Origin of the sequence: Mesorhizobium ciceri biovar biserrulae, assembly GCF_001618845.1 — a bacterium.
GTDB lineage: Bacteria > Pseudomonadota > Alphaproteobacteria > Rhizobiales > Rhizobiaceae > Mesorhizobium > Mesorhizobium ciceri.
Genome location: NZ_CP015064.1, coordinates 5,039,237 through 5,096,907 on the forward strand (window position 1 = coordinate 5,039,237; position 57,671 = coordinate 5,096,907).

A 57,671-nucleotide genomic window follows, 5' to 3' on the forward strand; every position below is an offset into this window, starting at 1 on the left:
CCTTCACCCAGAGCCTGATGGACTCCATCGACCGCGGCGTCGGCCAGCTCGTCGACGCCGACATGAACAAGGAATCGACCCGCCTCCAGGCCCTGCAGGTGCAGCAGCAGCTCGGCATCCAGGCACTGTCGATCGCCAACAGCTCCTCGCAGTCGATCCTGTCGCTGTTCAAGAACTAATCGCGGGCGCCACCGGCGCCCTCCTTTTCGCACTCCGATTGACGGGCCGCGCCGCAAGCGCGGCCCGATTTCATTTTCGCACAAGCTTCGAAGACTAGAGTTCCGGCGGACAATCATGCTGGGAGTCGTCGAACCGTGCCGGAACAGATCCAGAGCATCATCTCGAATCTCCGCGGGTTTGGCGTGAAGCGCCTCGCCATGCTGGCGGGCATCGCCGTTCTGGTGATGGGCGTCATCGGCATCGCCTCGGTCTATCTCAACCGCCCCGCCTACGACACGCTCTATGTCGGGCTCGACCGCGCCGACGTGAACCAGATCGGCCTGGTGCTCGGCGAAGCCGGTATCGGCTTCGATGTCGGCGCCGACGGAACCTCGGTTCTGGTGCCGGCCGGCACCACCGCCCAGGCGCGCATGCTGCTCGCCGAAAAGGGCCTGCCGACCAGCGCCAATGCCGGCTACGAACTGTTCGACAATGTCGGCTCGCTCGGCCTCACCTCGTTCATGCAGCAGATCACCCGCGTGCGCGCGCTTGAAGGTGAGATCGCCCGCACCATCCAGTCGATATCGGGCATCAAGGCGGCGCGGGTCCACATCGTCATGTCCGAACGCGCCAATTTCCGCCGTGACGAGCAGCAGCCTTCCGCCTCCGTGGTCATCCGCTACGCCGGCATCGACGCCGAAAAGAGCGCCATGTCGATCCGCCATCTCGTCGCCGCCGCCGTCCCCGGCCTGTCGGCCGACAAGGTGACGGTGCTCGATTCCAGCGGCAATCTGCTGGCTGCGGGCGACGACCCTTCCAACACCAGCGCCGCCCGCACGCTCGGCGTCGAGCAGACCGTCGAGGCGCAGATCGGAGACAACATCCGCCGTGCGCTGACGGCCTATCTCGGCCCCGACAATTTCCGCGCCAGCGTCAAGGCCGAGGTCAACACCGACACCCGCCAGACGGAAGAGACCATCTTCGATCCGAATTCCCGCGTCGAGCGCTCGGTGCAGTCGGTGCGCGCCAACGAGAACAACAACCAGAAGCAGGCTTCCACTCCGGCCAGCGTCGAGCAGAACCTGCCTGAGACCCAGGCAACCGCCACCGATGGCCCGCAATCCTCCTCGCAGAACGACCGCAGGGAAGAGATCACCAACTACGAGATCAATTCCAAGAAGATCGCCACCGTCTCCAACGGCTACACCGTCACCAAGATGTCGATTGCCGTGGTCGTCAACCAGCAGCGGCTGACGACCATCCTCGGCAAGGACGCCACACCGGAGCAGATCGCCAAGCGCGTCGCCGAGATCCAGAAGATGGTCACATCCGCCACCGGCCTGGATGAAAAGCGCGGCGACATCATCGACGTCTCGGCGGTCGAGTTCATCGATGGCCTGGATGGCGAGGCGATCCCGCAGGCGGGAATGCTCGATTCGATCGGCCAGCATGCCGGCACGATGATCAATGCAGGTGCCTTCATCGTCGTGGTGTTCCTGGTGGCCTTCTTCGGCCTGAGGCCGATGGCCGCGGCGCTGACGGCAAAGGCTGCTCCAGCCCTGGCAGGTCCCAGCTTCGACGACGTCCAGCGCTCGCTGCCGACGCCGGAGGCAATGGCGGCCACCGACAATGCCGCGGTTGGCGCCTTGCCAGGCACACGCCCAGGCCCCACTCCGCTCGACGATCTTCGCCAGAAGATCCGGCCGGCGCCGCAGGACCGGCTTGCCAGGATGGTCGACCTCAACGAGGAGCGCACCGCGCAGATCCTGCGCAAATGGGCTTCCCAGGAAGTGGCGGTGTAAACCATGCCTTCCGTAGCCCTCTTCGACCTTCTGCCTGATTTCGGCACGCGCGCGCAGCGTGCCGGCCAGCCCCGGGCAGCAGTCGATCCCGAACACAAGCCCGAGACGCCGGCGCCGCAAGCCGATATCGGCACGCTGATCGCCGAGGCGGTTGCCCAGGCGGAGGTAGCGCTTGAGGGCCGCCTGGCGGCTGCGCATGACGTCGCGCTCGAAGCCGAACGCCAGGCCAGTGCTGAGGAAGCAAGGATATTTCTCGAAAGCCTTGGCGACGATGTCGGCAAGGCGGTCTCGTTGCACATTGATGCGATGGAGGCGCGCGTGACCGGACTTGTCGCCGGCACGGTCGCCCGCATCATCGGCGGCATCGTCAGCGACGATCTGCAGAAACGTTCGATCGATGCGTTGGCAGACGCCGTCCGCGAAGCGGTTGGCGACGCCGAGGCTGTGCGCATCGTCGTGCGCGGCCCGCTCTCGATGTTCGAAACACTGAAGGCATCGCTCGGACCCCGCGCCGCCAATCTCGATTTTGTCGAGGCCCCAGGCTTCGACCTGACCGTGGCTATCGACGAGGCGGTGTTCGAAACGCGCATGGCCGAATGGTCGACGACCCTCTCGGAGGTCCTGGCATGAGCGTCGCCAACGCCGATCAGGGCCGCCACGAGATCATCATCGTGCGGCGCAGTCATGACGATCATGACGAGGCCCACCATGGCGGCGTCTGGAAGATCGCCTTCGCCGACTTCATGACGGCCATGATGTGCTTCTTCCTGGTCATGTGGCTGATCAACGCCGCCAACGAGCAGACCAAGGCAGCCGTGGCCAGCTACTTCAACCCGGTCAAGCTGGTCGACCGCAATTCGAGCCGCAAGGGCCTGGAGGATCTCGGCGACGGCCCGCGCGCCATGGGACTGACGGCCGACGATCCGCAAGAGGCGACCAGCAAAGCCGGACAGAACGGCAATGCCGGCGCGGGCGCGTCGGAGCGCAAGCAGGACAAGCAGGAGCCACAGCAGGCGGAACACTCCGACGACCATCTCTTCGCCGACCCCTACGCGGTGCTTTCGGAAATCGCCACAGATACCGGCGTCATGCAGAATGTCAGCCAGAAAGGCGATGGCGGCGTGCAGGCTGCCGGCCCGGCTACCGGCGCCTCCGGTGGCGCCTCCTACCGCGATCCTTTCGAGCCGGATTTCTGGTCGCAGCAGGTCGCGGCGCCCGGCGCCGAGGCCAGCGCCCAGCGCACCAAGATCGAGGGCGATCCGGCCAAGCCCGGCGACAAGACCGCCGAAACGCAGGTGCTCAAAGTCAAAGCCGTGCCGCCTGTCGCGGCACCGCTCGAGCCACTGGCAAAGGACGCGACCAGTAAACAGGCCGCGAACCCTGCCACGGCATTGGCCGGCGAGACCAAACCGGACGGCACCAAGGCCGCGGTAGCGAAGGCTAAGCCTGAGGCGCAAAAGGCCGTCCAGCCCGACATCGGGGAGAAGGCGCCAACCGCTGCTGCCGTGAAGGCAGCGGCCGACGTCAAGCGGCAGTTGGCCGATGCTTTCAAGCCTGGCGACAAGCTGCACGACGGCGTCTCGGTCGAAGCCACCGACAAGGGCGTCGTCATCTCGATCACCGATCAGCTCGACTTCGGCATGTTCGAGGTCGGCTCGGCGTTGCCGAGACGCGAACTGGTGCTGGCAATGGAGAAGATCGGCCGCATCGTCAACAGCCAGAAGGGCACCATCAGCATCAACGGCCACACCGATGCCCGGCCGTTCCGCAGCGACAGCTACGACAATTGGCGGCTGTCGACGGCGCGCGCGCATTCCGCGTACTACATGCTCGTGCGCGGCGGCGTCGACGAACGCCGCATCACCGAGGTCGCCGGTTTCGCGGACCGCCAGCCGAAGGTAGCAGCCGATCCATTGGCGGCCGCGAACCGCCGCATCGAGATCCTGATGGCGACCGGCGGATGAAGCGAGCGGCCGTCACCCGCCGGTTGATTGGCCTGTTGCTGCTGGCCGGCGGACACCCGTCCACTGGTTTCGCCCAGGAGGCCCTGCAGCCGTATCAGCTGGTGCGCTCGCTGCAGCTCATCCAGGACCGCATAGCCGCCGGCGATCATGCCGCCCTGCCGATGCAGGCCAAGCTGCTCGAGATGACGGATGCGCGCCTGCGCGCGGCGAATGCCGAGGACTACAAGGATCCCAAGAATTTTCGGGCCCTGCTTGTCTACGGCATGAGCGGCGGCAACCCGGTGACCGTCGAAGCGGCCACGTCGCGCGCTACGGCGGACCCGCAAAGCCTTGCCATCGCCAAAGGCGTGATTGAGTACCTCAACGGCCGGCCCGGCAAGGCTATCGAAGCCTTGAGGCCGATCGATCCCATGGCGCTGCCTCCGGATCTCGGCGCCTTCCTCGCTTTGGTCAAAGGCTCGCTGCTTGCCGGCGATCAACCGGCGACCGCACTCGGTCTGCTCGACGAGGCAAGATTGCTCAGCCCCGGCACGCTGGTCGAGGAGGCGGCACTTCGCCGTTCGGTCGGCCTTGCAGTCGCGCAAGGCGACGCGGCACGTTTCGCCCTTGCTTCCACCCAGTATGTCGAGCGCTACCTCTATTCGCCCTATGCCAGCCAGTTCGCGGACTCCTTTGTCTCCGGCGTCATCGCGCTGCACATGTCGATCAGCCAGGACAAGCTGGGCGACATTACCTCGATGATGGATCCCGAGCGCGAGAAGGTGATCTATCTGCGCATCGCCCGCCGTGCCGCGATAGACGGCCTGAACGACCTTTCGGCCTTCGCTTCGGCGCGGGCCGAGCAGGGCCGCGACGGCAACACCAATCAGGACGATCCACGCGCCCTGCTCTATGCCAGCCTTTCCACCGTCACCTCGGGCACAATCGAGGACATTCGTGCCAAGCTCGGCAAGATCGATCGCAGCCGGCTGTCGGAGGGCGACCGCGCCTTGCTCGACGCCGCTCAGGCCATTGCCGGCGAGGTCGTCGCGCCGCCCACCGCCCTTCCGGCGGAAAAGCCTGCCCCTGTCGCGGCCGAGCAACCTCCGGCTCCCGAGATCGCCACGCCGCAAAACGCCGATGACAGTGGCTTGCCACCGGTCGAAGGCGCCATCTCGGAGCAACCCGCCGCCACCGCGGCCTCAGGCGGATCGGCCGCCAATGCGCCGGACACGGCGGCAGTTGCAGCCACATCCGCCGAGCCTGCGACCGTCGTGCCGGCGTCGGCACCTTCGCCCGCCGCAGGTCCAGAGCCCGCCGATCCGACCGACGCCGCCATGACCAGAACACGTCGACAGCTCGACCTGATCGACCAGATGCTTGGAGCCGCCCCCAAATGACCACCAGCCTCGGCTCGGCCTTGCCAGGATTTGCCTCCACGCGCGCGACGTCGGAGCAGCCGGCCGCGAACGGCAGGAACGATGACGCCGGCTTCGGCAAAATGTTGCGCGACGACGCCCGCCCGGAACGGCAGGCGTCGACAGAGGCGGGATCGCGCGACCGGCGCTGGAGCAAGCTCGCTGCCGGCCTCGCCGGGCATGGCGCCAAGGCCGAACCGGCATCGGCCGAGCCCGGAAGGACCACCTCGGCCAAAGGCGCAAGCGTGAAAACCGGCAAGGACGAATTGGAAGCAAAGGCGCACAAGGCCGACGCCGAACAGACGGCGTCGGATACCGCGCCGCTTCAGGACGACCTGCCGCTGCTGATCGCGTTTCATGACCTGCGGCATTTCTCGACAGCGGCCAAGGCAGCGGGGGGCAATGCGGCCACCGGCGAGAATCCCTCGGACCCGATGCTCGGCGGACAGGCTGCACTGCCAAAGACTTACCGCTCAAAATCGTCGGGCGGACGCGAAGCACTCGAAACCATGTCGAAGCCGGAGCAGGCGTCGATCGTCGACGGACCTTTGACGGCGCTTGACGGTCAGTCGCCGAGCGCTGCCTCCAGCGCACCAAAACGCGACGTCACAGCGGCGGCCCAGAAGCTGTCGGACGCGCCGGCTGCCGATGTGCCCGGCGTGCCGTCGAAGCCCACCACGAATGCGATGAGGAGCATCGAGGATGTGCGGTCCTCGATGCGTCCCGAAGCCGGAAAACAGTCCCTGTCCGCCGCGCGCATCGACGTGGTGTCGGAACGGAGCTTCCCCGCGCCGCCGCAGGGTCCCATCAGCCAGGCGGCCCTCAATGTGATCAACGCCATAGCCGCCGACGCCGGGCCGCAAAAGGCGCTTTCAGCCTCACCCACGACCACCCATCTGGCCAGCTCTGTTGCCGTTCCGACACATGTGTTGAAGATCGAACTTCACCCTGCCGAACTCGGCATGGTGACGGCCAATCTTCGCCTCTCCGGGGAACAACTTTCGATTGAGCTGAAGCCTGAAACACACGATGCCTATCGTCGGCTGTCGGCCGACAGCGAGGCCATCGTCAAGTCGCTGCGAGGGCTCGGCTTCGAGGTTGACAAGGTCACGATAATGCAACCTTCGGTAGCAGTTCCCGCTACAACCCGGACGGATGCAACCGCTCCCTTGGCGGCCGCAACAGGCCGCGATCCAGCATCCTTTCAACCGGGGAATTCGGGCGGCGGCAATGGTGGAGCCGGCGGCCAGCAACCGGGTCAGCAATCCTCAGGGAACCGCAACGATGACGCGCAGGACTACGGCCGCGGCACTTCGCCTTCTCGCGAGCGCGCTGGCGGCGATATCTTTATCTAGCGCGGTAACAGCTGCCGCAGCCGCGACCAACCCTTGCGAGCCGGAAATCCTGCGCGCCGCCGACCGCTATGGCGTTCCCGCCGGCATCCTTTATGCCGTTGGCCTGACGGAGACCGGCAACAAGGGCAGCCTTCAACCCAACGCTTTGAATATAGAGGGAAAAGCAGTCTTTCCCAGAAGCCGGACCGAGGCCCTTGCCGCCTTCGCCAATGCCCGGCGCGAGGGCAAGACCCTGATCGATCTCGGCTGCATGCAGATCAACCACCACTACCACGCATCGCATTTTCGCAGCGTCGAGGACATGCTCGACCCACGTCAGAACGTCGACTATGCGGCGCGCTTCCTGGCCAGTCTTCATGCCCGTCACGAGACCTGGTCGATGGCCGTGGCCCGCTATCATGCCGGCCCCGACAATGACCCGGCGCAGAAGATCTATGTCTGCCGCGTCATTGCCAACATGGTCGCCACCGGCTTTGGAAAATGGACCGCGAACGCCCGCGGATTCTGCAACCCATAAGCGCATTTTCCATTACTAATAGACCTAACACACAACCCCGAATTGTTGTTCTGGCCTGGCCAAAACTTGGCGCCGAATGCGTATCTGGCTGCACGCTAATGCAACCGATACGATTCCAGACTCCCAAGAAACTAGCTACAAGAAATGACGGTTGTTCAGGATTCTCGCCAGCGGATAGGCCTCTCTTCACGGGGCAAATGATTTGATTCGGAAGGCGGGGCCGATGATTGTGATCGTTGACGAGCGCGAGCTCGTAACAGAGGGATACAATTCACTTTTCGATCGTGAGGGCATCGCCTGTGCAGGCTTTGCATCCGGCGAATTCGGTGAGTGGGTGAATTCGGCCGCCGACACCGATCTGCGCTCGGTCAGGGCCTTCCTCATCGGCGATTGCCGCGAAGGTTCCATCTCTCCGCGCCAGATCCGCGACCGCACCGGCGCCCCGGTGATTGCGCTGAGCGAACAGCATTCGCTGGAGAACACGCTGCGGTTGTTCGAGAGCGGCGTCGATGACGTCATTCGCAAGCCCGTCCATATCCGTGAGATCCTGGCCCGCATCACCGCGATCCGCCGCCGCGCCCAGGAAGACGTCGCCTACACCGAGATCGGCGCCATGCGCATCTTCATGGACGGCCGCGACCCCGAGATCGACGGTCAGCCCCTTCCCCTGCCGCGCCGCGAGCGCCGCATCCTCGAATATCTGGCGAGCAATCGCGGGCGCCGGGTCACCAAGACCCAGGTCTTCAACGCCATCTACGGCATCTTCGACGAAGAGGTCGAGGAGAACGTGGTGGAGAGCCACATCAGCAAACTGCGCAAGAAGCTGCGCGAGAAGCTGGGCACCGACCCGATCGATTCCAAGCGTTTCCTCGGCTACCGGCTCGTCTTCTGATGCAGCGCCGCGCCAGCCTCGCGCAAGAAAACATGCGTAGCCTCGCAGCCAGCAGCATGGACACAGCGGAGACGTTTCGATGAGCCTCTATGGAATGATGCGGACCGGCGTTTCCGGCATGAACGCGCAGGCAAATCGCCTGTCGACGGTCGCCGACAACATCGCCAATTCAGATACCACGGGTTACAAGCGGTCCTCCGCCGAATTTTCGACGCTGGTCATGCCGTCGACCGGCGGCGCCTACAATTCCGGCGGCGTCACCACGACGATCCGTCAGGCGGTCAGCGATCCGGGCGTGCTTCAGTACACGACCTCGGTTTCCGACCTTGCCGTCAGCGGCGATGGCTTCTTTGTCGTTCAGGATCCGAGCGGTACCCCCTATCTGACCCGAGCCGGCGCTTTCGTTCCCGACGGTCAGGGCAGGCTTGTCAACTCGGCCGGCTTCCAACTGATGGCCTACAGTTACGAGAACGGCGTACCGGCAGCGACGGTCAACGGCTTCGAGGGATTGGTCCCGGTTGTCATCTCCGACCAGGGCATGACCGCAACGCCGAGCACCGAGGGCAGCTTTGCCGGCAACCTGCCGGCGGGTGCGACCCCGGTCGCGACCGCCAATCTGCCCGCCGCCAACGCTGCGACCGCGCAATACACGTCGAAATCCTCCATGGTCGCCTACGACAATCTCGGCAACAAGAAGCTGCTCGACGTCTATTTCACCAACACCGGCGCCGGCACCTGGCAGGTGGCGGTCTTCGATCAGTCGAAGGCCACCGCTGGAACATCGTTCCCCTACACCGCCGGCGGCTTGCTGGGCTCGGCCAACCTGACCTTCGACACCACCACCGGCAAGCTCACCGGCACGCCCACCAACGTTTCATTTACTGTGCCGAACGGCGCCACCCTCAATCTCGATCTGTCGGCGCTGACCCAGCTTGGCACCGGCTTCACGGTTTCCGACGCCCAGGTCAACGGCAACGCACCGAGCACCATCGACAAGGTCCAGATCAGCAAGGACGGCACCATCTACGCCCAGTACAAGGACGGCTCGACCAAGCCGCTCTACAAGATCCCGCTGGCCGACGTACAGAGCCCGGACCAGCTCAAGGCGCTGCCTGGCAACGTCTATTCGCAGGGCACCGAGTCCGGCGCGGTTCGTGTCGGCTTTGCCAATGAAGGCAAGCTCGGCTCCATCATCTCCGGCGCGCTCGAGAATTCCAACGTCGATATCGCCGAAGAACTGACCAACATGATCGCGGCACAGCGCAGCTACACCGCCAATTCGAAAGTCTTCCAGACCGGTTCCGATCTGATGGACGTCCTTGTCAACCTGAAGAGATAAGACGGGCGTCGCCCGCGAAAGACCCGCATGTCACTGTCTACCGCATTGAGTATCGCCCAGTCGGCGCTTATGAACACCGCGCGACAGACCAGCGTTGTCTCGCGCAATGTCGCCGACGCCTCCAACCCGGACTATTCGCGGCGCCAGGCCGTCGTCACCAGCACGGCGCCGGGTGCGCGCTCGGTCGATATCCAGCGCGCAGCCAACGAGCTTCTGTTTCGCCAGAATCTCGCCGCGCTGTCGGCCTGGAGCGGCCAGAACGCTCTCTACAACGGCATGGATCAGTTGGGTGTTGCGGTCAATGGCGTCGACAATGCGTCCTCGCCCTCGACTGCGATCGCCAACCTGCAGCAGGCACTGCAGCTCTACGCCACCTCGCCGTCGAATCAGAACCTCGGCGCCTCCGTCATCGACGCCGCCAAACAGGTCGTGCGCTCGCTCAATGAGGGCTCCAAGGCAGTCCAGGATTTCCGCACCCAGACCGACGGTCAGATTGCCACCGCCGTCGACGACCTGAACTCGCTGCTCGGCCAATTCCAGGATGCCAACACGGCCGTCATGTCCGGAACCCGTTCCGGCACCGACGTTTCCGATGCGCTCGACCAGCGCGATGCGCTTTTGAAGAAGATTTCGAACTATGTCCCGGTGTCGACCTTCACGCGAGGCGACAATGACATGGTCATCACCACCGGCGACGGCACGACCTTGTTCGAGACGATACCGCGCACGGTCACCTTCGCGGCGTCGGCAGGCTATACCGCGGGTGCCGCCGGCAATGCCGTCTACATCGACAATGTGCCGATCTCGGCGGGAGCCGGTGGCAACACCAGCGCCAGCGGCACGCTTGCCGGCCTGCTGCAATTGCGCGACGGCGTCGCCTCGACCATGCAGAGCCAGCTCGACGAGACCGCGCGTGGCCTGATCACAGCCTTTGCCGAGACCGCACCCTCGATGGCCAACGCCGCCGGCCTGTTCACCTGGTCTGGTGCGCCGGCCGTGCCGGCCGCCGGCACGCTGGTCAACGGCCTTGCCGCGTCCATCAGCGTCAATGCAGCGATGGACCCGGGCACCGGCGGCAACCCGATGCTGCTGCGCGACGGCGGTGCCAACGGTGCGGCCTACGTCGCCAACACGGGCGGTGGCGCGTCCTATTCCACCCTTCTGGTTGCCTATGGCGACCGGCTCGACCAGCCGATGACTTTCGACCCCGCCGCCGGGGTTTCGGCAACGTCCAGCGTGTCCGACTACGCCGCCAGTTCGATCGGCTGGTTCGAGGGCGTGCGCCAGCAGGCTTCGACCGCCTCCGACGCCAAGGAAGCGCTGGCGTCGCGCAGCGCCGAGGCGCTGTCCAACGCGACCGGGGTCAATGTCGACCAGGAAATGTCGCTGCTGCTCGACCTCGAACACACCTACCAGGCGTCGGCCCGGATGATGAAAACCGTCGACGACATGATGACGGCCTTGCTCAACGCGGTGGGATAATTCCATGACTTCAGTCTCCTCGGCCGCAATCTCCAATGCCATGCGCTCCCAGCAGATGCGCATGCAGGCCGAACTCGTCAAAGCCACGAAAGAATCCTCGACGGGCAGGGTCGCCGACGTCGGCCTGGCTCTCGGCGGGCGCACCACCCAGGCCGTCACTTTCCAGCGCGATCTTGACCGGCTCAACGTCATCATCGATTCCAACGGCCTGGTCGGCGCCCGGCTCTCCTCGACGCAGACCTCGCTTGGTCAACTCTCGACCGCCGCTCAGACGTTCCTGTCCGCCCTGACCACCGCCTCCTCAAGTGACTCGTCCAACAGCCTCACCCAATCCTCCGGCAAGGCGACCATCCAGCAGCTGACCTCGATCCTCAACACCAGCGTCAATGGCGAATACCTGTTCGCCGGCACCAACACCGACGTCAAGCCAATCAACGACTTCACAGCTGCCGGCTCCCCCGCCAAGGCGGCATTCGACGCCGCTTTCGTCGCCAATTTCGGCTTCACCCAGGACGATCCGCTCGCGGCCGACATCACGGCTGCCCAGATGGACGATTTCATCACCAATGATGTCGCCCCGCAGTTCACGGGCGCTGGTTGGCAGGGCAACTGGTCGAACGCCACCGACCAGCAGATCGTCAGCCGCATCGCACTCAACGAAACCACACCGACGTCGACCAGCGCCAACAGCGCCGGCATCCAGAAGCTCGCAATGGCGGCAGCCATGGTCAGCAGCCTGATGTCCAGCAACATCAGCCAGGCGGCGAAGAATACGGTTGTCAGCCGCTCCACCACATTGGTTGGCGAAGCGCTGAGCGGCATTGGCCAGCTTCAATCCGAGACCGGCATCGTCCAGAAGCGGGTTTCCGATGCCAACGATCGGATGAAAACGCAGGTCGACCTTTTCGAACGGCACATTCTCGACCTGGAAGCCGTCGATCCGGCCGAAGCCGCGACACGGGTCGCGGATCTGACACAGCACATCGAAACGTCTTTCGCGTTGACCGCACGCCTGCAGCAGCTCAGCCTGTTGAATTACCTGACCTGACAACGCTTAACGGAACGGTAGAGCCCCAACGATGTACCAATTCTCTTACGCCGACATCCAGAGCAACTCCGTTGCCGACGCGAAGGACCGCGAGCGCGAGCTTCTGACCCGCTCGATCGACATGCTGGCGGCGGCAGCAGTGGCCGGCCACGGTTCGATGGAGGCGATAGAGGCGCTTCACTTCACCAACCGCGTCTGGACCGCCTTCGTCGAGGATCTTGGCTCCAGCGACAACGCCCTGCCAAAGGAACTGCGCGCCAACCTCATTTCCATCGGCCTGTGGCTGCTGCGCGAGGCGGAGGACATCCGTCAGGGCCGCACCAACAATTTCGAAGGGCTGATCGAGGTGTCCCAGATCATCAGGGACGGCATTCAATGACCAACACGCTGAAGATATCGCTGAAGCCGAACGAAAAGATCTACATCAATGGCGCCGTCATCCGGGTCGACCGCAAGGTCACCGTCGAATTGATGAACGACGTCCAGTTCCTGCTCGAAAACCACGTGATCCAGGCCGAAGATGCCTCGACACCGCTCAAGCAGCTTTATTTCATCCTGCAGGTCATGCTGATGAACCCGGCCGGCGCCGCCGCCGCACGCGAGATGTTCCGTCGTTCGCTGCCGCTGCTTCTGGCAAGCTTCGAGGACGGCCAGATCTGCAGCGCGCTGAAACAGATCGACCGCATGGTCGGCGAGGACCATATCTACGAAGCGCTGAAGGCGATCCGCGCACTTTATCCGCTCGAACGCCACGCGCTGGGTGGCAATGACGACGTTTCGGGTGCCGAGCGCCCGTTGGCTGTGGGAGCACGATACTGATGAACGTGGACATGACGACGACGATTCCGACCGGCGCCAATCAGGCCACCGCGTCCACCTCGAAGACAGCAGTCGACTACCAGTCCTTCCTGAAGCTTCTGATCGCCGAGATGAAGAACCAGGATCCGACCAAGCCGATGGATTCGACGCAGTATGTCGCCCAGCTCGCCACCTTCTCGCAGGTCGAGCAATCGGTGCAGACCAACACCAAGCTCAATCAGATCATGCAGTCCTCGGCGCTGTCGCAGGCCGACGCACTGATCGGGCGCTCGATAACCTCCGCCGACGGCCTGACGACGGGCACCGTGGCTTCGGTGCGCCTCGCCAGCAACGGTCTCATCGCCGTGCTGCAGAACGGCACCGAAGTCGCGGTCGGTCCGGGAGTTTCGGTCAAGGCGGCAAGCTGACGCTTTCGACAGAGAGCCAGTCCCATGAATGAGGCCGACGCTCTCGACATCGTCCAGTACGCGGTATGGACGGTGCTCGTCGCGTCCGCTCCGGTGGTGCTGGTCGCCATGGTGGTCGGCATCGGCATCGCCCTCATCCAGGCGCTGACCCAGGTGCAGGAAATCACCTTGACCTTCGTGCCGAAGATCGTCGCCATCATGCTGGTGGTGGCGCTGACCGGCCCCTTCATCGGCAGCCAGATATCGGCCTTCACCAACGTCATCTTCGAGCGCATCCAGAACGGGTTCTAACCTGTTTTGGGAAGGTGTGCCGCGGCATGCCGTTCGTGATTGTCCGAAGACAGACGCCGCCGATCCCCGCGGCGCCTCCGCACCCACGGCAGACAAGCCTGGACCGCCTCTATCCCATTGTTGGACCATGAGCTTTTTTGCCCTTTGCGGCGCCATGCCCTACTTTCGGCAAACGGTCTGCGCAAACGGATTGTCTGACGGGCAGGCACGACATGGCAGGAATCCCAAATGATTGACGAAAAGCCGGACAGCGAGAGCGTCTCGGCGCTGGCGCCCTTCCGGCACGGCATTTTCCGCGCCGTGTGGGGCGCAAGTCTCGTCTCGAATTTCGGTGGCCTGATCCAGGGTGTCGGCGCCGCCTGGATGATGACCACGATCGCCACCTCGCCCTATCAGGTGGCCCTTGTCCAGGCTTCGACCACCTTGCCGATCATGCTGTTTGCGTTGGTCGCCGGCGCCATCGCCGACAGTTTCGACCGGCGCAAGGTGATGCTGGTCGCCCAGACCTTCATGCTGGTGGTGTCGGTGCTTCTGACCCTGTTCACCTATTCGGGCCTGATCACGCCATGGACGCTGCTTGCCTTCACCTTCCTGATCGACAGCGGCACCGCGCTCAACAGCCCATCATGGCAAGCCTCCGTCGGCGATATCGTTCCCCGCAACAAGGTGCCGGCGGCCGTCGCCCTCAATTCGATGGGCTTTAACCTGACGCGCAGCGTCGGTCCGGCGATCGGCGGCATCATCGTCGCCGCCGCCGGTGCGGCAGCCGCCTTCGCGGCGAACGCGGTGAGCTATATCGGCCTGATCGTCGTGCTGGCGCGCTGGAAGCCGAACGTGCCGGTATCGACCTTGCCGCGCGAGTCGCTGGGGGCCGCCATGGGCGCCGGCCTGCGCTATGTCGCCATGTCGCCCAACATCGGCAAGGTGCTGGTCAGGGGTGCTGCGTTCGGCTTCAGTGCAGGCGCTGTGCTTGCGTTGCTGCCTCTGGTGGCGCGCGACGTCGTCAAGGGCGATGCGCTTACCTATGGCATCATGCTCGGCGCCTTCGGCATCGGCGCGGTCGGCGGCGCCTTGATCAGCGTCAGGCTGCGGCAGTTGCTCTCCAGCGAGACGATGGTGCGCTGTGCGTTCGCCGGCTTCGCCGTCTGCGCCTTCAATGCCGCCGTCAGCCAGCATGCCTGGCAGACGTCGCTCGGCCTGCTTGTCGGCGGTGCCTGCTGGGTGATCGCGCTTTCGCATTTCAACGTCACGGTGCAGATGGCGACGCCGCGCTGGGTGGTCGGCCGGGTGCTGTCGGTCTACCAGACCGCGACCTTCGGCGGCATCGCGCTCGGCAGCTGGATCTGGGGCGTCGTCGCCGACGCGCATGGCGCCGAAACCGCGCTGATCGCCGCCAGCATCGCCATGCTGGCCGGCGGCGCCATCGGTCTTTTGCTCCCGCTGCCGCAACAGCAGGTGCTCAACCTCGACCCGCTCAATCGCTTCAAGGAACCGCATTTGGCGCTTGACCTGAAGCCGCGCAGTGGTCCCATCGCCATCATGATCGAGTATGTGATCCGCCACGAGGACGAACCGGAGTTCCTCGCCATCATGGCCGAACGCGGCCGCATCCGCCGCCGTGACGGCGCCCGCAACTGGACGCTGGCGCGCGATCTCGAGAATCCCACCGTATGGATCGAGCATTATCACACGCCGACCTGGATCGAATATATCAGGCACAATGGACGCATCACCCATGCCGACGCCGTCATCGGCGAGCGCCTGCGGGCACTGCACAGCGGCAACGAGCCGCCCCGCGTGCGCCGCGTGATCGAGCGCCCGACGACCGCCGGCACGGCCCTCGTGATGGCCAAGGGACCTATTGAGCACTGACTCCGGGTTGTCCCTCTACCCCTCGCCCGACAGGTCCCGGCGCGCCTTGTCGAGTTCCTCGGCATAGCGCCGCATCAAATGGCCTTCGGTCAACAGGCCCAGCACGATATGGTCGGTGAAATCTTCGACCACGGCGAGTTCTTCCGCGCCCGCCCGCTGGAATGTTTCCGCGGCGGCCTGCACGTTCATGCTCGGCACCAGCACCGCGTCCTTGTATTTGGCGAGATCGCGCACCGGCACCTCGCCATCGGACGGATCGCTGTGCAGTTCGGCCACGATCAGCACGCCGACATAGTGGTCGCCCGCATCGACGGCGATGACGCGCTGGGCAGAGCCGAGCGGCACCTCCTTGCGGAAGGCTGCCAGCGTCGTCGAGGCATAGATGGTCTTGATGTCCTTGCGCATCATCGAGCCGACTGTGAGGCTGCGCATCCAGCCGACATCGTGGGCGCTGCGGATGGTCTCGCCGCGCAGATGGAAGCGCCATGTCGAGAAGGAGTAGCCGAAGGTTTCGCGCACCAGGATGGCCGACATGATCGAGGCGGCCAGCACGACGCCGGTCAGCGTCAGGTCGCGGGTCGATTCCAGCGCCAGGAAGGTCATCGTCAGCGGACCGCCGACGACGCCGACGGCGAGCGACGTCATGCCGACGACGGCGGCGACGGCAGGGTCGATGCCGGTTGCCGGAGAAATAACAAGCATCACATCCGCGAACGCCTTGCCGAGCAGCGCGCCGAGGAACAGCGAGGCAAAGAACAATCCGCCGCGAAAACCCGACCCCAGCGAGACCGCCGACGCCGCCAGCTTGAGCACGAAGACGCTGGCCACCACGGCCAGCCCGTAATTCATCGAGAATTCGCGATGCAGCGCGCCATGGCCGCTGGACAGCACCTGCGGCGTGATCAGCCCCAACAAGCCAACGATGACGCCGCCAATGACGGGGCGCAGCGACGCATCGATCGACAGCCTGGCGAAACCGCGCTCGATCAGCGTCACCAGATGCATGATGGCGATCGAGGCGGCACCGCCGAGCAGCCCGAGCAGCAGGAACGGCACATACTGGCTGGCGGTGAGCGCCGGCAGACCCGAAAGCTCGAGCGGGAAAGGCACCCCGCCGAACATTTCAGCGGTCAGCGAGGCTGAGATCGCGGCGGTCATGACAGGCGCGACATTGGCGACCGAGTAGATGCCGATGACCAATTCGAAGCCGTAGAAGGCGCCGGTCAGCGGTGCATCGAAGGCAGCGGCGATGGCGCCGGCCGCACCACAGCCGACCAGGATACGGACATCGTTGCGGCGCAGCCTGAAGATGCCCGCCAGCCGCGATGCCAGCCCGGAGCCAACCTGCGTGTAGCCGGCTTCCAGCCCGACCGAGGCGCCAAAACCGCTGGAGATCATCGTCTGGCCGGCGATGATGAAGGTGTCGGTCAGCGACATGCGCCCGCCATAGAGCGCATTGGCTTCGATCGGGTCGATCGGTGTGCGGAATTTCCGTATCCGGAGCCAGACCACCGTCAGCCCCAGCAGTATGCCGCCGATCGCCGGTATCAGCGCCTGCATCGGATTGGCGAGCGAGAACATGCCGGAAAGCCGGCCGCCAGGCTGAACGCCGAACAGCAGCCCGTGCAGGTCCTGCACGATCTGGCTCATCGCCGTGACCAATATGCCAGCCATTACGCCTACGACACCGGCGAGGATGACCACCACGATGCCGCGTGCCTCGAGCAGGGGCAACGACCTGATCAGCACCGCGCGCAGCCGGCGGGCATAGACTTCGCTGTGGTTTCTGGAAAGCACCGGGGCGGCTCGCCGATATCGAAAGGCAGTGGAAAGCCAGCCTGATACGCCCGGCGGCACGGCATGGCAACCACAATGCCGACAGACACCATGTTGGCGACAGCGCGATATCGATCGGCCGATGGACCGTTCAGGTCGACATGGGCTCGCCGGCTTCATAGAGCACGAGGTTGCGCTCGCCTATGCCAAGCGCCGGCCAGCTCGCACGCCAGTCCGCAATGTGCGGCGAGGCGAAGTGCGCGTCGAGCGCTGCCCTGTCGCTCCAGACTTCCGTGACCCGGATGAGCCCGGCATCGAAAACATCCTGCGCATAGGAATATTCGAGACAGCCGGGCTCGGCGCGGCTGCCGGAAACCATGCGCTCCATCGCGGGCTTGGCTTCCTCAAATTTGTCTGGCGGCAAGCGGATGGTACCGATGATCAGAAGCATGGGGTTTGCCTTCTTTACGAGGCCGGCCGACACGGCGACCTGCGCATGATCGTTGGAACTAGCCAGTCTCCCACCCTCGCGCAAGCTTGGCGGACTACCCTCACAGGGCTGTCGCGCGCTCGGCAGTCTATGGGGTTTGAGGACGATATGGCGATCAGCGAAAGCATTCAGCCCGGCGCGGCCGCCAAGAACGGCCGCGACGTCTTCTTCGCCATCGGCATCGTCATCATACTTGCCGTGCTGTTCCTGCCGATCCCGGCCTTTCTCATCGATGTCGGCCTCGCCTTTTCGATCGCGCTTTCGGTGCTGATCCTGATGGTGGCGCTGTGGATCCAGCGGCCGCTCGATTTTTCGTCTTTTCCAACCGTGCTGCTCATCGCGACCATGCTGCGGCTGTCGCTCAACATCGCCACCACGCGCATGATCCTGTCGCATGGCAATGAAGGGACGCATGCCGCCGGCTACGTCATCGCCGGCTTCTCCAAGTTGGTGATGGCCAGCGACTTCGTCATCGGCCTCATCGTCTTCATGATCCTGATCGTGGTGAACTTCATCGTCATCACCAAGGGCGCCACGCGTATCGCCGAAGTCGGCGCGCGCTTCACCCTCGATGCCATCCCCGGCAAGCAGATGTCGATCGACGCCGACCTCTCGGCCGGCATGATCGACGACAAGACCGCGCAGCTGCGCCGCCGTGAACTGGAAGAAGAATCTTCTTTCTTCGGCTCGATGGACGGCGCCTCGAAGTTCGTCCGTGGCGACGCCATCGCCGGCCTCATCATCACCGCCATCAACATCGTCGGCGGCATTGCCATCGGCTACATCAGGCACGGCATGGGCATGGGCGAAGCCGCCGACGTGTTCATCAAGCTGTCGGTCGGCGACGGCCTCGTCACCCAGATACCGGCGCTGATCGTGTCGCTCGCCGCCGGCCTGCTGGTCTCCAAGGGCGGCACCCGCGGCTCGACCAACCAGGCGGTGTTCGGCCAGCTCGGCGCCCACCCGCGCGCCCTCTATGTCGCGGCATCGCTGCTGGTGCTGCTCGGCTTGATGCCCGGCCTGCCGCTGTTCCCGTTCTTTGCGCTCGCAGCCGGCATGGCCGGTCTCGGCTACGTCATCCCGATGCGCGCCAACCGTGTCCTCGCCGAAGCCGAGGCGATCAAGGACCAGGAAAAGGCGACCAAGGTCGAGGAGGAGAAGAACTCGGTCAAGGCCTCGCTCGCCACCGCCGAGATCGAGCTTTTGATCGGCAAGCAGCTGTCGACAAGGCTGCTGACGTCGCATCAGGAACTGGTTTTCCGCATGGGCAAGATGCGCAAGAAATTCGCCACCCAGTACGGCTTCGTCGTGCCGGAAGTGCGTGTCGCCGACGATTTCGCCATCCCGCCGAAAAGCTACCAGATCAAGGTGCACGGCACCGTGGTGGCCGAATACCAGATGCGCGTCGGCGAGATCATGGTGCTGCTCGGCAATCGCGACGTACCCGAGATACCGGGCGAGGAAATCCGTGAGCCGGCCTTCGGCATGCGCGCCTATTCCGTCGTCGAAGCCTTCGCCGAGGATCTGAAGCGCGAGAACTACACCTTCGCCGACAACATGTCGGTGCTGCTCACCCATCTCTCCGAGGTTATCCGCAACAACCTGCCGCAGCTTCTGTCCTACAAGGACATGAAGGCGCTGCTCGAACGCCAGGACCAGGAATACCGCAAGCTCGCCGACGAGATCTGCACCACCCACATCTCCTATCCCGGCCTGCAGGCGGTGCTGAAGCTGCTGCTCGCCGAGCGCGTCTCGATCCGCAACCTGCACCTGATCATCGAGGCGATCGCCGAGATCGCGCCGCATGTGCGCCGCACCGAGCAGATCGTCGAACATGTCCGCATCCGCATGGCCCAGCAGATCTGCGGCGACCTGTCCGAGGGCGGCGTGCTGAAGGTGCTGCGCCTCGGCAACCGCTGGGACCTCGCCTTCCACCAGAGCCTCAAGCGCGACGCCAAGGGCGAGGTGCGCGAATTCGACATCGACCCGCGCCAGCTCGAGGAGTTCGGCCAGGACGCCACCAAGGCGATCAAGAAATATCTGGAAGCCGGCGAACGTTTCGTCCTCGTCACCGCGCCCGACGCCCGCCCCTATGTGCGCATGATCATCGAGCGGCTGTTCACCACGCTGCCGGTGCTCAGCCACGTCGAAATCGCCAAGGGCGTCGAGATCAGGGTGCTCGGAACCATATCGTGAGCGTGCTGTCGCAAGGCGTCGTCATCGCGGCGTTTCTCGCCTTCTGCCGCATCGGCGCCTGTTTCATGCTGATGCCGGGCCTGTCCAGCGTCCGCGTCCCGGTCCAGGTCAGGTTGTTCGTGGCGGTCGCCGCCACCGGCGGCCTGCTCGCCTTCCTGTGGGACAAGATCTTTCCTTTCGTCGACCCGCGCCCGCAGATCCTGGTGCCGATGATCATCTCGGAACTTCTGGTCGGCGGCCTGATCGGCGCCATGACCAGGCTCTACATGGAAGCCCTGCGCTTCATGGGTTCGGCCATCGCCATGCTGGTCGGTTATGGCGGCACCGGCGGACCGGCGATCGAGGAGCCCGAACCCCAGGCAGCCCTTGCCGCCATCATCTCGTTCTCGGCGCTGTTGATGCTGTTCGTGTTCGATTTCGACCACGAGATAATACGCGCGCTGGTTTCCTCCTACACGGTGGCGCCGGTCAACATCTTCTTCAACCCGCAGGCAGCCCTCGTCGATGTCACCGACACGGTGTCGGACACCTTCTTCCTGGTCATCCGCCTCGGCAGCCCGTTCGTCGCCTATGCCATTCTCGTCAATCTGACGATCGGCTTCGTCAACAAGCTGACCCCGCAGATCCCGATCTATTTCATCTCCCAGCCCTTCATCATCGCCGGCGGCATGATCATCTTCTATTTCGCCGTCGGCACCATGCTGTCGCTGTTCGTCGACGGCTTCGTCGACCTGACGCTGGCGAGATGACCATGAGCACGCGCAAGGACCGCCTCAAGAAACTGGTCAAGGTGCAGGAACAGCTGAAGGCGCTGCACGAAACCCGCCACGCCACCTTCCTTGCCGCGGCCAGTGCCGCCGAGGCTGAAGCCAGGGAACTGGTCGGCCATTTCGACCAGGCCGATTCGCTTTCCGCCCTGTTCCCCGATCTCTACCACCGCCGCATCGCCCAAGCGGTCGTGCGCCAGGAGGCGAACCTAGCAAGCGCGAAGCAAGAAGCCGGCCTCATCGCCGCCGCGACCGCCCGCACCAACATGGTTGAGCGTGCCTACAAGGACGTGCGCAACCGCGACGAGCGCGAACGCTCCGACCGCGAGCGGCTCGACATCATCGCGCAGAAGCAGGGCGAGGAATAAGCTGAGGGTGTTCTGCTATGGGGCCAACGGTGAGCGTCATTGACCAGGTTGCGAATGGCGGCAATCTCGGTCTTAGGGGCGGGCATGGTGGCTTCCTGAGAGCGGACATTGCAGGCTGCGCATCGAGGTCCTGCCGCGCCATGAACAGTCGATGCTTCGGTCTGGAAGCAGCCGTTGAGCAGACGTTCATTGCACGGCGGCGGCCGCGGTGAAGATGTAGCCAACGCCATAGACGACCTTGATCGGCGCGGGCAAGCTGATGTGCTCCTCCAGTTTGCGGCGTAGCCGGCTGACGACTGCGTCGAGATGCCTGTTGTCGAAGTTCGACCTGGGACGGGCGACAAGCTCCACCAGATCCTCGCGCTGGCAGATTTCGCCGCTACGGTTGCAGAGCACGTTCATGAAGGCGAACTCGGCCGCCGTCAGTTTAAGCGAACGGTGATTGGGCGCGATCAGCATCCAGTTCGTGCCGTCCAGCACCCACCGATCGCTGCTGCCGTTGGCAGAGTCGGGCGGGGCTCCCGTCCGTCGCAGCAGGCTGCGAATTGCGGCGTCGATCTCGCGCAGCGTGCTGTGCTTGACCAGGTAGATGTCGGCGCCGCTCTCAAAGCCACGGATACGGTCGTCGCTGTCACCGAGCGCCGTCAGCATGATGATGCCGCAGGCATGTGATTTGCGGATTTCGGTTGCCAGATCGAACCCGTTCCCATCGGGCAGCCCGACATCGAGGATGATGACAGCGGGCGAGCTGCCGTTGGCCAGCGTCTGGCGCAATTCCCCTGCCGTGGCGACGCCTTCGGCCGTGAAGCCCGTCAGTTCCAGGAAATCCGCCAGATCCTTGCGCAGCCGGGGCTCGTCCTCGACGATCAGAATATGCGTCATGCGGTCAGTTCCTCGGGCGAAAGTCGATCCGTTGCCTCGCCTGCCAGAGGCAGGCTGACGATGGACGTAATGCCCTGGTCGTCGTTGGCGAGCAACTGCAGCTTGCCGCCGTGATAGGCCAGCAATTTGCGCGAAGAATAGAGGCCGAGACCGGTTCCGGTTCCCGCCATCGTATTGGAGGCCCGGAAAAAGCGCCTGCCGATCTTGTGAAGCTCGGCCTGTGGAATGCCGATGCCACGGTCACGCACCCGAATGACCGCACTTCGACCTTCGCTGCGCACATCGATATCCACTGGCTGGTGCTCCGACGAATATTTGAGCGCATTGTCGATGAGGTTGATCAGGACGGTCGCCAGCATCTCGGGATCGGCGACAAGCGAAACGGCGTCGTCATCCGCCGTAAAGATCAGGCGCTCGCCGCGCCCGGTCATCCCGAAATGCAGCCGCACATCGGCAATAAGCAAACCGACGCGTATCATCTCCGGCTGAAACCCGCTGTCGCGATCATTGGCCATGAAGCGGTCGATCAGGGAAAACAGGCGATCGAGCGCCTCGCCAATGCCGGCAATCCGTTCTCGTGTCGCTTCGGGCGACTTGTGGCCGACAAGGCCGATCATGTCGGCCGCGTTGCGGATGATGGCGAGCGGGGTGCGAAACTCGTGGCTGACGACGCGCATGAAGTCCGCCTGCTCGTCGCGAAGCACACGTTCGGCCGCCAGGCTCGCGTTCAACCGGCTTTCCAGCCGTCGTCGTTCCCGTACCTCCCGCGACAAGGCGATATTTTTCTCCAGCAGCGCAGAGGACAGCCGCGAACTGACCATGAACAGCAGGCAGCCGAAAAAGGCGATCAGGAACAGCGCGCCCTGCAGCAGATACCAAGCGTTGCGGTCGGCCAGAACCGAGGCGCCTTGAAAATCGACCGGCAGCCGGTATTCGATGATGCTCTGGAGAACGCTAGCCGCGATATACTCGGCAAGCACACCGATCGTGATCCAGCGCAGGAGGGTTGGTTGCGTCCGGTCCCGCATCAGCCCAAGACACATCACCGACATCATCACGACCGTAAAGAAGGTCGATGCGTGAATGCGTATAGCAATGTCGCCCGGATCCATCGCGAGGGCGGCACTCCATGCGACAATTTGGAAAATCAGCAGTGAAATGCTGATCCAGGTATAGCGTGGCTGTCCCAGAAAGCGCGCCAGACCCTCGGCCAGCAACACCAGGCCTAGCTTGATGATCGTGTTGTGGAGCACGATGGCCCAGGCCGCCGGCTGCTCCCCACGCAGGAGAATCAGCAGCACCCCCGCCGCGATAGCGACGAAGCCGGCCGCAAGAAACTTCAACTCATAGAGGCGGCGCCACGCCAGCCACACAAACAACCAGGTGACGGCCTGCAGGCTTGCGGTTGCAAACGTAACAACCAGAACGGTCTTCAGATCAAGCATGGTCGAGTATTCGCACGGGGTTCCCCTGCCGCACCCCCCGATGCGCCAAATGTTGAATCTCGCAGGAGTTGTGCGGGGAGGCAAGCGCGATCCGCCCGTGCAAGAATTGGTCAGAATTCAATAGAATTGATCGGTGGAATTGTCGGGAGAGGACGTTTTATCATCGGCCGCGATCGTCTTGGTGGTTTCGCCGGGCGGATTGTGAGGAAGCAGTCGGGCGATGTGCGTGGCGGACGCACGCGACCCGACGCAGCGGCAAGCGATGATTTTTCGCGGGACGCTCGGCGATCGGGCCGGCCGCGGAATCGTTGCTTGCGGCACACGGGGGGAATTCCATGACAATTCGCGATCGTCGCTCGCTCATGCGCCCGCTTGTACTTTTGTGCTCCACGGCGCTCGCGGGGTCGTTGCTGCTGCCAGTCATCCTGACGGCGCCGGCGCATGCACAGGCTCTTTATGGTGCGACCGGAGGCAGGGGCGGTGATGGTGACGTAGACAGCAACGGTGGCGATGGTGGCGATGCAGGTGACGCCGGCGTCGCGGGCAACGGTCCGGATGCAGGGACCGGTGGGGCGGCCGGCACGCAGGCCATTCCAGACGGTGGAAATGGTGACAACGGCGGCTCCGGTGGCGGTGGTGGTGGCGGCGGCGGTGGTGGTTACAGCAATATCATTGCTGGCGATATTTCCGCGCCCCTCAATGGTGGCAATGGAGGCTATGGCGGCGGCTTTTTGGACGGAGGCTATGGCGGCGGCGGCGCTGGTGGCGATGGCGTGCGTAATGAAGAGGTGAACCCGGCAATTTCCGTGACGGCTGATGTTCATGGCGGCGATGGCGGCGATGGCAATGGCAATGGCCCGTTTGCCGGCGGCGGCGGCGGCGGCGGGGGCGGGGGCGCCGGCATGGTGCTTCTGAACAACGGCGCCATCACTGTTGAAAGCTCGGCCACCGTTGCTGGCGGAAACGGTGGCAATCCTGGCGCCAATTTCGGCGGTGGTGGTGGTGCGGGCATTGTTTTGAACGCCGGCGGCGACTTGACCAACCATGGCGATGTCCTCGGTGGCACGGGCGGGGCTTTAGCCACTGGCGGAACAGCCATTGTGATGGGAGATTCTGGCAGCATCGTCAACGACGGTCGCATTACCGGTGGCCGCGCCGGGGTTTCTGCATCCGCCGGTGCAGCGATCGACCTCAGAAATGGTGGGACGGTTTTTAACAGCGGAGTGATCATTGGCGGCGAGGGCAACGGTGGCCATGCCGGCGGCTCTAACGGCCCTGCTGGCGGAACCGGCAGTGGCGGCGCCCCCGGCTATATTCCCCTGACGCCCAGCAATGGAAACGGTGGTACCGGCATCGTTGGGGCCAATTTGGCGGTGCTTAACGTTGGGGAGATTACTGGGGGAGATTCTTTCTTTGGCCGGGCTAACGCCATCACCTTCACCGGCGGCGCCAACACGCTTTCCCTGCGAAACGGCTCGATTATCACCGGCAATGTCGTGGTGGAGAGTGGCGCGACCGGCTCATTGATGCTCGGGGACTATGACACGCTGCCTTCCACACCGGCCTTCGATGTCTCGAAGCTCGTGAATACGGCCACGGTAGGCGCGAGTGACGAGTTCGTCGGCTTCACGAGCTTTAACAAGGCCGGGACGAATACCGTGACCCTGACCGGCACGGGTGCGCAGGACTGGACCATCGATCAAGGCACCTTGGTCGGCGACACCAACAGCTTCGGCGGCAATCTCACCTTCTCAGGCGTGAACACCGGCGCCGTCGTCTTCGACCAGGCGAGCGACGGTACCTATGCCGGGACCATTACCGGCCCCGGCCATTTCGGCAAGGCCGGCGCCGGTACGCTGACGCTGTCGGGCGACGCTTCCGACCTCGCGGGCAACCTGGGCGTCATGGGGGGCACGCTCGACATCGACACACAGTTCACCTCTTTTACCGGGATCATTGCTACTGACGGAACTGATCCGGACGAGTGGGCAACCGCAAGAGTTTCAGGGTCGGCCACCTGGACTGCCGACGTCCTTAGGGTCGGGGATTCCAATGGGGATTCCAAAGGGAAAGGGAGCTTGATCGTCGAGAATGGCGGTCAGGTTTTCAACGATTCGGGAGTTGTGGCGTATGGCGCGGGCAGCACTGGCTCCGCGGTGATTTCCGGAAATGATTCGGGTTGGACACTCGTTGATGCCATCGCAGTTGGTCTCTTTGGCAATGGATCGCTCAGCATTGAAAATGGCGGGCAGGTTTCCAGCGGCAACAACGCCATTGTTGGTTGGGATGCTCAAGCCACCGGAATTGTGAATATTACGGGCCCCGGGTCGGTTTGGACAGGCGACTCCATCATTGCCGTTGGCGTCTTGGGCAAGGGCACGCTGACTCTGTCGGAGGGCGGGCAGGTTTCGCTTGCCGGGGGTCCTGCTATCGTTGGGTTGGCGGCCCAGCCAGGATCATTCGGAACGCTCAACATCGGTGCGGCAAGTGGGGAAGTGGCGAAGGCCGCCGGCACGGTTGATGCGGCATCGATAGCTTTTGGCGCTGGCACAGGCACGGTTGTGTTCAATCATCTGGGAAATCCCGATGGGTCCGATCTGATTTTCAGCCCTTCCCTGACCGGCTTGGGGACCATCCTCCATGAAAGCGGCACGACCGTTTTGGCCGCGGACAGTTCCAGCTTCACCGGTGCCACCACTGTTGCAGGCGGCACGCTTCTTGTCGGGAACCATGCCAGTGCCGGCTTCCTCGGTGGCACGATCAATGTCGAGGACGGCGCCACGCTCGGTGGCTCGGGCACGGTGGGCACGACGACGGTTGCCGATGGCGGGCATATCGCGCCAGGCAATTCGGTGGGTACGCTGACGGTTGCAGGAAATCTGGGCCTCTCTTCAGGGTCGATTCTCGATTACGAATTCGGCAATCCAGGCGGTTCAACCGGCTCTCCGGGGATAAGCGACCGCATCGGGGTGAGTGGCAATCTGACGCTCGACGGTACGCTCAATCTTGCGCAGAGCGGCGACGTGGCCGATGGCACGGCGGGCCTCGGCTATTACCGGCTGATGACCTATGGCGGCAGCCTCACCGACAACGGCCTGGAGATCGGCACGAAGCCGCCGCTTTCCGATCCGGCCGCCTATGAGATCCAGGCGGGCGGCGGCAATGTCGACCTCTTCATCGGAGCGGCCGGCGACGACACGCTGCAGCACTGGCAAGGCGGCGACGGGACCTGGAACACCACGAACGAAAAATGGCTGAACCAGGGCGGCGATACTCTCGTCTCCTGGGCAGGAAACCATGCGGTGTTCAAGAACGAACCGGGCGGCTTCGACGGCGGCACGATCGCCGTCGAAGGAGCGCAAAGCTTCAAGGGCCTGCAATTCGTCGACAGCGGCTACCGCCTGGAAGGTTCCGGCACGCTCGCGATAGATGGTTCCGACAGCGCCGATGGCAATGCCGAGATCCGCGTGCTGGCCGGCACGGCAGCCACCATCGCGACGACGATTACCGGCGCGGGCGGGGTCAGCAAGACGCAAGGCGGCACGCTCGTCCTGGAAGGCAGCAACAGCTATCAGGGCGGCACGCGGCTTCTGGGCGGGACTATTTCCGTTTCGTCCGATGCCAATCTCGGCGCCGCAAGCGGTGCCCTGACATTCAATGGCGGCACGCTGCGGAACACGGCGGCCTTCACGACCGCGCGCAATGTCGATCTCGGCGCGGGCGGCGGCACGTTCCGGACCGATGCCGACCTGACGGCGAACGGCGTCATCTCCGGGACCGGCGCGCTCACCAAGACCGGGGCCGGCGGGCTGGTGCTTTCGAGCGCCAACAGCTACGCCGGTGGGACGACGGTTTCGGCAGGATTCATCACCGCGGCGACGACAGGCGCGCTGGGCAGCGGACCGGTGAATGTCAAGGCCGGTGACCTCCGCTTCATCAATGATGCAAGCGCCGAGAGCCTCGACATCGTCATGGAAACAAACGCAACGATGCGCTTCGATGGCAGTGCGTCGGCGGGAACGGCGACGATCGTCACTACCCAAAGCCGCATCAACTTCAACGACGAAACATCGGCCGGTGCGGCTTCGATCACCGGCAATGGTAGCAGGACGTCCTTCAACGGCAATTCGAGCGCCGCCAATGCCACGATTGGCGTTACAATCCAAGGAACGCTCGACTTCTACGACACCGCGTCTGCCGGCAGCGCCGCCATCACTAACAAGGGCGGCTTCGTTGGCTTCCATGGCGCCAACACCGCGGATGGCGCCACGATCATCAACGATACCGGGGGAAAGGTCGACATCTCCGAAATGACGTCGGACGGTATCGCGATTGGCTCGCTTTCGGGCGATGGTCTCGTCTTTCTCGGCTCGAAGTCGCTGACGCTTGGCGGATTGGATAAGAACGACACCATCGGCGGCGTCATCCAGGATGGCAGCACTGGCATCGGAGGGAGCCTCGTCAAGACCGGCGCCGGCACGCTGACGCTGAACGGCGTCAGTACCTATACCGGTCTGACCACCATCGGCGGCGGCAAGCTCGTTGTCGGCGACGGCAGCCATTCCGGGGCAAGCATTGCTGGCGCCATTGCGGTTGCAGCCGGCGGCACGCTCGGCGGTTCGGGAACGGTGGGTACGACCACGATCGCTTCTGGCGGCACGATTACGCCGGGCAATTCGATCGGCACGCTGAATGTGTCAGGCGATTACACGCAGGAGATAGGCTCGACCTACGAAGTCGAGATCAATCCGGCCGGCAATTCCGACCTGATCGACGTGACGGGCAAAGCCACCATCCAGGGTGGCACCGTCTTCGCGCTCAAAGCGCCGGGCGGCTACAGTGCCGGAACCCGCTACACGATCCTGAGCGCGGATCAGGGCGTGACCGGCACCTATGATGCGTTCGACCAGAACGCCCCGTTTGTCGATCTGGCACTCGCCTATGACGCCAGTAATATCTATCTCGACGTTGCCCGCAATGACGTGTCGTTCTGCGACGTGGCCGGCACCCGCAACCAGTGTGCCACCGCCAATGGCGCCGAAAGCGCCGGGCCGGGCAACCCGATCTACGATGCAATCGCCGGCCTGCCGGACGATGAAACCGCACGCGAAGCCTTCGATGTGTTATCTGGCGAGATCCATGCGTCCGCCAAATCGGCGCTGATCGAGGACAGCCATTTTGTCCGCGATGCCATCAATGACCGCCTGCGTGCGGCCTTCGAGGGGGTAGGTATCCCGGCAACGCCGGTGCTGGCCTATGGCGAAGGCGGTCCGATGCTGGCGCCTGCCACCACCGATCGCTTTGCCGCCTGGGGCACGGCTTTCGGGTCATGGGGTTCCTTCGACGGCGACGGCAATGCCGCAGGCCTCGATACCTCCACCGGCGGCTTTCTTACCGGCGTCGACGGCCTTGTCGCGGAGGATGTGCGGCTTGGCATCATGACTGGCTACAGCCACACGAGCTTCGATGCCGACGGCCGATCCTCGTCAGGCTCGAGCGACAATTATCATCTCGGCCTTTATGGTGGCACGCAGCGGGGCGCTCTCGCCTTCCGCTCCGGGCTTGCCTATACGTGGCATGACATGAAGACATCGCGCTCGGTGGCCATGCCCGGCTTTGCCGACAGCCTGAGCGGCGACTACAACGCTGGCACCTTCCAGGCGTTCGGGGAACTCGGCTATCGCATCGATACGCCAGTCGCGGCCTTCGAGCCTTTTGCCAACCTCGCTTATGTCAACCTGCATACGGACGGCTTCACGGAAAAGGGCGGTGCGGCGGCATTGACCAGTGCAAGCCAGACCACCGACGCCACCTTCACCACGCTTGGTCTCAGAGCCTCCGCCGGCTTCACGCTCGGCGCCATCAATGCCACAGCGCGCGGCATGCTGGGCTGGCGCCATGCCTATGGCGACGTCATACCGACCAGCACACATGCCTTCTCTGCCGGTGATGCCTTCACGATCGCTGGCGTGCCGATCGCCAAGGACAGTGCCGCCATCGAAGCGGGGTTCGATCTCAACCTGACCGATGCCGCAACCCTCAGCGTCGCCTACCAGGGTCAGTTCGGCTCCGGCGTCCAGCAGAACGGCTTCAATGCAAAACTCAACGTGGAATTCTAATCAAGCGGGAAGGATCGTTCCGGAATGACTGCCCCTGACGGAAAAGGGGCTATTCAATCCGCTTGTCGCATCGCCCAGGCGGTCGTACGCCAGGAAGCGAACCTCGCGAGCGCCAGGCAGGAAGCCAGCCTTATCGCCGCCGGTCGGAGCGAGCCTACAAGGACGTGCGCAACTGTGATGAACGCGAACGCTGCGACCGCAGGTGCCGGACTTGATCGCGCAGAAGCGGACGCAGGAGCAGCCGGGAGGATTGTGTGGCGCGAAGCGGACCCTCCCAAGGTTCGGCTTTCCCCTAAACGCTTTACAGCCCGGTTTGGTAGCGCTACCGTTTCGGCCTAGCGTGAGCCTGGGAGGAGCCAGGGCTGTCGCTAGCGGAAGCGTTGTTCCTTCGACGACGTCGCAGGAATTTGTTGGGAGGATCGATGGCGTCTGTCGCAATTGGCGAAGTCTACAAATCATTCGGCGCTGTCGAGATCCTGCACGGGGTCAGCGTGAACATCGAGGACGGCGAGTTCGTCACTCTGGTCGGACCATCGGGCTGCGGAAAATCAACCCTTCTCAGAATGATCGCCGGCCTGGAAAAGATTTCACGCGGCCAGATCGCGATTGGCGAACGTGTCGTCAACAACGTTGCGCCCAAGGAGCGCGACGTCGCCATGGTCTTCCAGAACTATGCGCTCTACCCACACATGACCGTTGCCGAGAACATGGCGTTCTCGCTGATGCTCAAAGGAGTTTCCAAGCCGGAGAGCGATGCAGGCGTGCGCCGCGCGGCCGAAATCCTTGGGCTGGTGCCGTTGCTGGCGCGCTATCCTCGGCAGCTTTCCGGCGGCCAGCGCCAGCGCGTCGCCATGGGCCGCGCGATCGTGCGTGATCCGGCGGTCTTTCTCTTCGACGAACCGCTGTCCAATCTCGACGCCAAACTCAGGGTGCAGATGCGCGCCGAGATCAAGGAACTGCACCAGCGCCTCAAGACCACGACAGTCTACGTCACGCACGACCAGATCGAGGCCATGACCATGGCTGACAAGATCGTGGTCATGCATGACGGCATCGTCGAGCAGATAGGGCCGCCGCTGGAACTCTATGACCGGCCGAACAATCTTTTTGTCGCCAGCTTCATCGGCTCGCCGGCCATGAATTTGCTGAGGGGCGAGATCGCTATTGACGGCTCACCCTCGTTCCGCGGCGTCGGGGGGATTTCAGTCCCGTTGGCCTCGGCACTTTCCATCCCCAATGGCGAGCCTGTGGTGCTGGGAATAAGGCCCGAGCATTTGCGGCTGTCCGACGACCAGGGCATTCCGGTCACCGTCGCGGTGGTTGAACCAACCGGGTCCGAAGTGCAGCTCATCGGCCGGACAGCCGGCGGCGAAGAGATCGTCGCGAATTTCCGGGAACGACATTCCTTCACGCCGGGCGAAACCATCCGGCTTACGGCCGAGCCCGGCCTCATCCATCTCTTTCACGGAGAAACCGGACAGAGGTTCCAAACACGTGCCGATCAGTAGGACCACAGGCAAGGACAACAAGCAGGAGGAAACGAGCATGAAGTTCACCAGACGTGACGTGATCCGCACCACCGCCGGCGCGGCGGCGGGTGCCTTGGGAAGTCGGTTCATCAGCTCTCCGGCCCTTGCCCAGGACGGACCGAAATACAAACCCGAGGATGGCGCCAAGCTTAGGCTGCTGCGCTGGTCGCCCTTCGTCCAGGGCGACGAGGATCAATGGCTGGCCAACACCAAGCGCTTCACCGAAGCGACCGGTGTCGCGGTCCGCGTCGACAAGGAAAGTTGGGAGGACATTCGCCCCAAGGCGGCGGTCGCGGCAAATGTCGGCTCCGGCCCCGACCTGATGTTCGTCTGGTTCGATGACCCGCACCAATATCCCGACAAGCTGCACGACGTGAGCGAACTGGGCGAGTATCTCGGCTCGAAATACGGCGGCTGGCATGATGGACCAAAGCAATATGCGACCCGGGAAGGCAAATTCATCGGCCTGCCACTGGCCACGATCGGAAACGCCATCGTCTATCGGGAAAGCTGGGTGAAAGAGGCCGGCTTTTCGGAGTTTCCCAAGGACACGAAAGGCTTCCTGGAACTTTGCAAGGCCTTGCAGGCGAAGGGACATCCGGCCGGCTTCACGCATGGCCATGGCGTCGGCGACGGCAACAACTATGCTCATTGGCTGCTGTGGAGCCATGGCGGCCAGATGGTCGACGAGAGCGGCAAGGTAACGATCAACAGCCCCGAGACCCTCAAGGCCATCGAATACGCGCAGGAACTCTACAAGACCTTCATTCCAGGCACGGAAAGCTGGCTCGACGTCAACAACAACCGCGCCTTCCTGGCCGGCGAACTGGCTGTCATCGCCAACGGCATCTCGGCCTACAACACCGCCAAAATCAATAAGGACAATGATCCGAAGCTGGCTGAAATCGCCAAGGACATACGCACCACCAACCTGCCCATTGGTCCTGTCGGCAAATCCGTCGAATTGTTCCAGGTGACCACGGCTGTCATCTTCAATTACACGCCCTACCCCAACGCGGCCAAGGCGTATTTGCAATTCATGTTCGAGGAACCGCAAATGAAGGACTGGATCACCTCCTCGGCCGGATATTGCTGCCAGACCCTGAAGGCATTCGACAACAACCCGGTATGGACTGCCGATCCCAACAACGCCGCTTACGCCAAGGCTTCGGCTACTCTGCGGCCTAACGGCTATGCCGGGCCGCTCGGCTATGCTTCGGCGGCAACCATGGCCGACTACGTGCTGGTCGATATGTTCGCCAAAGCCGTGACCGGCCAGGCGACGCCGCAAGAGGCAATGGAAGAGGCCGAGAAGCGGGCAAATCGCTATTATCGCGTTTGAGCCGGTTCAGCCGGGCAGCGCGGCTGCCCGGCTGGCTTCGGATTGCGTCGCGGCCGATCCGGCCGATCAATGAGACCTCAGCAGGAGCCGACCCATGGCCGTGCCGTCAGCTGCTATCCAGCCGCGATCTTCGATCTTCTCACGGATTCTATCGCGCTGGAGCGAAAGCCGGAACGCACTTGGCTTCGGCTTCATGCTTCCGGCGGCTGCACTGCTGCTTGTCTTCCTGACCTATCCGCTGGGGCTCGGTGTCTGGCTCGGCTTCACCGATGCCCGCATCGGCCGCCCCGGCATCTTCGTCGGCATCGAAAACTATGAATATCTGTGGAGCGACGCCGTCTTCTGGCTCTCCGTCTTCAACACCTTGCTCTACACGATCAGCGCTTCGATCCTGAAATTCGCGCTCGGCCTCTGGCTGGCGCTCCTCCTCAACCAGAACCTTCCCTTCAAATCGTTCTTCCGCGCGATTGTCCTGCTGCCGTGGGTGGTGCCGACGGTGCTCTCGGCCATCGCCTTCTGGTGGATCTACGATTCGCAGTTCTCCATCCTCTCCTGGGCGCTGCAGCAGATGGGACTGATCGACCACCGCATCAATTTCCTTGGCGATCCGGAGAACGCACGCGCCTCGGTGATCGCCGCCAATGTCTGGCGCGGCATTCCTTTCGTGGCCATCACGCTGCTGGCCGGCCTGCAGACGATTCCCCAGTCGCTTTACGAGGCCGCGACGCTCGACGGCGCCAGCCGTTGGCAGTTGTTCCGCTATGTGACGCTGCCGTTGCTGACGCCGATCATCGCCATCACCATGACCTTTTCGGTCTTGTTCACCTTCACCGATTTCCAGCTGATCTATGTGCTGACTCGCGGCGGGCCGGTGAATGCCACCCATCTGATGGCGACGCTCTCGTTCCAGCGCGGCATTTCCGGCGGCCAGCTTGGCGAGGGAGCCGCGATCGCGGTGGCGATGATCCCGTTCCTGCTTGCGGCGATCCTTTTCAGCTATTTCGGGCTGCAACGTCGTAAATGGCAGCAGGGCGGTGGAGACTGACATGGCCGCGATCGAAACGAACGATCGTCCGAACACGGATGAAGGCGGCATGGGCTATCTTCAGAGCCTGCCCCGGCGCGTGGTGACCGTTTATCTGCCGCTCCTGATCTTCGTCATCGTGTTGCTGTTCCCGTTCTACTGGATGACGATCACGGCGGTGAAACCCAATCTCGAGATGACGGATTATGCCAATTTCAACCCGTTCTGGGTCGTCCATCCGACGCTCGAGCATATTCGGTATCTGCTCTTCGAGACGTCCTATCCGGGTTGGCTCCTCAACACGATCATCATCTCGACCGCCTCAACTTTCCTGTCGCTGCTGGCGGCGGTGTTCGCTGCCTATGCGATCGAGCGCTTGCGGTTTTCCGGGGCGCGGCAGGTCGGCTTGGCGATCTTCCTGGCCTATCTCGTGCCGCCCTCGATTCTGTTCATTCCACTGTCGGTAATGGTGTTCAACCTCGGCCTTTACGATACGCCGTTCGCACTGATCCTCACCTATCCGACGTTCCTCATTCCATTCTGCACGTGGCTCTTGATGGGCTACTTCCGCTCGATACCCTTCGAACTGGAAGAATGCGCGCTGATCGATGGAGCGAGCCGCTGGCAAATCCTGACCAAGATAGTTCTGCCGCTGTCGGTGCCCGGCCTGATCTCCGCCGGCATCTTCGCCTTCACCCTGTCATGGAACGAATTTATCTACGCCTTGACCTTTATCCAGTCGTCCGAAAACAAGACCGTGCCGGTCGGCGTGCTTACCGAGCTGGTACGTTCGGACGTCTATGAATGGGGAGCCCTGATGGCAGGCGCGCTGATCGGCTCCCTGCCGGTGGTGGTGCTCTATTCATTCTTTGTCGAGCACTACGTCTCCTCGATGACGGGGGCGGTCAAGGAGTGAGGCTGAGGCGCAAATCCCACCCTCGGCCGGCAGCTTCGATCCGATCCCCGCACTCCGCTCCCTCTCCTTCCCGCAAGCCTGCCACAAGCTTGTTGAGGCATGGTCTGGTCAGGGAAAACCGGTAAAAGGCGGACTTTCTTGGCGATTTCTCCACCCAGCGACATCGTTATGGATGTGGCCCGAGCCGTCGACCCGGCGGATATCGAGACCGCCCGCGCCGCGCTGGCAAAGCGGGCCGGCGGCGCTACGGGCACGTTTTCACTCGACACAGCCGCTTCCGTCGATGCCGGCTCGATCCTGTCGCGCGCCACAGCCGACAAGGCCGCCGCCGCAACCGACCCGGCCAAGAAATTCAAGAAGTTCGAGGCGATGGTGCTGCAGACCTTCATCCAGAACATGCTGCCCAAGGACACCGAGGGCGTCTACGGCAAGGGCTTGGCCGGCGACATGTGGAAATCGCAGCTTGCAGAGCGGGTGGCCGACGTGATGGCCGAACGCGGCGGCATCGGCATCGCCAAATCGATGCTCGCCGACCACTATCTCGAAGGCAAGCGCGTCGTGCCCGTCGGTCCGGTTTCGGGCGGGCCGGAAAAGACCGAGGTCGACCAGCAAAACAGCCTGTCGACCTCGCTGGTCCATCAATTGCAGCGCAAGGCTGCGGGATCGATGACCGGTGACGAGACGACCATAAAAACAAATATCAGGATCTAAACTGGGAAACGCCATGGCCGACTTTTCGGAATCCACCCCCAACCTGCCAGCACGCACGACCACGTCGGAAGCGCCGATCCCGTTCGCGCGGCCCGGCAATCTCGCCGCCATCATCGGCCGCATCGAGGAAGTGGTCGAGGAAGAGACGGCAGGCATCCGCAACGCCACCAACTATGATCTCAAGGCATCGAACGCCCGCAAGAGTCGCTACCTCTACGAGTTGACCCGCGCCATGAAGGGCGGCAGCGAAGCCGAATTCCTCGAGCAGCACCGCGAGGGCCTGACCCGGCTGCGCCAGAAGCTGGCGAAGAACGAAGCGGCGATCCTGGCGCATCTCAGCGCGGTCAACGAAGTCGCCAGCCTGCTGCGGCACGCCATCCAGCGCGCCGAGACCGACGGCACCTATTCCGCCGGCGAGTTCGGCTGGATAAAGGCGTGATGGCGAACACAGGCGACACGTCGGAGATCCTGCCTCGGCAACGGCGCCGTGCCGCGTTGCCATTGCAAGGGACTGACCAAGGGACTGACAAGGCCCGATGATCAAGGTCATCGCCATCGCCGTCTGGATCTGCGCCGCAACGCTGGGCGCCGTGTTCTATTCTTTCCAGGCGGCCGGCGAGCGCGGTGTCGGCGAAACGCCGAAGCCGATGCTGGGCGGCCTCGACTACGTCAAGACCGACATCATTTCGGTGCCGCTGATCCGCGACTCCGAGATCGGCGGCTATTTCCTGACCAAGCTTGTCTACACGGTCGAACCCGAGCAGATCAAGAAACTGTCCATTCCCGCCGAAGCGCTGATCACCGACCAGGTTTATTCCTACCTCTATTCCAATCCGCAGATCGACTTCACCAACAAGGCGACGATCGATCTCGATGCCTTCCGCGCCGCCATCCGCGATACCGTCAACACGCGTGTCGGGGCGCCTTTGGTGCATGAGGTTCTGATCGACCAGGTCAATTTCCTGTCGAAGGACGAAATCCGCGACAACTGGCTGCGCCGCAAGAAAAGCGAGACGGCGAGCGAAATGACCAAGGCGTTCAAGGAACACTGAGTTGCCGGGCTCGCATTCCCGGCCTCCTCCAGGCTCGCCTGCCGCAACGGCAGGAACCAACCGCCTGAATTCGCGTTGACGTAAACGTCAACCCAAAGCTATATGCGGCAGCGACCGTGATCGCGAAACCGCGGCACGGGCTTCGGCTGGATCGAAGCGCCGTTGCGAGACAGATGCAACCAGACAAGGAGAACAGCGTGAGCGTTCAGGAGATTGCCGAGAAGATCAAGTCGCGCGTGGCCAGCAGCGGGTTCGATCGTTCCGTGAAATTCGACACCGGCAGCGACGGCGTCATCGTCATCGACGGCGCAACCGTCTCGAACACCGATGCACCCACCGACTGCACCATCAAGCTCTCGCTCGACGATCTCGATTCGCTGATCGCTGGCGACCTGAACCCGACAATGGCGTTCATGACCGGCAAGATAAAGGTCGAAGGCGACATGACCGTTGCCATGGCGCTCAGCCAACTGATCGGCTGAAGGCATGCAGGCGCCCAAGGTGGCGCCCACCAATCGCGAAAAAACGCCGCCTTTTCGGGCGGCGTTTTTGCATGAAATGCTGGCGGCTTCGTATCTCAGGCCGCCGATATCAATTCCTGCGCCTTCAGCTTGCGGCCGGCCGCCCTCAGCGTGCCGTGCACGCCGTCAAGCGCGCCTTCCACCAGTTCCAGCGCCAGCAGGCGGTGCCGCTCATAGGGTCCCGGCATGGCAAGTGAACCGGTCTTCTCGGCCGAGAAGCCGAAGCGCGCGTAATAGGGCGCATCGCCGACCAGAAGGATCGCGGCATGGCCAAGACGTGCCGCCTCGGCGATAGCATGGCGCATCAGGGCCGAGCCGATGCCGGCGTTCTTGAGCGACGGATCGACGGCAAGCGGGCCAAGCAGCAGCGCAGCCGCACCGCCCTCGCCCAGCCTTACATCCCACAGCCGCACGGTGCCAGCGACGCCGCCCGAGGCATCGCGGGCGACGAAGACCAGGCCTTCCGAGGGCCGCCGGCCACGCCGCAGCTTCTCCGACGACTTTTTCCTGCGCTTCGGCCCCATGGCCCGATCGAGCAACGCCTCGCGCGCCGCAACATCGGCGGCGGTTTCGGCAACCATCACAAAGGCCGGTGCGTGGCCCCCAATTTCAACTGGCATTTCCATTTCCGTAATCCCTGGCGAGCGGAGATCTGTTCCACAGGCGAGCCCGGGTGGACGAAAGTCGCCCACCTGGGATGATCTGATCGGCTCTCTCAGCGCATTTTCAGGCGAAGTTGTGTCCGGTTCGCCGTTCGAAAATGCGCTGAGCAAGCGCCGTCAGATCACGTAGGATCGGAGAGGCTCGAAGCCGTTGAAGGCGACCGCCGAGTAGGTGGTCGTGTAGGCGCCGGTGCCTTCGATCAGCACCTCGTCGCCGATGGTCAGCGACAAAGGCAGCAGATAGGGCGTCTTCTCGTACATCACGTCGGCCGAATCGCAGGTCGGGCCGGCGAGCACGCAAGGTGCGGTCTCCGTGCCGTCATGCGCGGTGACGATCGGGTAGCGGATCGCCTCGTCCATCGTCTCGGCCAGGCCGCCGAACTTGCCGATGTCGAGGAACACCCAGCGCACATTGTCGTTGGCGGCCTTCTTCGAGATCAGCACGACTTCCGACTTGATGACGCCGGCATTGCCGACCATGCCACGGCCCGGCTCGATGATGGTCTCCGGAATGGCATTGCCGAAATGCTTGCGCAGCGCCGAGAAGATCGCCTGGCCATAGGCCTGGGCGGCCGGCACGTCACGCAGATAGCGCGTCGGGAAACCACCGCCCATATTGACCATCTTCAAGACGATGCCTTCCTCGGCGAGCGTCGCGAACACCACCTTGGCGTCGGCCAGCGCGCGGTCCCAGGCGGTCAGGTCGGTCTGCTGCGAGCCGACATGGAACGACACGCCATAGGCGTCGAGGCCGAGCCCCTTGGCATGGCGCAGCACGTCGACGGCCATCGCCGGCACGCAGCCGAACTTGCGCGACAGCGGCCACTCGGCGCCCTCGCCATCGGTCAGCACGCGGCAGAACACGCGCGCACCGGGCGCGACGCGGGCGATCTTCTCGACCTCTTCGACGCAATCGACGGCGAACAGGCGGATGCCGAGCTGGTAGGCGCGTGCGATGTCACGCTCCTTCTTGATGGTGTTGCCGAAGGAGATGCGGTCCGCCGGCGCACCAGCGTCCATCGCCATCTCGACTTCGGCAACGGAAGCGGTGTCGAAGGACGAGCCCATCGCAGCAAGCAGGCGCAGGATTTCCGGCGCCGGGTTTGCTTTCACCGCATAGTAGATCCTGGAATCGGGCAGCGCCTTCTCGAAGGCGCGGAAATTGTCGCGCACGACATCGAGGTCGACGACGAGGCAGGGGCCGGTCGGACGTCGGGTGGCGAGGAAGTCAAGGATGCGCTGGGTGGCCATCGGGGTCTCTCCATCAGCGCCTTTCGGCGCGCAATAAGGCTGCGGGACGCGGGCTGTCGGCCTCGCGAACTCGCGGTGGACAAAGGCGGGACGGAAATCCATGGAACCAGCCGGTGGAGACCCCGGAACCATGAAGCGCCGTCTCGCGGCGGTGAACCTTGGCCTTGCCCGGCCTCGGTTCGCTTTGTCTGCCTTGGCTTGGATGGGAGACCCGTCCGCACTGCCGGCAATGAAGGTGTGCCTCTTCAGTAACCCCGGTTTTTGGACAACCGGCAGAACACCAGAAAGGCCCGCACCGTCGTTGCTTCAAGGTGTCCTCGGGCTGGCGGTTGGCCGCTAGACCGACTGGAGGGGTTGGCTCCAGTTACCTTACCGATTTCCCTCACCATTCGAGGATCGGCGGACACCCACAGGCACGTGCGACTTTGGGCAAGCGCGATATAAGGGCGAAGACTTTCACAATCAATAAAAATCGTATCGCAGGTTGTAAAATTTCTGGCGTCGAACAATGTTGCGGCAACCGTATCCGGATATCGAACGATGACAGGCACGCACGGCCCTCTCAACGCCTTTCTCGATCTTCGCCAGATGCCCGTGGCACATGCCCAGCTCGGCCCGCTGGCCGGCCTGCGGCTGGCCGTCAAGGACATATACGACGTCGCCGGCTACCGCACCGGTTGCGGCAATTTGCAAAAATTCGCCGAAAGCCACGCGGCCTCGCGCACCGCACCCGCCGTGCAGATGATCCTCGATGCCGGCGCACGCTTCGTCGGCAAGACGCAGACCGACGAGCTCGCCTTCGCGCTGTTCGGTCAGAATGCGCATTTCTCGTTTCCGGTGAACCCGGCGGCACCCGACCGCGTCACCGGCGGCTCCTCATCGGGGTCGGCGGCGGCGGTGGCGGGCAGGCTGGCCGATATCGCCACTGGTTCCGACACCGGCGGCTCGATCCGCGCGCCGGCGAGCTTTTGCGGACTGATCGGGCTGCGCACCACGCATGGCCGCATTTCGCTCGACGGCACGATGAAGCTGGCGCCGAGCCTCGACACGTTCGGCTGGTTCGCCGACGACATCGAGACCTACGAGACCGTCGGCAAGCTGCTGCTCGGCCGCGATCCGCACCAGCACGTGTTGGACCGGCCGCTGGCGCTGGATTGGCTGGACGGGCTGGTCGCCCGCCCGGCGCTGGCCGAATATGTCGGAATGAAGGGGCTGGCGGGCGCGGTTTTCGGCGCGCCGGCGACGCCGGCAATCCGCTTCTCCTCATCTCCCGATGAACTTTACTGGTGCTTTCGCCGGCTGCAGGCCAGGGAGGCCTGGGCGGTGCATGGCGAATGGATCACCAGCGGCGAGCGCGGCCTCGGCCCCGGCGTCGAGGAGCGATTCGGCTTCGGCCGCGCCGTCGACGACAAGACAGCCCAGGCCGAGAAGGTGCGGCGTCTGACCTTTCGCGGCGAACTGAGCGCCCTGCTCGGCAAGGACGGCTTCCTTGTCCTGCCGACGGTGCCTGGTCCGGCGCCTTACGTGGACAGCACGCCGGAGCAGTTCCAGGCCTATCGCGAACGGGCGCTCCAGCTTCTGTGCCTGGCCGGCCTGTCCGGTTTTCCACAGATCACACTGCCCGTCGGCTCGGTCGCCGGCGCCCCGTTCGGCCTGTCGCTGCTTGGCCCTTCCGGCAGCGACATTGCCCTGATACGGCTCGGCCGGAAACTTCTCGACGCGGCACGAAAGGCCTGACCATGGACACACTGACGCGCATGCGTGCCTTCATCGACGTGGTCGAGGCCGAGGGCTTTTCGGCGGCGGCGCGCAAGATCGGCCGCTCCAAGGCCTTGCTGTCGAAATATGTGCGCGAGCTGGAGGACGAACTCGGCGCTTTGCTGCTCAACCGCACCACGCGCCAGTTCTCGATGACCGAGGCCGGCCACACCTATTACCGGCGCGCCTCGGAGATCGTGCGCGAGGTTGACAGCCTGGCCGACGCGGTGCGCGAATCCTCCGGCGACGTGCGCGGCCGGATCAAGCTGTCGGCGCCCCGCACCTTCGCCGACGCGCCGATCGGCCAGTCGCTGATCGACTTCGCCAAGCAGCATCCAGACATCGTGCTCGACATCCAGCTCGACGACCGCTTCGTCGATCTGGTCGAGGAAGGCTTCGACCTTGCGGTGCGCATCTCGCGGCTGGAGAACTCGTCGCTGATCGCCAGGCGTCTGGCGCCATTTTCGATAAAGCTCTGCGCCTCCCCCGAACTGATCGCCAAGCACGGCACGCCGACACGGCCGCAGGATCTCAGCCGCATGCCTTGCATCGTCGACACCAATGGCCGCGGACTGAACAACTGGCCGTTCAAGGGCGACAATGGCGATCCGGTCAGCGTTTCGGTGTCGGGTCCGATCGAGGTCAACAGCCCGATGACGGCGAGAGCCGCGGCCGTGTCCGGGCTGGGATTCACCGTCCTGCCGGATTTCATTGCCGCGCCCGACCTCGCGAGCGGCCGGCTGGTGTCGGTGATAGATGACCGTATCCTGTCGGGCGGCGGCATCTTCGCCGTCTACCCGCACCGCCGCTATCTGCCGGCCAAGGTCCGCGTTTTCGTCGACTTCCTGGTGCAGTGGTTCAGGACGCGTGAAGTTGCCTGACCCACTTCAGCCGAGCAGCGGTCCCAATTTCGCCCCCTTTCTGGTAACTCTCGGCAACTCTTCCGAAGCCTAGGGAATCGCGACCGAGAATGCACCTGAAACGGCACGCAATCATGCTGGCTTCGGCCTTGGCGGCTAGCTTTGCCGCCACTGGACCCGCTTACGTGCATCCACACGTCTTCGCCGAGGCTCGCCTCGATGTGATCCTCTCCCCGGATCACCAAAGCGTGAAGGCTCTGCGTCATCTCTGGCGCTTCGACGATCTGTTTTCCTCGACGGTGATGATGGAATTCGACAAGAACTCCGACCTGAAGCTCGACGACAAGGAGCTGAAGGAAGTCGCCGACACCGTTCATGCCTCGTTGGCGGAGTTCAATTACTTCCAGCTCGTCACCGTCGACGGCAAGGACGTGGCGATGACGCCGCCGCCGCATCTGATGGCCAATTTCGACAACGACCAGCTGATCATCCTGTTCGAGTCCGAACCGAAGGTGCCGATCAAGCTCAACGGCAAGATCGATATCGGCGTCTACGATCCGACATTCTACACGGCGATCGACTTCACCGAGGACTCCAACATCACGGTCGAAGGCCTGCCCTCGAACTGCACCAGCAAGGTGGTCCGTCCCGACCCCGACGAGGCCATCAAGGAAAACCAGAAGACCCTCACCGATGCCTTCTTCAACGATCCGACCGGCACCGATATGAGCAAGATCTTCGCCACCAAGCTCGAACTGACCTGTCAGCCAGAAGGATGAAGCCGGTGACGAAACCGTCCCTGCGTTTGGCATTCGGCCTGTTGGCCCTCACAGTCGCCATGATGCATTTCGCCGACGCCGCTCATGCCCAGAGTTCGCTCGGCATCGGCGTCAATGACGGCATGGCGCCCACCACCGGCCCGTTCGCCCATATCCTGATGTGGATCAATCTCAGGCAGCAGGAATTCTACCGCGCGCTGGCAACGGCGATGAAGGCGATGCGCCAGGACGGCAGCAAGATCTGGATACTCGTCGGCCTGTCCTTCGCCTACGGTATTTTCCATGCCGCCGGCCCCGGTCACGGCAAGGCGGTGATCTCGTCCTACATGGTGGCCAATGAAGTGGCGTTGCGGCGCGGCATCCTCTTGTCCTTCGTCTCGGCGCTGCTGCAGGGCCTGACCGCGGTCGCGGTGATGGGGGTCGCCTATTTCGTCCTGCGCGGCACCTCCGTCTCGATGACGGACGCAGCCTGGTTCATGGAGATCATGAGCTTTGTCTTCGTCACCCTGTTCGGCGCCTGGCTGCTGTGGCGCAAACTCGGTCCTTCCGTCCTGCGTCTGTTCGGCAAGGGCCCGGCCTACAGCCTGTCGGCGGCTCATGCCGGCCATTCTCACGCCGGTCATTCTCACGGGGGTCATTCGCACGGCGCGCATTCGCATGCCGGCCATTCCCATGCAGCTCACAGCCATTCGGCGCATGCCCATTCGCACGCGCTGCACGCGCATGACCATGTGCACGGCCCTTCGCACGATCATCACGATCATGCCGAACACGATCATGCTCATCACGATCACGCGGCGGGCGAAGTCTGCGACACCTGCGGCCATTCGCACGCACCCGATCCGGCGCTGCTGTCAGGCGACCGCTTCGACTGGCGCACGGCCTGGACAGCGGTGGCGGCGGTCGGCATCCGCCCCTGCTCCGGCGCGCTGATCGTGCTCAGCTTCGCCCTGCTCAACGGCCTCTGGCTCGGCGGCCTGCTGTCGGTGCTGGCAATGTCGCTGGGCACCGCCATCACCGTTTCGGCACTGGCGACGCTGGCGGTGACCGCCAAGAACTGGGCGGTCTATTTCGCCGGCGACGGCCGCATGGGCAACCGCATCCACTCGATCGTCGAGATCGGCGGCGCCGCCTTCGTGTTCCTGTTCGGACTGCTGCTGCTGTCGGCAAGCCTGGCGAGCGGCGGATGATGCCCGGCGCCAAGAGGCTCGGAGTTTAACCCGCGATCTTGCCGCCCAGCTCATCCTCGATGTGAGCGCGGATGATCTCGTCAAAACTCTTTTCGGCGCTGAAGCCGAGCTCCCGTGACCGCTTTGCCTCGAAGCGCGTCGGCCAGCCCTTGACGATCGCCCAGATCGTGTCATCCGGAACCTCGCGGATCAGGCTTACCGCCTTCGGCCCGGCGATGCGTTCCAGCGCCTCGATCTGCTCGCCGACGGTGACGGCGACGCCGGGCATCGTCAGATTGCGGCGTGGCCCGACAGCGCTGCCGTCGATCCCCGCCGCATGGATCAGGAAGTTCACCGCCGAGCGCGGGCTGGCATGCGTGTGCACGACCGAGCGCGGCACCGGCAGGATCGCCTCATGGCCGCTCAACGGCTCGCGGATGATGCCCGAGAAGAAGCCGGACGCCGCCTTGTTCGGCTTGCCCGGCCGCACGCAGATTGTCGGCAGCCGGATGCCGATACCGTCGAAGAACCCGCGCCTGGAATAGTCCGCCAGCAGCGCTTCGCTCATCTGCTTCTGGGTACCATAAGAGGTCAGCGGCGTCGGATGGAAGTCATCGGGAATGACGTCCGGGAACGGCGCGCCGAACACCGCGATCGACGAGGTGAAGACGACGCGCGGCGCAAAGCCCGCCACCCGGATGGCATCGAACAGGGCGCGCGTGCCATCGAGATTGACGCGGTAGCCGAGTTCGAAATTCGCCTCCGCCTCGCCCGATACGATGCCGGCGAGATGAAAGACGACGTCGGGGCGCGATGCGACCAGGCGCTCGGTGGCACCCGCTTCGGCGAGATCGCCGGTGTGCAGCGTGACGCTGACGCCATCCAGGCTCGGCGCCTGTGGCGGCACGATATCGTGGAGATCGAGCGCGGTGATCTTGCCCCCGCGCAGCGTCCCGTCCTTGGCCAGCCGGGCGATGAGCTTGCGGCCGACCATACCCGCGGCGCCAGTGATCAGAATGCGCATGTCGATATCCCTTGCCTATTTACCCTGGTTTTTGCGCTGGTTGCGGGCGCGCAGCCAGAACACCGAGAAGAACGCCAGCACGAAGACGATGCCAAAGGCGCCGGCCAGCACGGTGGAAAGGCTGCCGAGTGCCAGCATTACCGTCGGCAGATAGTAGGCGCCTATACCGAACAGCAGCATGATCCACGCGGCGGCGATGACCGCGTTCCTGGTGTCGCGGTCCATCATGCCGCGTCCGGAGGATGGGCGTTCGTCAAGCTGGTTTTCAAGGTTTTGCAACTCCTGAGGCAGGACGATCGACATCGATCGATCCGGTCCTAGTGATGGTGGTCGTGGTATGCAGCCGCTTCATGCTCGTGCCCGTGGTCGTGCTCGTCGCCATCGTCGGCGCACTGGCCGAATTCCGGTTCCACGGTGGCATGGCTGATGCCGTGCTCGCTGGCAAGCCGCTTCTTGACGGCACTCACCGCCTGATGCGCATCGACGCCCTCGTCGAGACAGGCATGCAGCGTCGCCATGTTGCTGGTCCCGTCGAGCGACCAGACATGCATGTGGTGCACTTCGCGCACGCCCTGGATGGTCGCCTCGATATCGCTGGCGATCAGATCTCGGTCGAGGCTTGGCGGCACGCCCTCGAGCAGGACATGGGCGGCCTCCCGCATCAGCGACCATGCCGTGTAGAGGATCAGCAGTGAAACCAGGACCGACAGGATCGGGTCGATCGGCGTCCAGCCGGTCGCCAGGATGACCAGCGCCGCCGCGATGGCCGCCGCCGAGCCGAGCAGGTCGCCAAGCACATGCAGGATGGCGCCGCGCATGTTCAGGCTCTCGCGGTCGCCGCCATGCAGCACGAAGAACGAGCCGAGGTTCACCAGCAGGCCGAGGATCGCCACCACCAGCATCGGCCCGCCAAGCACCGGCGCCGGCGCCTGCAGGCGTCCCCAGGCCTCATAGACGATCCACAGCGCGATGACGAAGATGGCGATGCCGTTGGTATAGGCCACCAGTGTCTTGACCCGGCCGAAGCCGTAGGTGAGGCGAACGGTCGCCGGCCGGCCGCCAAGATGAAACGCATACCAGGCAAGGCCGAGCGCGATCGAATCGGCGAGCATGTGGCCGGCATCGGCCAGCAGCGCCAGCGAGCCCGTGAGGATGCCGCCAAGCGCCTCGGCGACCATGAAGCCGCCGGTCAGGCAGGCTGCGATCAGAACGCGTTTCTTGTCGGTCGAGCCGTGCACATGACCAGGGCCGTGACCGTGCCCGGTGTGATCGTGGGTATGTGCCAATAGTGAACTCCTAAGCGCCGAATTCCGCGCGAAAATCCTCGAGCCGTCGCTTCTGCCGGCCGTCGCCATCGAAATTGGCCGGATCGAGCCACGCCTCATAGGCACTGCGCAGCGCCGGCCATTCCTTGTCGATGATCGAATACCACGCAGTGTCGCGGTTTTCACCCTTGACGATGAGATGCTGGCGGAAAATGCCTTCGAACTTGAAGCCGAACCGCTCGGCGGCCCGCTTCGATGGCTCGTTGCGGTTGTTGCACTTCCATTCGTAGCGGCGATAGCCGAGCCCGTCGAAGATGTATTTCATGAACAGGAACTGCGCTTCGGTTGCTCCCGGCTTGCGCGAGATGAGCGGTCCCCAATAGATGTTGCCGATCTCGATGACGCCGTAGGCCGGATCGATGCGCATCAGCGTCTGGCGTCCGGCGACCTTGCCGCTGGCCTTGTCGATGACGGTGAAGAACAGCGGATCCTCGCTGGCCTCGACCTTGTCCAGCCATGGCTGGAAGGCGGCGCGGGTCTCCGGCGGATAATCGGGCAACCAGGCGAAGCGGTCGTCGATATCGGACACGGAGGACGCTTCATAGAGGCCGTCGCCGTGTTTTGCAGCGCTCAGCGGTTCAAGCCGGACGTATCGACCGTCGATGGTCTTGCGTTCGGGCCGCGGACGCGGTTGCCAACCCTTCAGATTTTCCGACACCGAATGCTCCAATCCGTTTGACTTTTGCGGGCTGAGGCTCACAAAAACGCGACCCAACAGCAAGAACCACACGGACGGGAAAAATGCTCCACACGATTTCGGCCTTCGACCGCCTTGGCGAGGAAAACGCCTTCGCCGTGCTTGCGAGGGCCACAGCACTTGCCCAACAAGGCCGCGACATCGTCAATCTCGGCATCGGCCAGCCCGACTTCAAGACGCCGCAGCACATCGTCGAGGCGGCGATCAAGGCGCTGCGCGACGGCCATCACGGCTACACGCCGGCCAATGGCCTGCTGGCGACGCGCGAGGCGGTGGTGCGCCGCACGCTAACCACCACCGGTGTCGAGATATCGCCCGAAACGGTGATGATCCTGCCCGGCGGCAAGCCGACCATGTTCGCCGCGATCCTGATGTTCGGCGAGCCCGGCGCCGAGATCCTCTACCCGGACCCCGGCTTTCCCATCTACCGCTCGATGATCGAGTTCACGGGTGCGGCACCCATTCCCGTGCCGATGCGCGAAGAAAACGGCTTTGCCTTCTCGGCCGAGGAGACGCTGGCGCTGATCACCTCGAAGACCAGGCTGCTGATCCTCAACTCGCCCGCCAATCCGACCGGCGGCGTCACGCCTCGCGCCGAGATCGAGAAACTGGTCAAGGGGCTGGAGGCGCATCCGCAGGTCGCCATCCTCTCCGACGAAATCTACGACGTCATGACCTATGATGGCGAGACGCATTGCTCGCTGCTCGGCTTTCCCGAAATCCGCGACCGGCTGATCGTGCTCAATGGCTGGTCGAAGACCTGGGCGATGACCGGCTGGCGCATGGGCTGGTCGATCTGGCCGAATGGCGACAAGGGCGCCCATCTCTACGACAAGGTGCGCAAGCTGGCGGTCAATTGCTGGTCCTGCGTCAACGCGCCGAGCCAGTTTGCCGGCATCGCCGCCATCGACGGCCCGCAGGACGACGTCGACGAGATGATGCGCGCCTTCGACCGCCGCCGGAAGATCGTCGTCGAGGGACTGAACGCCCTGCCCAACATATCCTGCATCACGCCCAAGGGCGCGTTCTACGCCTTCCCCAACGTCTCGAAGACCGGCTGGAAGGCCAAGAAGCTCGCCTCGGCACTGCTCGACGAGGCCGGCGTGGCGCTGATCGGCGGCCCCGATTTCGGCATTCTCGGCGAAGGCTATATCAGGCTCTCCTATGCCAATTCCGAGGAGAACATCCTGCGCGCGCTGGAGCGGATCGGAGCGTTCCTGGCGAAGTAGGTTTGAAAGCGGGCCGGTGGCCTCTTTCCGGGTGGTTGCGGCTGGCGACAATGATGGTGTCATGATCTGTCCGGACACGCACGGCCAAGGCTGGGCGGGCGTGTCGGGAACCGCTACGCTCCCTGGATCAGGATCGAAGCAGGTGACATAAAATGTTCTACGCAATCCTTGCCTATCACGTGGAAGATGCGATCAAGGCGCTGACGCCGCAGGAAGATGCAGCACTTATGGCCGACCTGCTGAAGATCAACACCCGGCTTCATGAGGAAGGCACGCTGGGGCCGTCCGCGCGTCTGGGCGCAACACAGGATGCCATCACCCTGCGCGGCCCGGGCGACGGTGTGATCATCGACGGTCCTTTCGCCGAAACCAAGGAACAGTTGCTCGGGCTCTATGTCGTCGACTGCGCCACGCGAGACGAGGCCATCGCGATCGCCCGCGACCTTCGCCGCGTCAATCCCACCGCCGTTTACGAGATCAGGCCCATTCTGCTGTTCAAGCCCGGCGTGCCGCTGGCCGGGAAATAAAACCATCCGGCTGGGTCCCCGCTGCTTCGCAGCGTCCCAGCGTTCGCCGGCCTTTCATCGTGCCACTGGCACGATGAATTCGCTTACGCGAACCGGGCTGCTCACCCACGCCCGACAAACGGCATCTTGGTCGCCATCACGGTCATGAACAGCACGTTGGCGTCGAGCGGCAGGCTGGCCATGTGGACGACGGCGTCGGCGACGCGCTGAACATCCATCACCGCTTCGGCTGCGATCGAGCCATTGGCCTGCGGCACACCGACCGTCATCGGCTGCGCCATGTCGGTCAGCGCATTGCCGATGTCGATCTGGCCGCAGGCGATGTCATAGGGCCGGCCGTCGAGCGCCAGCGTCTTGGTCAGTCCGGTGATGGCATGCTTGGTCGCCGTGTAGGGCACCGAGCCTGGGCGTGGCGCATAGGCCGACACCGAACCGTTGTTGATGATGCGGCCACCCATCGGCTTCTGCTTGCGCATGGCGCCAAAGGCGGCACGGGCGCACAGGAACGAACCGGTGAGGTTGACGCCGACGATATCGTTCCACACTTCGACCGGTATCTCGTCGATCGGCGTCGATTTGTAGCCCATGCCGGCATTGTTGAAGAGCAGGTCGACACGGCCGAAGGCCGCCGCCACGGTCTCGAACAGATCGTCGACCTCGCCTGCCTTGCTGATATCGCAGGCAACCGCCAGGGCCTTGGCGCCGGTGGACCCGGCCTCAGCCACGGCTGCATCCAGCACGGATTTGCGGCGTCCGCAGAACACCGTGTTCCAGCCGGCCTTGAGCAGCGCCGTGGCGACGCTCTTGCCGATGCCCGTGCCGGCCCCGGTGACGATGGCGGTTCTTTGCTCGGTCATGGCTATTGTCCTCCGGCAGCGCTGCGCTTGCTCGACTGATTTTGGGGGTTTGGCTCGAAAAGGAAGGCATCGCAAATGACGGCGGCGATGGCAAGCGTGTCCATCCTGCGGACCGACAAAAAGGGCGGCCATTGGCGACCGCCCCTGATCTGAACCGGGCTTGGGAGGAGGAAAAGCCGATCCGACTGGGTTGAATGATGCGCTTGCTGGGTTAATGAGCGGTTAACCCGGAAAGTGCCCCCTGTGCCGTTTTGGCCTACCAGCGCGGATTGGGTGACGTCCCGGCCTTGGCCGGCACCTTGGCCGCCGAAACCGTCGCCTCGACATGGTCGACCAGCGCGTCCGGCAGGCCGAGCCGGCCGGCAAGCAGGTCGAGATAACCGCGCTCGGCGCGTGTGTCGGGATCGATGGTCAGGCGCGACGCCGTGTAGAGTTCGAGCTTCTGCGCATCGGTCTTGGCGCCGGCCACCAGCATGTCGAGGTCGAGCGGGCTTGCCAGCTCCGCCATCAAGAACTTTTCGGCGTCGGAGCCTATGCCGGCCAGGCTGAGCTTGCCGGCGATCTTCTGGCGCTCTTCATCGTCGATATGGCCATCGGCTTTCGCCGCCGAAATCATCGCCCGCACCAGGGTCAGCGTGAATTCGTCCTCGCCTTGCGGCGCCTGCGACGGGTGGAAGGGGGTATCCTTGGGCGGCGGCAGCAATTCCGGTTCACTGGCCGCCGGTGCTTCCGCGGGCGCGTTGCCGGCCTTGTAATTCTGGTAGGCCTTGTAGGCGAGGCCGCCGATCGCGGCCAGTCCGCCAAGCTTCACTGCGGCGCCCGTCACGTTGCGGCCAGTACCGGTTCCGAGCAGCACCGCGGCCAGCGCACCGGCGGCCAGCGGATTGTCCTTGGCCATCTGCACGGCCTGCCCCGCCTTGTCGCGAACAGTGCCGCTGGTGCCGGGGATTTGCGAGCCGAGCAGATCGTCGAGAAGCTTCTTGGGATCGAACATTCAGTGCCTCCAGGATTTGCCCGGCCAACGGGCGGGTTTCGAACGTCGAAGACGTAGGTCCCGAAACTTGACATTGCAATGACAGGCAGCCGCTTTGCAGCAGCACGATGCTGGATCAGGAGCCGATATGCGGCCCTCTGCCCCGCGCCTGCGCAAGCTCGACCTGGCGCTGGCGCTCGGCATAACGCTGGCGGTCCTCGTCCGAACGCGCATCGAAGCAATGCGGGCACGAAATACCGGCAGCGAATTTGGGCGACGTCAGCTCGCCCGGCGTCAGCGGGTGGCGACAGGCGCGGCACAGTTCCGCGTCACCCTCGGCAAGGCCGTGCGACACCGAAACCCGCTCGTCGAAGACGAAGCACTCGCCTTGCCAGAGGCTCTGTTCGGCCGGAACCTCCTCGAGGTATTTGAGGATACCGCCCTTGAGATGGAAGACATCCTCGAAGCCGAGCGATTTGACATAGGCGGTTGCCTTTTCGCAGCGTATGCCGCCGGTGCAGAACATCGCAACCTTGCGGCCTTCGAGCTCCGCCCGGTGCGTTTCCACCCAGGCCGGGAACTCGCGAAAGCTTGCGGTGGCCGGGTCGATCGCACCCTTGAACGTGCCGATCGACACCTCATAGGCGTTGCGCGTGTCGATGATGACAGTGCCGGGCTGCGAAATCAGAGCGTTCCAGTCGGCCGGCGCAACGTAGGTGCCGGCACTTTTCGAAGGATCGATGTCATCGACACCCATGGTGACGATCTCGCGCTTCAGCCGCACCTTCATGCGATGGAACGGCATGTCCGCGGCCGCGCTGTACTTGACCTCGAGTCCGGCAAGCCCTTCGATGGCTTCGAGATACGCGATCAGTTCGGCAATTGCCGTCTCGCTGCCGGCGACGGTGCCGTTGATGCCTTCATGCGCCAGCAGCAGCGTGCCCTTTATGCCGCGCCCGCAGCAGAATGCGGCGAGCGGCGCGCGCAGTTCTTCGAAAGCGTCGAGCCGGGCAAACCGGTAGAGCGCGGCGACGCGAAGGAATGGAAGTGATGTCATCGCCGAAGCCACTAGACGCTCGAGCAAGCCGATTCAAGGCAAAGCAGGCATCCTGTTCGGCGGGTCACTGGCGCAAATCTGCACCATGGGTGAATTTGTACCATAGCTGAGATCAGGGAGTCAAGAAAAAATTCCTATCCTGAAAAGCCACCGGGACCAAAGCTGTCGGCACCATCGAGCCGGCAGCCACCCTTGTCAACTTGGGCTTGGCGAGTATGGGCGACGCGTGACATCGCGACACGGCCGGTTTCGTGGACAGGAAAACGGCCTTCTGCTAATCGGTTGAATTGTCCCACGCCACGGAGAGACACATGCCCAGCAAGACCGAAAAACTTCTGTCGCTCCTGAACGGCCAGCCCGTCATCCCGGTGCTGAAGATCTCCGATGTCGCCAATGCCGTGCCGCTGGCCCGCGCTCTGGCGCGCGGCGGCCTGCCTGCGATCGAGATCACGCTGAGGACCGCCGACGCGCTGGAAGCGATCCGGCGGGTCGCTGGTGAGGTCGAGGAAGCCATCGTCGGCGCCGGCACCATTCTCGATGCCAGGCAGTTCGAAGAGGCTGCCGCCGCGGGCTCGCGCTTCATCGTCAGCCCCGGCATCACCCGCGAGCTTCTGTCGGCAGCCGCCGCCAGCGATGTTCCGCTGCTGCCCGGTGCGATCACGCCCGGCGAGATCATGGCCGCGCGCGAAGCCGGCTTGCGCTTTCTGAAATTCTTCCCGGCCGAGCAGTCGGGCGGCATCGCTTCGCTGAAGGCCTTCGCCTCGCCGCTCGCCGATGTGAAATTCTGCCCGACCGGCGGCATCTCGGCCAAGAACGCAGCTGACTATCTCAGCCTGCCCAACGTGGTCTGCGTCGGCGGCTCCTGGGTGGCGCCCGACGACCTCGTCAAGGCCGGCAAATGGGACGAGATCGAAGCCTTGGCGCGCGCGGCGAGCAAGCTCACAAAATAAGGCTTTCATGGCGGCATGGAAAAACCCGGCCGACTTGCGTCGACCGGGTTTCCGCCGGATGTTTTTTCCAGGCCTGCCTTGGCTGGATCAGTTGCAGACCCTGACTTCCCTGACCACCCTATGATGATGCTTCCAGGTCGTGACAACCTTGGTCCGGCAGTGCTTCTTCATGTGCATGTGATCGTGGGTCTTGACGACAATGGTTTCGGCCTGCGTAGGGGCGATGGCCGCCGAAGCGGTTGCCAACGCGATGACCGATGCCAGTAGAATCTTCTTCATGGGTATCCCCGGGTTTGAACGAACGAGGGAGAAACCGTTGACGGCCCGAGGCGTTCCACGATCACGGCAATGTCAGGCCGGTGTGATCGGAAGCCGGCGGGCCGCGCGACCGGATCCGGCCACGCAGCAAAAAGCCGCGCTGGTTGCCCGGCGCGGCTTTGTCGATTGGTTTGCCGTCATTTGGTCTGGAAGCGGGCTACCGACATGAACTTGACGGCGTTGCCGGTGAAGCGATTGGCATCGGCCACCTGGCTGCTCGGCTGGAAGCCAGCGGTATAGACCTCGCTCGGCGGCGTGTGCACGATGCTGTAGGCGTAACCCGGCGCCGTCGTCGCGCTTGAAACGGTGGCGACCTGCTCGCCGCTGGTCAAGGCCCAACGGGCGGCCTGCGGTGCGGCTGCAACCACCATGGCCTTGGGGCCTGGCTTCAGGTCGCGGGCGGTGGCTCTCGATTCCTTGCGCGTCGTCTTGACGCCGGCGCCGATCGCGGCGGCCGGATCGGAACCGACTGGGCGGGCCACGACAGCATCGCGCGGCGATGCGGTGTTGGTGCCCGGATCGTTGAACGCCGAACGCGGCTCGGACCCGGACAAGGAAGCAAGCTGGTAATCGGCCGCACCGACCTGGGCATTGGCCTCGTCGAGCACGGCCTTGACCGCGTCCGGCCTGGCCATCTCGGGCCGCGCCGTCGGCAGCACCGAGAACGCATCGGTCGCGGTCTTGCCTTGGTCGGCCGTCTCGGCCAGCGCCATCAGCACATCCTTGCTGGGCGGCGCAGCCAGAGCGGCCGGCAGCGAATTGTCGGGACGCCATGTCGGCAACGGTATGTTGTTGACCGCGACCTGGGTCGCATCAGCCGAAGCCGTTGCATCGGCCATGCCGAAAGGAACGCTCGCCGGCGCATGCGCGGTCGCCACGGCCTGCTCGGTGGTGGCTGTCGCCTCGGCCATCGCGAAGGGAACATTCTCAGGCTGCTGCGCGCCGACATCGGCTTTCGGCCGCGGTGCGAAATCCGGCAGCGGAATGCTTCGGGCCGGTAATGCCGCGATGATCGTCTCCGGCGTGTCCTGTTCAGGCTCCGGAGCCTGCTGTTCGGTCACCTGCGGAATCTCGGCGCGCCGCGCATTCTCCGGCGCCACGATGGCGATGCCCGGGAGGTTGCTGGTCTTGGCCGCCGCTGCCGGCTTCAGGTTTCTCGCCTTGGGCGGGGGGGCGGCCGAAGCGGTCTCGACATCGGCGCTGTCGTCGGCCTCGTCGTCGCCGCCGCCACCGAAGAAAGCCGACAGGAATCCACCCGATTTCTTGCTGCTGCCGCCGGCACTGGCCATCTCGATGGCCGGCGAGCCCGATCCCTTGCGCGCCTTGTAGGAGGCGAGCGCCTGCTCAAAACCGGGCAGCGGCCTGCCGTCGCTCGGCACATGCAGCGTCTTGCCATTGGGGAACAGGGAGACCAGTTCCTGGCGGCTGATACCGGGCCAATGGCGCACATTGCCGACATCCATGTGGACGAACGGCGAACCCGATGACGGATAGTAGCCGACGCCACCGCCCTGCATCTTGAGGCCGATGTTGCGCAGCTTCTTCAGCGGCACGCCGGGAATATAGAAATCCATCGCCTTGCCGAGCATGTGCTGGCTCTTCTCGGCCACGCCCCTGCTGCGGCTGCGCAGCATCGAGTTCGTCGACGGCGAGCGATAGCCGCAGACGACCTGGATGTAGTCCGTGGCACCTGCTTCCCGATACGCCTCCCAGACGAGATCCAGCAGGCGCGGATCCATCTTGGTCGGCTCGTTGCGACGCCAGTCGCGCAAAATGATGTTGATCTTGCGGAGACCTTCGGGGACGTAGCGGCCGTTGCGCTTGTAGACGATCTCGGCCTTCTCATGGGTGTGGAGATGATAAAGCTTCAGCGACCGTGTTTCGGCGCTGGCTCCGCTCGCAGCCGCGGCAACAAAACCAAAAGCGACAACCAACACTGCCAGCCACTTCGGCCAGACGCTCAAATGATGGTGCCGCCTGTTTGTGTGTCGTTCGATTCTGTTCAAATCAAAAGGCCTTGCAGGCTGCCGTTTGTCCCCGGATTTGTCCAAACGGATGTGGCATTAGCACACCCGAATATCGATCCTAATGGTTAATCATCGCTTATTGAAGCCGAAATGCGGTAACACCGTGGCGATATCCCGTCAAAAATTGTTCACAAGGTTTCTTGGTAAACCGCTGGTTTAGATCAGATTTTCGCCTTCGCCCCGAACACGATCTGTTACCGCTAGCCTTAATGCGTGAACAGAGCTGTCCACGGGACAGCCACAATGCCGCTGAAACGGCGATACAAGGCCCGTTGTGGCATTGCAAGCTGGCGCCGGCCTTGTGGCAAAGCCGGAAGCCGGGCCAAAGCTCAGCCCGGCATCGCCCTTAGGAGGCTAGTCGATCGACGCGGCCTGTCTCCGGATCGATGCCGTGTTCCTTGAGCTTGCGATAGAGCGTCGAGCGGCCGATGCCGAGTCGGCGGGCGACTTCGCTCATCTGTCCGTTGTAGTGATCGATGGCAAGCTTGATCATCTCGAGTTCGACATCGGCAAGTGCCCGCACATTGCCGCGCTCGTCGAGCGCCCGCAACGTGCCGAAGCGAGGCTGCAGCCTTGCCGGCGGATCGAACGCGATTGCCGGGCCGCCCTCGCCGGGCAAGGCTTCGTCATCGCGCGCCTGCAAAGGCAAGGACGGCGACGGCGCGTCGCCATCCATATCGAGGTTGACGGTGCCTTCCACTTGCGCCCGGATCTGCGGGAAGTCCTCGGCGGCAAGCACATCGCCTTCGCAAAGCACCGAGGCGCGAAAGACGGCGTTTTCGAGCTGCCGGATGTTTCCGGGCCAGTCATAGGCCTGCAGCACGGCGAGCGCTGCCGCCGAAATACCTTGCAGGCGACGGTGCGGGTCGGCCGGCGCGACCTTCTCCATGAAATGGGTGACCAGATACGGGATGTCGTCGCGGCGGTCGCGCAGCGGCGGCACGAAGATCGGATAGACGTTCAGCCGGTAGAACAGATCCTCGCGGAACTTGCCGTCCTTGACCTGCTGTAGGAGGTTGCGGTGCGTCGCCGAAATCAGCCTGATGTCGACCCTGACGGTCGAGCGCCCACCGACCGGGTCGACCTCGCCGTCCTGGACCGCGCGCAACAGCTTGACCTGCACGTCGAGCGGCAGGTCGCCGATCTCGTCGAGAAACAGCGTGCCCGAATGCGCTTCGACGAACTTGCCGGTGTGCTTGTCGGTGGCCCCGGTGAACGAGCCCTTCTCGTGACCGAACAGGATCGATTCGACCAGATTGTCTGGAATGGCGCCGCAATTGACGGTGACGAAGGGCTTCGTGCGGCGGTCGCCACTGCCCTGGATGGCGCGCGCCACCAGTTCCTTGCCGACGCCGGACTCGCCCTCGATCAGGATCGGGATGTTGGATGCCGCCGCTTTCTGGCCAAGACGGATCACCCTGTCCATGGCCGGGCTGTGCGTGATCATGTCCTTGAAGGTCAGGAGGCCGCCGCGCCGGCGCGATGTGCGCTTGACCTCGCCCTCGACGGCCTCGACCTTGAGCGCATTGCCGATCGATGCCTGCAGCCTGTCGGGAGACGCCGGCTTGACGACGAAATCGAAGGCGCCATGACGCATCGCCGAAACCACGGTCTCGATTCCGCCCTGCGCGGTTTGCACGATCGCCGGCACGTTGATGTCGCGCTCGCGCATCGCCTTCAGCACGCCGATACCGTCGAGACCGGGCATGACCAGATCGAGGATGACCACCGACACCTCGCGGGCGCCGGGTCCATCGAGGATGTCGAGAGCGGCCGCGCCGCCGTCGACCACGATTGCGCTGTAGCCGAACCGCGTCACCGCCGCTTCGAGCAGCCGGCGTTGCACCGGATCGTCATCGACTATGAGTATGGAACCTGTCATGACTGGTGTGACTGCCCGCCCGAGGAATTCTGCCCTGTGGACCATCTTGGCACAGGGTTCTAAATAAGGTTTCAAAAAACCCGGTGAATGAATTCCTTAGGATTTGACCGGCTTCTCGTTTCTCCTTGAACCTTGGCCACGGAAGGTGTCGGCAATGCATAGGGATTCTGGGCACATGGTTTCCGCACGGCGGCTGGCGGCGCCGGCGTCGGGTCAAGGCGCGGCCGAGCTGGGCGACTTGCCGGAATGGAACCTTGCCGACCTCTATGCCGGCATGGACGCGCCGGAGCTGAAGCGCGACATCGCCAAGGCCGCCACCGATGCCACCAGCTTCGAGAGCCGCTGGAAGGGTACGCTGGCCGCCGAAGCCGAGCGCGGCAGCGCCGGCAGGCTGGGCGAGGCGCTTGTCGCCTACGAGGCGCTGGAGGAACTGATCGGCCGCATCGTCTCCTATGGGGGACTGGTTTATGCCGGAAACACCGCCGATCCCCAGCGCGCCAAGCTCTATGGCGACATCCAGGAGAAGATGACCGACGCCAGCGCGCACCTTCTGTTCTTCGCGCTCGAACTCAACCTGATCGACGATGCGTCGATCGAAGGCGCGCTCGCCGGCGATCCCGCCTTTGGCCACTATCGGCCATGGGTGCTCGATCTGCGCAAGGACAAGCCTTACCAGCTCGAGGACCGCGTCGAGCAGCTCTTCCACGAAAAGTCGATCACCGGACGCGGCGCCTGGAACCGCCTGTTCGACGAGACGATGACCGACCTTCGCTTCCACATCGACGGCGAGGAACTGACGTTGGAGCCGGCGCTGAATCGTCTGCAGGACGCCGACGGCGAGGTGCGCCGCCGGGCGTCCGAGGCGCTGGCCACGACCTTCCGCAAGAACTTGCGCACCTTCACGCTGATCACCAACACGCTGGCCAAGGACAAGGAGATATCCGACCGCTGGCGTGGCTTCGAGGACATCGCCGATTCACGCCATCTGGCCAACCGCGTCGAGCGCAGTGTGGTGGACGCCTTGGCCTCCGCCGTTCGCGATGCCTATCCGCGCCTCTCGCACCGCTACTACGCGATGAAGGCACGCTGGCTGGGCATGGAGGTGATGAACCATTGGGACCGCAACGCGCCGTTGCCGGATACGCCCCAGGCGATCATCGGCTGGGACGAGGCCAGGAACACCGTGCTGTCCGCCTATCAGCGCTTTTCGCCCGACATGGCCGAGATCGCGCGAACCTTCTTCGACCGGAACTGGATCGACGCGCCGGTGCGGCCCGGCAAGTCGCCTGGCGCCTTCGCGCATCCGACCGTACCGTCGGCGCATCCCTATGTCCTGCTCAACTACATGGGCAAGCCGCGCGATGTGATGACGCTGGCGCACGAGCTTGGCCATGGCGTGCATCAGGTGCTGGCCGGCGGCCAGGGTGCGCTGATGGCCTCGACGCCGCTGACGCTGGCCGAGACGGCATCGGTCTTCGGCGAGATGCTGACCTTCCGCTCGCTGCTCGACCAGACCACCGACCGGCGCGAGCGCAAGGCCATGCTCGCCCAGAAGGTCGAGGACATGATCAACACGGTCGTGCGCCAGATCGCCTTCTATGAATTCGAGCGCAAGGTGCATGCCGAACGCAAGAACGGCGAACTGACCTCCGACAGGCTCGGTCAGTTCTGGCTCGAAGTGCAGGCCGAAAGTCTGGGTCCCGCCATCAAGCTGCGCGAAGGCTATGAGGTGTTCTGGACCTACATCCCGCACTTCATCCATTCGCCCTTTTATGTCTATGCCTATGCTTTCGGCGACTGCCTGGTGAACTCGCTCTACGCGGTCTACCAGAACGCCGAGCGCG

General features: G+C 63.8%; 53 protein-coding genes (2 of these 53 running past the window's edge). 36 read left to right on the top strand and 17 right to left on the bottom strand.

Annotated features, from left to right (window positions below; genetic code table 11):
* From A4R29_RS23710 to A4R29_RS23785, 16 genes are all read left to right on the top strand, one after another.
* Positions 1-179, top strand: the end of a protein-coding gene (locus A4R29_RS23710; protein ID WP_013529787.1) for a flagellin N-terminal helical domain-containing protein. 886 nt of this gene lie to the left of the window's left edge; 179 of the gene's 1,065 nt are visible here — the last part of the coding sequence; its start codon lies beyond the left edge, outside the window; the stop codon is at positions 177-179.
* Between the two features lie 135 nt (positions 180-314).
* A complete protein-coding gene (fliF, locus tag A4R29_RS23715) occupies positions 315-1,961 on the top strand; it encodes a flagellar basal-body MS-ring/collar protein FliF (protein WP_013529786.1) in 1,647 nt (548 codons plus the stop codon).
* 3 nt (positions 1,962-1,964) lie between these two features.
* Positions 1,965-2,591, top strand: a complete 627-nt coding sequence (locus A4R29_RS23720) for a hypothetical protein (protein WP_063173015.1) — start codon at positions 1,965-1,967, stop codon at positions 2,589-2,591.
* A complete protein-coding gene (locus A4R29_RS23725; RefSeq protein WP_063173016.1) occupies positions 2,588-3,925 on the top strand; it encodes a MotB family protein in 1,338 nt (445 codons plus the stop codon). The genes A4R29_RS23720 and A4R29_RS23725 overlap by 4 nt, the downstream gene beginning before the upstream one ends.
* Positions 3,922-5,304 carry a hypothetical protein gene (locus A4R29_RS23730; RefSeq protein WP_063173017.1) on the top strand — a complete coding sequence of 461 codons (1,383 nt, stop codon included), beginning with the start codon at positions 3,922-3,924 and terminating at the stop codon, positions 5,302-5,304. Before A4R29_RS23725 ends, A4R29_RS23730 begins: the two co-directional genes overlap by 4 nt.
* Positions 5,301-6,677, top strand: a complete 1,377-nt coding sequence (fliK, locus tag A4R29_RS23735; RefSeq protein ID WP_063173018.1) for a flagellar hook-length control protein FliK — start codon at positions 5,301-5,303, stop codon at positions 6,675-6,677. Before A4R29_RS23730 ends, fliK begins: the two co-directional genes overlap by 4 nt.
* On the top strand, positions 6,607-7,194 hold the full coding sequence (locus A4R29_RS23740) for a transglycosylase SLT domain-containing protein (RefSeq protein WP_050596211.1): 588 nt from the start codon (positions 6,607-6,609) through the stop codon (positions 7,192-7,194). The genes fliK and A4R29_RS23740 overlap by 71 nt, the downstream gene beginning before the upstream one ends.
* Positions 7,195-7,417: 223 nt before the next feature.
* The gene (locus A4R29_RS23745) at positions 7,418-8,086 is read left to right on the top strand and encodes a response regulator transcription factor (protein WP_013529780.1); all 669 of its coding nucleotides are present in this window, start codon (positions 7,418-7,420) and stop codon (positions 8,084-8,086) included.
* A 79-nt stretch (positions 8,087-8,165) separates the two neighbouring features.
* Positions 8,166-9,425 carry a flagellar hook protein FlgE gene (locus A4R29_RS23750; RefSeq protein WP_013529779.1) on the top strand — a complete coding sequence of 420 codons (1,260 nt, stop codon included), beginning with the start codon at positions 8,166-8,168 and terminating at the stop codon, positions 9,423-9,425.
* 27 nt (positions 9,426-9,452) lie between these two features.
* Positions 9,453-10,907, top strand: a complete 1,455-nt coding sequence (flgK, locus tag A4R29_RS23755) for a flagellar hook-associated protein FlgK (protein ID WP_063173019.1) — start codon at positions 9,453-9,455, stop codon at positions 10,905-10,907.
* A gap of 4 nt (positions 10,908-10,911) precedes the next feature.
* Positions 10,912-11,955, top strand: coding sequence for a flagellar hook-associated family protein (locus A4R29_RS23760; RefSeq protein WP_013529777.1), 1,044 nt, complete (start codon positions 10,912-10,914; stop codon positions 11,953-11,955).
* A 31-nt stretch (positions 11,956-11,986) separates the two neighbouring features.
* Complete coding sequence (gene flaF / locus A4R29_RS23765) at positions 11,987-12,334, top strand: flagellar biosynthesis regulator FlaF (protein ID WP_013529776.1); 348 nt, start codon at positions 11,987-11,989, stop codon at positions 12,332-12,334.
* A complete protein-coding gene (flbT, locus tag A4R29_RS23770; RefSeq protein ID WP_063173020.1) occupies positions 12,331-12,774 on the top strand; it encodes a flagellar biosynthesis repressor FlbT in 444 nt (147 codons plus the stop codon). The genes flaF and flbT overlap by 4 nt, the downstream gene beginning before the upstream one ends.
* Positions 12,774-13,181, top strand: a complete 408-nt coding sequence (flgD, locus tag A4R29_RS23775) for a flagellar hook assembly protein FlgD (RefSeq protein WP_013529774.1) — start codon at positions 12,774-12,776, stop codon at positions 13,179-13,181. Before flbT ends, flgD begins: the two co-directional genes overlap by 1 nt.
* A gap of 24 nt (positions 13,182-13,205) precedes the next feature.
* The gene (fliQ, locus tag A4R29_RS23780; protein ID WP_013529773.1) at positions 13,206-13,472 is read left to right on the top strand and encodes a flagellar biosynthesis protein FliQ; all 267 of its coding nucleotides are present in this window, start codon (positions 13,206-13,208) and stop codon (positions 13,470-13,472) included.
* A 228-nt stretch (positions 13,473-13,700) separates the two neighbouring features.
* A complete protein-coding gene (locus A4R29_RS23785; RefSeq protein ID WP_063173021.1) occupies positions 13,701-15,344 on the top strand; it encodes an MFS transporter in 1,644 nt (547 codons plus the stop codon).
* Between the two features lie 15 nt (positions 15,345-15,359).
* Here the strand turns inward: A4R29_RS23785 and A4R29_RS23790 are convergent, their stop codons facing one another.
* Both A4R29_RS23790 and A4R29_RS23795 read right to left on the bottom strand, forming a co-directional pair.
* Positions 15,360-17,141, bottom strand: a complete 1,782-nt coding sequence (locus A4R29_RS23790) for a chloride channel protein (RefSeq protein ID WP_063168927.1) — start codon at positions 17,139-17,141, stop codon at positions 15,360-15,362.
* Between the two features lie 130 nt (positions 17,142-17,271).
* Positions 17,272-17,571, bottom strand: coding sequence for a putative quinol monooxygenase (locus A4R29_RS23795; RefSeq protein ID WP_063173790.1), 300 nt, complete (start codon positions 17,569-17,571; stop codon positions 17,272-17,274).
* A 147-nt stretch (positions 17,572-17,718) separates the two neighbouring features.
* Here A4R29_RS23795 and flhA point away from each other — a divergent pair, with 147 nt between their 5' ends.
* The 3 genes from flhA to A4R29_RS23810 are packed head-to-tail and all read left to right on the top strand — an operon-like array spanning position 17,719 to position 20,941.
* On the top strand, positions 17,719-19,806 hold the full coding sequence (gene flhA, locus A4R29_RS23800; protein ID WP_027161423.1) for a flagellar biosynthesis protein FlhA: 2,088 nt from the start codon (positions 17,719-17,721) through the stop codon (positions 19,804-19,806).
* The gene (fliR, locus tag A4R29_RS23805; protein WP_063173022.1) at positions 19,803-20,555 is read left to right on the top strand and encodes a flagellar biosynthetic protein FliR; all 753 of its coding nucleotides are present in this window, start codon (positions 19,803-19,805) and stop codon (positions 20,553-20,555) included. The genes flhA and fliR overlap by 4 nt, the downstream gene beginning before the upstream one ends.
* 2 nt (positions 20,556-20,557) lie before the next feature.
* The gene (locus tag A4R29_RS23810) at positions 20,558-20,941 is read left to right on the top strand and encodes a hypothetical protein (RefSeq protein WP_063168930.1); all 384 of its coding nucleotides are present in this window, start codon (positions 20,558-20,560) and stop codon (positions 20,939-20,941) included.
* Between the two features lie 186 nt (positions 20,942-21,127).
* Here A4R29_RS23810 and A4R29_RS23815 read toward each other — a convergent pair whose 3' ends face one another.
* The 3 genes from A4R29_RS23815 to A4R29_RS34690 all read right to left on the bottom strand — a co-directional run bounded on the left by A4R29_RS23815 (position 21,128) and on the right by A4R29_RS34690 (position 24,314).
* On the bottom strand, positions 21,128-21,823 hold the full coding sequence (locus A4R29_RS23815) for a response regulator transcription factor (protein WP_013529766.1): 696 nt from the start codon (positions 21,821-21,823) through the stop codon (positions 21,128-21,130).
* Positions 21,820-23,268 (bottom strand): sensor histidine kinase, encoded by a 1,449-nt coding sequence (locus tag A4R29_RS23820; RefSeq protein ID WP_063173023.1) that lies wholly within the window; start codon positions 23,266-23,268, stop codon positions 21,820-21,822. Before A4R29_RS23820 ends, A4R29_RS23815 begins: the two co-directional genes overlap by 4 nt.
* A 110-nt stretch (positions 23,269-23,378) precedes the next feature.
* Positions 23,379-24,314, bottom strand: a complete 936-nt coding sequence (locus tag A4R29_RS34690) for a hypothetical protein (RefSeq protein ID WP_167355186.1) — start codon at positions 24,312-24,314, stop codon at positions 23,379-23,381.
* 57 nt (positions 24,315-24,371) lie between these two features.
* Here A4R29_RS34690 and A4R29_RS23830 point away from each other — a divergent pair, with 57 nt between their 5' ends.
* The 9 genes from A4R29_RS23830 to A4R29_RS23875 all read left to right on the top strand — a co-directional run bounded on the left by A4R29_RS23830 (position 24,372) and on the right by A4R29_RS23875 (position 36,443).
* Positions 24,372-29,387, top strand: a complete 5,016-nt coding sequence (locus A4R29_RS23830) for an autotransporter domain-containing protein (protein WP_244506980.1) — start codon at positions 24,372-24,374, stop codon at positions 29,385-29,387.
* Between the two features lie 422 nt (positions 29,388-29,809).
* The gene (locus tag A4R29_RS23840) at positions 29,810-30,895 is read left to right on the top strand and encodes an ABC transporter ATP-binding protein (RefSeq protein ID WP_063173027.1); all 1,086 of its coding nucleotides are present in this window, start codon (positions 29,810-29,812) and stop codon (positions 30,893-30,895) included.
* A 37-nt stretch (positions 30,896-30,932) separates the two neighbouring features.
* Positions 30,933-32,258 (top strand): ABC transporter substrate-binding protein, encoded by a 1,326-nt coding sequence (locus A4R29_RS23845; RefSeq protein WP_013529762.1) that lies wholly within the window; start codon positions 30,933-30,935, stop codon positions 32,256-32,258.
* Positions 32,259-32,451: 193 nt separating this feature from the next.
* On the top strand, positions 32,452-33,303 hold the full coding sequence (locus A4R29_RS23850; protein ID WP_395316723.1) for a carbohydrate ABC transporter permease: 852 nt from the start codon (positions 32,452-32,454) through the stop codon (positions 33,301-33,303).
* A gap of 1 nt (position 33,304) precedes the next feature.
* Positions 33,305-34,198, top strand: coding sequence for a carbohydrate ABC transporter permease (locus tag A4R29_RS23855; protein WP_063173029.1), 894 nt, complete (start codon positions 33,305-33,307; stop codon positions 34,196-34,198).
* A gap of 99 nt (positions 34,199-34,297) precedes the next feature.
* Positions 34,298-34,909 (top strand): rod-binding protein, encoded by a 612-nt coding sequence (locus A4R29_RS23860; RefSeq protein ID WP_063173030.1) that lies wholly within the window; start codon positions 34,298-34,300, stop codon positions 34,907-34,909.
* Between the two features lie 13 nt (positions 34,910-34,922).
* Positions 34,923-35,348, top strand: coding sequence for a hypothetical protein (locus tag A4R29_RS23865; RefSeq protein WP_013529758.1), 426 nt, complete (start codon positions 34,923-34,925; stop codon positions 35,346-35,348).
* A 97-nt stretch (positions 35,349-35,445) separates the two neighbouring features.
* Positions 35,446-35,961, top strand: coding sequence for a hypothetical protein (locus A4R29_RS23870; protein ID WP_013529757.1), 516 nt, complete (start codon positions 35,446-35,448; stop codon positions 35,959-35,961).
* Between the two features lie 197 nt (positions 35,962-36,158).
* Positions 36,159-36,443 carry an SCP2 sterol-binding domain-containing protein gene (locus A4R29_RS23875; protein WP_013529756.1) on the top strand — a complete coding sequence of 95 codons (285 nt, stop codon included), beginning with the start codon at positions 36,159-36,161 and terminating at the stop codon, positions 36,441-36,443.
* A gap of 95 nt (positions 36,444-36,538) precedes the next feature.
* Here the strand turns inward: A4R29_RS23875 and A4R29_RS23880 are convergent, their stop codons facing one another.
* Both A4R29_RS23880 and odc2 read right to left on the bottom strand, forming a co-directional pair.
* Positions 36,539-37,108: a GNAT family N-acetyltransferase gene (locus A4R29_RS23880; RefSeq protein ID WP_063173031.1), complete on the bottom strand. Its 570-nt coding sequence runs from the start codon at positions 37,106-37,108 to the stop codon at positions 36,539-36,541.
* 153 nt (positions 37,109-37,261) lie between these two features.
* Positions 37,262-38,395: an ornithine/lysine decarboxylase gene (gene odc2, locus A4R29_RS23885; RefSeq protein WP_024502712.1), complete on the bottom strand. Its 1,134-nt coding sequence runs from the start codon at positions 38,393-38,395 to the stop codon at positions 37,262-37,264.
* Positions 38,396-38,935: 540 nt separating this feature from the next.
* Here odc2 and A4R29_RS23890 point away from each other — a divergent pair.
* The 4 genes from A4R29_RS23890 to A4R29_RS23905 all read left to right on the top strand — a co-directional run bounded on the left by A4R29_RS23890 (position 38,936) and on the right by A4R29_RS23905 (position 42,982).
* A complete protein-coding gene (locus A4R29_RS23890; protein ID WP_063173032.1) occupies positions 38,936-40,132 on the top strand; it encodes an amidase in 1,197 nt (398 codons plus the stop codon).
* Positions 40,133-40,134: 2 nt separating this feature from the next.
* Positions 40,135-41,034 carry a LysR family transcriptional regulator gene (locus A4R29_RS23895; protein ID WP_024502714.1) on the top strand — a complete coding sequence of 300 codons (900 nt, stop codon included), beginning with the start codon at positions 40,135-40,137 and terminating at the stop codon, positions 41,032-41,034.
* Positions 41,035-41,123: 89 nt separating this feature from the next.
* The gene (locus A4R29_RS23900) at positions 41,124-41,792 is read left to right on the top strand and encodes a DUF1007 family protein (RefSeq protein WP_027161413.1); all 669 of its coding nucleotides are present in this window, start codon (positions 41,124-41,126) and stop codon (positions 41,790-41,792) included.
* Positions 41,789-42,982 (top strand): nickel/cobalt transporter, encoded by a 1,194-nt coding sequence (locus A4R29_RS23905; protein WP_063173033.1) that lies wholly within the window; start codon positions 41,789-41,791, stop codon positions 42,980-42,982. The genes A4R29_RS23900 and A4R29_RS23905 overlap by 4 nt, the downstream gene beginning before the upstream one ends.
* 25 nt (positions 42,983-43,007) lie before the next feature.
* Here A4R29_RS23905 and denD read toward each other — a convergent pair whose 3' ends face one another.
* The 4 genes from denD to A4R29_RS23925 form a co-directional block, all read right to left on the bottom strand.
* Positions 43,008-43,985, bottom strand: a complete 978-nt coding sequence (denD, locus tag A4R29_RS23910) for a D-erythronate dehydrogenase (protein WP_024502716.1) — start codon at positions 43,983-43,985, stop codon at positions 43,008-43,010.
* Between the two features lie 15 nt (positions 43,986-44,000).
* Positions 44,001-44,213, bottom strand: a complete 213-nt coding sequence (locus A4R29_RS23915; protein WP_013529748.1) for a hypothetical protein — start codon at positions 44,211-44,213, stop codon at positions 44,001-44,003.
* An 89-nt stretch (positions 44,214-44,302) separates the two neighbouring features.
* Positions 44,303-45,271 carry a cation diffusion facilitator family transporter gene (locus A4R29_RS23920; RefSeq protein WP_024502717.1) on the bottom strand — a complete coding sequence of 323 codons (969 nt, stop codon included), beginning with the start codon at positions 45,269-45,271 and terminating at the stop codon, positions 44,303-44,305.
* A gap of 10 nt (positions 45,272-45,281) precedes the next feature.
* Positions 45,282-45,968 (bottom strand): GNAT family N-acetyltransferase, encoded by a 687-nt coding sequence (locus A4R29_RS23925; RefSeq protein ID WP_063173791.1) that lies wholly within the window; start codon positions 45,966-45,968, stop codon positions 45,282-45,284.
* A gap of 83 nt (positions 45,969-46,051) precedes the next feature.
* On the opposite strand from A4R29_RS23925, the gene A4R29_RS23930 reads away from it, so the two are divergent.
* Both A4R29_RS23930 and A4R29_RS23935 read left to right on the top strand, forming a co-directional pair.
* Positions 46,052-47,236: a pyridoxal phosphate-dependent aminotransferase gene (locus A4R29_RS23930; protein ID WP_024502719.1), complete on the top strand. Its 1,185-nt coding sequence runs from the start codon at positions 46,052-46,054 to the stop codon at positions 47,234-47,236.
* A gap of 152 nt (positions 47,237-47,388) precedes the next feature.
* Positions 47,389-47,763 (top strand): YciI family protein, encoded by a 375-nt coding sequence (locus A4R29_RS23935; RefSeq protein ID WP_013529744.1) that lies wholly within the window; start codon positions 47,389-47,391, stop codon positions 47,761-47,763.
* Between the two features lie 101 nt (positions 47,764-47,864).
* Here A4R29_RS23935 and A4R29_RS23940 read toward each other — a convergent pair whose 3' ends face one another.
* From A4R29_RS23940 to trhO, 3 genes are all read right to left on the bottom strand, one after another.
* Positions 47,865-48,620 carry an SDR family oxidoreductase gene (locus A4R29_RS23940; RefSeq protein ID WP_013529743.1) on the bottom strand — a complete coding sequence of 252 codons (756 nt, stop codon included), beginning with the start codon at positions 48,618-48,620 and terminating at the stop codon, positions 47,865-47,867.
* 256 nt (positions 48,621-48,876) lie between these two features.
* Positions 48,877-49,614, bottom strand: coding sequence for a tellurite resistance TerB family protein (locus tag A4R29_RS23945; RefSeq protein WP_063173034.1), 738 nt, complete (start codon positions 49,612-49,614; stop codon positions 48,877-48,879).
* A gap of 115 nt (positions 49,615-49,729) precedes the next feature.
* Positions 49,730-50,650 (bottom strand): oxygen-dependent tRNA uridine(34) hydroxylase TrhO, encoded by a 921-nt coding sequence (trhO, locus tag A4R29_RS23950; protein WP_063173035.1) that lies wholly within the window; start codon positions 50,648-50,650, stop codon positions 49,730-49,732.
* A 311-nt stretch (positions 50,651-50,961) separates the two neighbouring features.
* Here trhO and A4R29_RS23955 point away from each other — a divergent pair, with 311 nt between their 5' ends.
* Entirely contained in the window at positions 50,962-51,600 is a 639-nt protein-coding gene (locus tag A4R29_RS23955; RefSeq protein ID WP_063173036.1) for a 2-dehydro-3-deoxy-phosphogluconate aldolase, read from the top strand.
* Between the two features lie 87 nt (positions 51,601-51,687).
* On the opposite strand, the gene A4R29_RS23960 is transcribed toward A4R29_RS23955, so the two are convergent.
* From A4R29_RS23960 to A4R29_RS23970, 3 genes are all read right to left on the bottom strand, one after another.
* Entirely contained in the window at positions 51,688-51,879 is a 192-nt protein-coding gene (locus tag A4R29_RS23960) for a hypothetical protein (protein ID WP_013529739.1), read from the bottom strand.
* A gap of 176 nt (positions 51,880-52,055) precedes the next feature.
* Positions 52,056-53,882: a peptidoglycan L,D-endopeptidase MepK gene (gene mepK / locus A4R29_RS23965; RefSeq protein ID WP_024502725.1), complete on the bottom strand. Its 1,827-nt coding sequence runs from the start codon at positions 53,880-53,882 to the stop codon at positions 52,056-52,058.
* A gap of 409 nt (positions 53,883-54,291) precedes the next feature.
* Positions 54,292-55,827, bottom strand: coding sequence for a sigma-54-dependent transcriptional regulator (locus A4R29_RS23970; RefSeq protein ID WP_024502726.1), 1,536 nt, complete (start codon positions 55,825-55,827; stop codon positions 54,292-54,294).
* A 175-nt stretch (positions 55,828-56,002) separates the two neighbouring features.
* Here A4R29_RS23970 and A4R29_RS23975 point away from each other — a divergent pair, with 175 nt between their 5' ends.
* Positions 56,003-57,671, top strand: the 5' portion of a protein-coding gene (locus A4R29_RS23975) for a M3 family oligoendopeptidase (RefSeq protein WP_063173037.1). Its footprint extends 164 nt past the window's final position; the window shows 1,669 of its 1,833 coding nt (coding positions 1-1,669); its start codon is at positions 56,003-56,005; its stop codon lies off the right edge, out of view.

Coding starts and splice junctions, on each gene's coding strand:
- A4R29_RS23720 (WP_063173015.1), top strand. CDS start 1,965: ATGCCTTCCGTAGCCCTCTTCGACCTTCTGCCTGATTTCGGCACGCGC.
- A4R29_RS23725 (WP_063173016.1), top strand. CDS start 2,588: ATGAGCGTCGCCAACGCCGATCAGGGCCGCCACGAGATCATCATCGTG.
- A4R29_RS23730 (WP_063173017.1), top strand. CDS start 3,922: ATGAAGCGAGCGGCCGTCACCCGCCGGTTGATTGGCCTGTTGCTGCTG.
- fliK (WP_063173018.1), top strand. CDS start 5,301: ATGACCACCAGCCTCGGCTCGGCCTTGCCAGGATTTGCCTCCACGCGC.
- A4R29_RS23740 (WP_050596211.1), top strand. CDS start 6,607: ATGACGCGCAGGACTACGGCCGCGGCACTTCGCCTTCTCGCGAGCGCG.
- A4R29_RS23745 (WP_013529780.1), top strand. CDS start 7,418: ATGATTGTGATCGTTGACGAGCGCGAGCTCGTAACAGAGGGATACAAT.
- A4R29_RS23750 (WP_013529779.1), top strand. CDS start 8,166: ATGAGCCTCTATGGAATGATGCGGACCGGCGTTTCCGGCATGAACGCG.
- flgK (WP_063173019.1), top strand. CDS start 9,453: ATGTCACTGTCTACCGCATTGAGTATCGCCCAGTCGGCGCTTATGAAC.
- A4R29_RS23760 (WP_013529777.1), top strand. CDS start 10,912: ATGACTTCAGTCTCCTCGGCCGCAATCTCCAATGCCATGCGCTCCCAG.
- flaF (WP_013529776.1), top strand. CDS start 11,987: ATGTACCAATTCTCTTACGCCGACATCCAGAGCAACTCCGTTGCCGAC.
- flbT (WP_063173020.1), top strand. CDS start 12,331: ATGACCAACACGCTGAAGATATCGCTGAAGCCGAACGAAAAGATCTAC.
- flgD (WP_013529774.1), top strand. CDS start 12,774: ATGAACGTGGACATGACGACGACGATTCCGACCGGCGCCAATCAGGCC.
- fliQ (WP_013529773.1), top strand. CDS start 13,206: ATGAATGAGGCCGACGCTCTCGACATCGTCCAGTACGCGGTATGGACG.
- A4R29_RS23785 (WP_063173021.1), top strand. CDS start 13,701: ATGATTGACGAAAAGCCGGACAGCGAGAGCGTCTCGGCGCTGGCGCCC.
- A4R29_RS23795 (WP_063173790.1), bottom strand. CDS start 17,571: ATGCTTCTGATCATCGGTACCATCCGCTTGCCGCCAGACAAATTTGAG.
- flhA (WP_027161423.1), top strand. CDS start 17,719: ATGGCGATCAGCGAAAGCATTCAGCCCGGCGCGGCCGCCAAGAACGGC.
- A4R29_RS23810 (WP_063168930.1), top strand. CDS start 20,558: ATGAGCACGCGCAAGGACCGCCTCAAGAAACTGGTCAAGGTGCAGGAA.
- A4R29_RS23815 (WP_013529766.1), bottom strand. CDS start 21,823: ATGACGCATATTCTGATCGTCGAGGACGAGCCCCGGCTGCGCAAGGAT.
- A4R29_RS23820 (WP_063173023.1), bottom strand. CDS start 23,268: ATGCTTGATCTGAAGACCGTTCTGGTTGTTACGTTTGCAACCGCAAGC.
- A4R29_RS34690 (WP_167355186.1), bottom strand. CDS start 24,314: ATGGTTGGTCAAGTCGCCGCCGGCGTTCAAAACAATGCCCGCACCACC.
- A4R29_RS23830 (WP_244506980.1), top strand. CDS start 24,372: ATGGGAGATTCTGGCAGCATCGTCAACGACGGTCGCATTACCGGTGGC.
- A4R29_RS23840 (WP_063173027.1), top strand. CDS start 29,810: ATGGCGTCTGTCGCAATTGGCGAAGTCTACAAATCATTCGGCGCTGTC.
- A4R29_RS23845 (WP_013529762.1), top strand. CDS start 30,933: ATGAAGTTCACCAGACGTGACGTGATCCGCACCACCGCCGGCGCGGCG.
- A4R29_RS23850 (WP_395316723.1), top strand. CDS start 32,452: ATGCTTCCGGCGGCTGCACTGCTGCTTGTCTTCCTGACCTATCCGCTG.
- A4R29_RS23855 (WP_063173029.1), top strand. CDS start 33,305: ATGGCCGCGATCGAAACGAACGATCGTCCGAACACGGATGAAGGCGGC.
- A4R29_RS23860 (WP_063173030.1), top strand. CDS start 34,298: ATGGTCTGGTCAGGGAAAACCGGTAAAAGGCGGACTTTCTTGGCGATT.
- A4R29_RS23865 (WP_013529758.1), top strand. CDS start 34,923: ATGGCCGACTTTTCGGAATCCACCCCCAACCTGCCAGCACGCACGACC.
- A4R29_RS23870 (WP_013529757.1), top strand. CDS start 35,446: ATGATCAAGGTCATCGCCATCGCCGTCTGGATCTGCGCCGCAACGCTG.
- A4R29_RS23880 (WP_063173031.1), bottom strand. CDS start 37,108: ATGGAAATGCCAGTTGAAATTGGGGGCCACGCACCGGCCTTTGTGATG.
- odc2 (WP_024502712.1), bottom strand. CDS start 38,395: ATGGCCACCCAGCGCATCCTTGACTTCCTCGCCACCCGACGTCCGACC.
- A4R29_RS23890 (WP_063173032.1), top strand. CDS start 38,936: ATGACAGGCACGCACGGCCCTCTCAACGCCTTTCTCGATCTTCGCCAG.
- A4R29_RS23895 (WP_024502714.1), top strand. CDS start 40,135: ATGGACACACTGACGCGCATGCGTGCCTTCATCGACGTGGTCGAGGCC.
- A4R29_RS23900 (WP_027161413.1), top strand. CDS start 41,124: ATGCACCTGAAACGGCACGCAATCATGCTGGCTTCGGCCTTGGCGGCT.
- A4R29_RS23905 (WP_063173033.1), top strand. CDS start 41,789: ATGAAGCCGGTGACGAAACCGTCCCTGCGTTTGGCATTCGGCCTGTTG.
- denD (WP_024502716.1), bottom strand. CDS start 43,985: ATGCGCATTCTGATCACTGGCGCCGCGGGTATGGTCGGCCGCAAGCTC.
- A4R29_RS23915 (WP_013529748.1), bottom strand. CDS start 44,213: ATGATGGACCGCGACACCAGGAACGCGGTCATCGCCGCCGCGTGGATC.
- A4R29_RS23930 (WP_024502719.1), top strand. CDS start 46,052: ATGCTCCACACGATTTCGGCCTTCGACCGCCTTGGCGAGGAAAACGCC.
- A4R29_RS23935 (WP_013529744.1), top strand. CDS start 47,389: ATGTTCTACGCAATCCTTGCCTATCACGTGGAAGATGCGATCAAGGCG.
- A4R29_RS23940 (WP_013529743.1), bottom strand. CDS start 48,620: ATGACCGAGCAAAGAACCGCCATCGTCACCGGGGCCGGCACGGGCATC.
- A4R29_RS23945 (WP_063173034.1), bottom strand. CDS start 49,614: ATGTTCGATCCCAAGAAGCTTCTCGACGATCTGCTCGGCTCGCAAATC.
- trhO (WP_063173035.1), bottom strand. CDS start 50,650: ATGACATCACTTCCATTCCTTCGCGTCGCCGCGCTCTACCGGTTTGCC.
- A4R29_RS23955 (WP_063173036.1), top strand. CDS start 50,962: ATGCCCAGCAAGACCGAAAAACTTCTGTCGCTCCTGAACGGCCAGCCC.
- A4R29_RS23960 (WP_013529739.1), bottom strand. CDS start 51,879: ATGAAGAAGATTCTACTGGCATCGGTCATCGCGTTGGCAACCGCTTCG.
- A4R29_RS23970 (WP_024502726.1), bottom strand. CDS start 55,827: ATGACAGGTTCCATACTCATAGTCGATGACGATCCGGTGCAACGCCGG.